Below are 57,671 nucleotides of genomic sequence, written 5' to 3' on the forward strand. Positions count from 1 at the left end.
TGGAGCCGAGCTCCAGCGCCTTGCGGATGGCATCCTCGGAAAGATCGCCGATCGCCGCCTTGGTGAGCAGTCCCTGTTCGTGCAGCGAGGCGAGTATGCCGGCGTTGAATGTGTCGCCGGCGCCGACCGTGTCGACCACCTTGACCTTTTGCGGCATGACGGTGACTTTGTGCGCCTTGCTGTAGCCGACGGCGCCTTCGCCGCCATGCGTGACGACAATCAGCTTCGGTCCGCGATCCAGCCAGTTGCGCACCACTTCCTCATGCGAGCCGGCCTCGTCGAACCATTCGAGGTCCTCATCGGAGAGCTTGACGATGTCGGCCATCGCCATCATCTCGCGGATACGCCTCAGATGCTTTGCCTTGTCCGGGATGAAATTCGGCCGGATGTTGGGATCGAGCATCATCACCCTGCTTTGGTGCTCGCGCCGCATGAATTCCTCATAGGCCGAACCAGCCGGCTCCGAAATCAGGCTGATGGCGCCGAACAGCATCGCCTCGATTTCGGATCCGAGCTTCGGCAGGTCCTCGACGGTCAGCATGCGCCCGGCGGTGTTCTCGTCATAGAAAGTGTAGGTCGCCTGGCCATTGGTTAGCCGCACGAAGGCGAGCGTCGTCGGACGCGGCGACGTGTGCGCATAGGTGGAGCTCACCTTGCTTGCGCCCAGCGCCTCGCGGAACTGGCCCCCGAACAGATCGGAGGAGAGGCCGGAGAAGAAGCCCGCCGGGGCGCCCAGCCGGCCGAGCGCGATCGCCGAGTTGAACACCGCGCCGCCGACATAGGGCGCGAAGGCGGCTTCGCCTTCCGTCGTTATGCGAGGCAGCATGTCGATCAGGGCTTCGCCACAGCAAAGGATCATTATGTGTTGGTCTCCGGGGGATGGATCACGCCCTTGCGGATGATGATGTTGGCGAAAAGCCTGGGTTCGCTGGTTGCCACGATCGCGTGCGCGGCCTTGACCCGTGCATAGAATTCGGCCCCGGCCAGCGCAATCACCTTTTGGCCCGGCGCGCGCCTGGCGCAAACCTCTTCCATCTCGCGATGCACGGGGTCGGCCAGCGCCGGGTCACCCTTCACCGAGGCGCGGAAGAGCGCCTGCGGCACCGCCTCGTCCACCGGCAGCACGCTGAGCACGGCGTCAAGCACCGGGATGATGTGGTGGCCATCCGCGCGAACCAGCCGGCGGGCCTGTTCCTCGGCCGGATAATTGCCGTCGACAATTGCTATCTCGTCGCCATGGCCCATTGCCCTGAGCGTCGCCAGGAACTGCGGCCCGAGCAGAGACGGAATGCCGATCAGCATGGTCAGGCGCCTCCGGGCGGGTTCGGTCCGATCAGGAAACGCTCGGAAAGCGGCAGGCTGGCGCCGCCTAGTGCCCGCGCATGGATGCCTACGGTTCCCTCGCGCACGAAAGGCAGTTTCAATCCTTCGGCGTCGATGCCGGAGATGGCTTGCCTGATTGCCTCGACAAGTCGGCGCCGCACGTCGAGCGGCATCCAGCCGTCGATGACCGCCGCTTCGAAATCGATGACGGATGAGGCCGCGACGATGGCAAAGGCGAGCGCGCGCGAGGCGCTGGCGATCCACTCTTCGAATTCGGGGCCGATGTCGCCCCAGTCCTGTGGCGAGGTCCATAGATGGGAGCCATCTATGCCCTTGGCTGAAAGCGCCTTCTCCAGCATCGCGATCGAGGCGACGTCGATGAGCTGCGTCGGCTTGCCGTCCGGCCCCGGCACCGGCATCGATCCGAGCGCGCCAGCATTCCCCTTCGGGCCGCTGTAGAGGCGGCCGTTGAGAACGATGCCGCCGCCGGCAAAGGCGCCGATGTAGAAATAGACGAAGTCGCGCGCCGCGCCAGCCTGGCCGAAGACGAGCTCGGCGCCGCAGGCCGAAGTCGCGTCGTTCTGCAGGTAGACTGGGAACTCGCACTGCGACTGGATGTCGGCGCGGATGTCGCGATGGCGCCATTCATCCATGACGTCGCGCGGCGCGCCGGCCGTGTCGGCCCAGTTCCACAGTTCGAACGGCATGGCGATGCCGAGGCCGGCAATGCGCTTGTCCTGCGCCGGCGTCAGCTCGCCGCGCATCGTCTTGATGCCTGTGGTGACGAACTCGACGGTCTCGCGCGGCGCGGGATAGCGGTAGGAATGCTGCAGCATCGCGCGCACATTGCCGAGAAAATCGATCAGCACCAGTTCGGCCGAGCGTCTGCCGATCTTGAGGCCGATGAAGAAGGCGCCTTCAGGGTTGAGCGCCATCGGGATGGAGGGCTGGCCGATCTTGCCGCGCAACGGCGCCTGGCGCACGAGCAGCCTGTCTTCCTCGAGCTCGCGCATGATCACCGACACCGTCTGGGCCGAAAGCCCGGTCATGCGCGCAATGTCGGATTTGGCCAGGCTGCCATGCTGGCGCACCAGGGACAGCACCAGCCGTTCATTGTGGTCGCGCATGCCGCTCTGGTTTGTGCCGCGATGCAGCCGGCTCTCCAGAGCCTCGGGCGAACCGTGCCTCGCAATGCCGGTCTCCACCCTGTTCCTCCCGTCGTTTCCCCTTGATGCTTTTCGTTCAGAATGAGTGAACAACGCAAGTCTGTCAATAATAAATAAGAGTGATTTAATTATTGACAGACGTTACGGACTGGTGTTGTTTGAGGCGGCGTCCACGCTGGGAGAAACGGTGGGCGCGCTCGAGGCGCCGGGCGTCCGGTGTCCGAAACAGTTCCATTGGGAGGAAAATCGTGACCAAGAAATCACTGCTGAAGTCCACTGTGTTCGCGGCTGCCGGCTTGGGCCTCATGGCGTTCGCTTCGTCGGCGTCGGCCGCCGGCGTCGGCGCCTGCCTGATCACCAAGACCGACACCAATCCCTTCTTCGTGAAGATGAAGGAGGGCGCGACCGCCAAGGCCAAGGAACTCGGCGTCGACCTCAAGACCTATGCCGGCAAGATCGACGGCGACAGCGAAAGCCAGGTGGCGGCGATCGAAAGCTGCATCGCCGACGGCGCCAAGGGCATCCTGATCACCGCCTCCGACACCAAAGGCATCGTGCCGACAGTTAAGAAGGCGCGTGACGCCGGCCTGCTGGTGATCGCCCTCGACACCCCGCTCGACCCGATCGATGCCGCCGACGCCACTTTCGCGACCGATAATCTCGAAGCCGGCAAGCTGATCGGCGCCTGGGCCGCTGCTACGCTCGGCGACAAGGCCAAGGATGCCAAGATCGGCTTCCTCGACCTGACCCCCTCGCAGCCGACCGTCGACGTGCTGCGCGACCAGGGCTTCATGATGGGCTACGGCATTGACGTGAAGGATCCCAACAAGATCGGCGACGAAACCGATCCGCGCATCGTCGGCCACGATGTGACGAACGGAAACGAGGAAGGCGGCCGCAAGGCGATGGAGAACCTTCTGCAGAAGGACAACACCATCAACGTCATCCACACCATCAATGAGCCGGCGGCCGTCGGCGCCTACCAGGCGCTCAAGGCGGTCGGTCTCGAGAAGCAGGTGCTGATCGTCTCGGTCGACGGCGGCTGCCCCGGCGTGAAGTCGGTGGCCGAGGGCGTGATCGGCGCCACCTCGCAGCAATATCCGCTGCAGATGGCGGCGCTCGGCATCGAGGCGATTGCAAAATACGCCAAGGACGGCACCAAGCCGAAGCCGACCGAAGGCAAGACCTTCTTCGACACCGGTGTCAACCTCGTCACCGACAAGCCGGCCAAGGGCGTGAAATCGATCGACACCAAGGAAGGCCTGGCCAAGTGCTGGGGCTGATACTGGCCTGACCGGCCGACAAACCTTGCGGCCGGGGGCTTGATCCCCGGCCGCATAGGGTGGACGATGCGCTTTCGCAAGCGCTGATAATCCTGGCGACAGACCGGATAGCGTTGGCGCGTGTGGAGCACTGAGAAAGCTTCACGCAGACGGGAGGAGACATGTCTCAGATTCAGGAATTCGAGAAAGTACTCTCGGGCAGCGACACCAGCGTCGCGGCCTTCGACGAACACGGCAAGTCGTTCGTCAAGCGCGCCCAGCATTTCCTGCATTCGACGCCGGCGGCGGTGCCGCTGATCGTGCTGGTGCTTTCGATCGTGATATTCGGCATCGCCATCGGCGGGCGGTTCTTTTCATCCTACACGCTGACGCTGATCCTGCAGCAGATCGCCATCGTCGGTATTCTCGGCGCCGCCCAGACGCTGGTCATTCTGACCGCCGGCATCGATCTGTCGATCGGCGTGATCATGGTGATCTCGGCCGTGATCATGGGCAACTGCGCTCTCACTTACGGCATGCCGACCCTTCTTGCCGTGATTGTAGGGCTTGCCGCAGGCGCTGCTTGCGGGGGGCTCAACGGCCTGCTCGTCGCCTATATGAAGCTGCCGCCCTTCATCGTCACGCTCGGCACCTGGAACATCGTCATGGCCACGAATTTCATCTATTCGGCCAATGAGACGATCCGCGACGCCGACGTCGACGCCCAGGCGCCGCTGCTGCACTTCTTCGCGCTGAGCTTCCGGGTCGGCTCGGCCGTGCTCACGGCCGGCGTGATCGCCATGGTGCTGCTGGTGCTCGTCCTCTGGTACGTGCTCAACCACACGGCCTGGGGCCGCCACGTCTACGCGGTCGGCGATGATCCGGAAGCGGCCAAGCTCTCCGGCATCCAGACCAAGAAGGTGCTGATGGCGGTCTACACGCTTGCCGGCCTCATCGCCGCCTTCGCGGCCTGGGTCTCGATCGGCCGCAACGGCTCGATTTCGCCGTCCGCCGCCGTTACCGACTACAATTTGCAGGCGATCACCGCGACGGTGATCGGCGGCATCTCGCTCTTTGGCGGCCGCGGCTCGATCCTCGGCACGCTGTTCGGCGCCATGATCGTCGGTGTCGTCTCGATGGGCCTCAACATGCTGGGCGCCGATCCGCAGTGGAAAGTGCTGCTCACCGGCGTGCTGATCATCGGCGCCGTGGCGATCGACCAGTGGATCAGAAAGGTTTCGGTGTAACCATGACTGAGAAGGCTGTCCTGACCGCGCGCGGTCTGACCAAGCGCTATGGCCGCGTGACCGCGCTCAACAACTGCGACTTCGATCTCTATCCGGGCGAAATCCTGGCGGTGATCGGCGACAATGGCGCCGGCAAGTCGACCTTGATCAAGGCGATTTCCGGTGCGGTGATCCCCGACGAGGGGATCATCGAACTAGACGGCAAGCAGGTCTTGTTCCGCTCGCCCATCGAGGCTCGCGAAGCCGGCATCGAGACCGTCTACCAGAACCTCGCTTTGTCGCCGGCGTTGTCGATCGCCGACAACATGTTTCTGGGCCGCGAACTCCGCAAGCCTGGTCCGCTCGGCAGCTGGTTCCGCATGCTCGACCGCCCGGCGATGGAAAAGCGCGCCCGTGACAAGCTGACCGAACTCGGGTTGATGACCATCCAGAACATCAGCCAGGCGGTGGAAACGCTTTCGGGCGGCCAGCGCCAGGGCGTGGCGGTGGCGCGTGCCGCGGCCTTCGGCTCGAAAGTGGTGATCATGGACGAGCCGACGGCCGCGCTTGGCGTCAAGGAAAGCCGCCGCGTGCTGGAATTGATCCTCGACGTCAAGAAGCGCGGCCTGCCGATCGTGCTCATCTCGCACAACATGCCGCATGTCTTCGAGGTGGCGGACCGCATCCATATCCATCGGCTTGGACGGCGCCTGTGCGTCGTCGATCCCAAGCAGATTTCCATGTCGGACGCCGTGGCGCTGATGACCGGCGCCAAGAAGCCGCCGGAGGACGCGCTGGCGGCTTGATCACCTCAATGGATCACACATTGCGGTAGGGCTGTTGACGGGTCGCTTGTCTAATCGATTGAATATATGCTGCAACGCACTAAGGTAGACTGGGAGGAATGGCGAAAGCCGCTATGATCAGGCCAAATGAACGAGAGGCGAAATGACATCCGCCATGACGATCGAAGTCCCTGTTCTCGACAATCCCGATCCCAAGACGCTCGCAGAAGAAGTCCTGCTGTCGCTCAAATACCGAATCGGCAAGGACACCACGGTCGCCACGCCCTATGACTGGCTGACCGCCTCGATCAAGGTGGTGCGCGATCGCATCGTCGATCACTGGATCCAGGGAACGAAGGAAGCATACGAGCAGCAGGAAAAGCGCGTCTACTACCTATCGCTCGAATTCCTGATCGGGCGCCTGATGCGCGACGCCTTCTCCAATCTCGGCCTGATGGAGAACATGCGCGAGGCGCTGTCCTCGCTCGGCGTCGACCTGGACCTCATCGCCGGCCTCGAACCGGATGCCGCGCTCGGCAATGGTGGCCTCGGCCGTCTCGCCGCCTGCTTCATGGAAAGCATGGCGACAGTCGACATTCCGGCCCACGGCTACGGCATCCGCTACGCCAACGGCATGTTTCGCCAGGAAATCCAGGGAGGCTGGCAGGTCGAGCTGCCGGAGACCTGGCTCGACCACGGCAATCCATGGGAGTTCGAGCGGCGCGAACGCTCCTTCGAGGTCGGCTTCGGGGGCTCGGTGGAATCGATCACTTCGAAGGACGGTCGGCTCGAGCGCCATGTCTGGAAGCCGACCGAGCATGTGCTGGCCGTCGCTTACGATACTCCGGTGGCCGGCTGGCGCGCCAACCGCGTCAATACGTTGCGGCTATGGTCGGGCATGCCGATCGACCCGATCCTGCTCGACAAGTTCAATGCGGGCGACCACATCGGCGCGCTGGCCGAAAGCAACAAGGCGGATGCGCTGTCGCGCGTGCTCTATCCGGCCGATTCCCATATGGCCGGGCAGGAGTTGCGGCTACGGCAGGAATATTTCTTCTCGACCGCCTCGCTGCAGGACATAGTCCAGCGCCATCTCAGCCAGTATGGCGACCTGAAGTCGCTGCCGGACAAGGCGGCGATCCATCTCAACGACACCCATCCAGCGGTCGCGGTGCCGGAACTGATGCGGTTGCTGATGGACGTCCATGGCATGGACTTCGACCTTGCCTGGGACATCACCAAGCGCACCTTCGGCTACACCAACCACACGCTGTTGCCCGAGGCGCTGGAAAGCTGGCCGGTGCCGCTGTTCGAACGGCTGCTGCCGCGCCACATGCAGATCGTCTACGCCATCAACGCGCAGGTGCTGCTGGAGGCCCGCGCCACCAACCAGTTCTCGGACGAGCAGATCGCCCGCATCTCGCTGATCCAGGAAAATGGTGACCGCCGCGTGCGCATGGGCAATCTGGCCTTCGTCGGCTCGCATTCGATCAACGGTGTCTCGGCATTGCACACCGAGCTGATGAAGGAGACGGTGTTCGCCGATCTCCACAAGCTCTACCCCGGCCGCATCAACAACAAGACCAACGGCATCACGCCGAGGCGCTGGCTGATCCAATGCAATCCGGGCTTGACCTCGCTCGCCCGCGAGGTGATCGGCGATCGCTTCATGGACGACATAGAAGTGATCAAGGATCTAGATCCGCTCGCTGACGACGCCGCTTTCAGGGAGAAATTCGCTGGCGTGAAGCGGCAGAACAAAGCAAGGCTGGCCAATCTCGTCGCCGACCGGCTCGGCATCAGGCTCGACCCTTCCGCGCTGTTCGACATCCAGGTCAAGCGCATCCACGAATACAAGCGCCAGCTGCTCAACATCCTGGAGGCGATTGCGCTTTACGACCAGATCCGCTCGCATCCTGAGCGGGATTGGATGCCGCGCGTGAAATTCTTCGGCGGCAAGGCGGCACCCAGCTACCACAACGCCAAGCTGATCATCAAACTGGCCAATGACGTCGCCAAGGTCATCAACGGCGATCCGTCGGTGCGCGGCCTGCTGAAGGTGGTTTTCGTGCCGAACTACAATGTCAGCCTCGCGGAGGTTATGATGCCGGCCGCCGACCTCTCCGAGCAGATATCGACCGCCGGCATGGAAGCGTCCGGCACCGGCAACATGAAGTTCGCGCTGAATGGCGCGCTGACCATCGGCACGCTCGACGGCGCCAATGTCGAGATCAAGGAGCATGTCGGCGACGACAACATCTTCATCTTCGGCCTCACCACCGCCGAGGTCGCCGACCGGCGCAACAATGGCTACGATCCGCGCGGCGTGATCGAGGCTTCGCCCGAGCTTTCGCAGGCCGTGTCGGCGATTTCCTCCGGCGTCTTCTCGCCTGATGATCCCGGCCGCTATCGCGAGCTGATGAACGGCCTCTACCAGAGCGACTGGTTCATGGTGGCGGCGGATTTCGATTCCTACGCCGCCTGCCAGCGCGAGGTCGACGCCGTCTGGCGCAACAGTCCCGACTGGTACGCGCGCGCCATCCGCAACGTCGCCCGCGTCGGCTGGTTCTCGTCGGATCGCACCATCCGTCAATACGCGAAAGAAATCTGGAACGTGCCCGTCTGATGTGCTTGCATGGGATCACGAACAATGTGGTCTCGTGCATGTCGCCCGAAAGTGCATAGCGGCTTCAGGGATAACGACATGCACAAAACAAACTGGTACCCCGGGGAGGGAAACACCGCCTGATGAGGAAGCCGCGCGTGACCGCTGCGAAAAGCGGGCCGGACGGGCTGGCGCCAGCCGGCGATGTCGCGACGATTGTCGCGGGAACGCATGGCGATCCTTTCGCGATCCTGGGTGTGCAGGAGGCGGGCAAGGGGTTCGTTGCACGCTGCTTCGTGCCGCACGCCGAATTCGTCACCGCCTATACGCTGACCGGGAAGGAGGTGGGCGAACTGTCGCGCCGTGATGATGCCGGTTTCTTCGAGGGCAGGGTTTCGATCCGCAAGCGCCAGCCCCTGCGCTATCACGCCAGGAATTCCGGCGGCGGTTGGTGGTTGACCGACCCCTATTCCTTCGGTCCGGTGCTCGGGCCGCTGGACGACTACTACATGGCCGAAGGCTCGCATCTGAGGCTTTTCGACAAGCTCGGCGCCCATATCATCGACCATGAGGGCGCCACCGGCGTGCATTTCGCCGTCTGGGCGCCCAACGCGAGGCGCGTCTCCGTGGTCGGCACCTTCAACGACTGGGACGGCCGCCGCCACACCATGCGCGACCGCAAGGACACCGGCATCTGGGAATTGTTCATCCCCGATATCGGCGCAGGCCAGCCTTACAAGTTCGAGATCATCGGACCAGACGGCGTGCGGCTGCCGCTGAAGGCCGACCCGTTCGCCTTCGAGTCGGAACTGCGCCCTGCGACCGCCTCGGTGACGGCGCCGCCCATGGCACATCGATGGGGCGACGAGGCGCATCGCAACTATTGGCAGAAAGCCGATCCCCGGCGCGAGGCGATGTCGATCTACGAGGTCCATGCCGGTTCCTGGCAACTCCGTGACGACGGCACGTTCCTGTCCTGGGACGAACTCGCCGCGCGGCTGATCCCCTACGTGATCGACACCGGGTTTACCCATATCGAGTTCCTGCCGATCTCGGAGCACCCCTACGATCCATCCTGGGGCTACCAGACCACCGGCCTCTATGCGCCGACCGCCCGCTTCGGCGACCCCGACGGATTCGCCCGCTTCGTCGACGGCGCGCATCGCGCCGGCATCGGCGTCATCCTCGACTGGGTGCCTGCGCATTTCCCGGTAGACGAGCACGGGCTTGTCCACTTCGACGGCACCGCGCTTTACGAACATGCCGATCCGCGCCAGGGTTTCCACCCGGACTGGAACACCGCCATCTACAATTTCGGCCGCCGCGAGGTGGTGTCGTTCCTGGTCAACAACGCGCTGTTCTGGGCCGAGAAATATCATGTCGACGGACTGCGCGTCGACGCGGTCGCCTCGATGCTCTACCTCGACTATTCGCGCAAGGCTGGCGAGTGGATCCCCAACGAGAAGGGCGGACGCGAGAACCTGCAGGCCGTCTCCTTCCTGCAGAAGATGAACAAGGAGCTCTACGGCCACCATCCCGGCGTGATGACGATCGCCGAGGAATCCACCTCATGGCCCAAAGTGTCGCGTCCCGTGCATGAAGGCGGCCTCGGCTTCGGCTTCAAGTGGAACATGGGCTTCATGCATGACACGCTGGAGTATCTCTCCAAGGAGCCGATCTTCCGCAAGCACCATCACAACGACATCACCTTCGGCCTGGTCTACGCCTTCTCGGAAAATTTCGTGCTCCCGCTGTCCCATGACGAGGTCGTGCACGGCAAAGGGACGCTGCTGAACAAGATGGCCGGCGACGACTGGCAGAAATTCGCCACCCTGCGCGCCTATTACGCCTTCATGTGGGGCTATCCCGGCAAGAAGCTTCTGTTCATGGGCCAGGAATTCGCCCAGCGCCGCGAGTGGAGCGAGGCGCGCGCGCTCGACTGGAACCTGCTCGAATTCGCGCCGCATCGCGGCGTCTGGCAGACGGTGCGCGACTTGAACTACCTCTACCGTTCGCGCCCGGCGCTGCATGCGCGCGACTGCGAGCCGGAAGGTTTCTCCTGGCTGATCGTCGACGACCCCGACAACTCGGTCTTCGCCTGGCTGCGCAGCGCGCCGGGCGGCAGCCCGATCGCCGTCATCTCCAATTTCACGCCCGTGCCGCGGCAAAACTATCGCGTGCCGCTGCCGAAGGCGGGAAAATGGCGCGAAATCATCAATACGGATGCTGCCGACTATGGCGGCTCCGGCATGGGCAATGGCGGCATTATCGAGGCGAGCGGGGAAGGGGGCGGCGTATCGGCGACGATGGTTTTGCCGCCGCTGTCGACGATCATGCTCGAATTCGTCGCGGACTGAAGCGGTTGATATCTTGCCAAGGTTTCGGGCCGGGCAGCTAGTTTGGGAGGGTAGCAAAATGGCAGAGATCAAGAGAACCCAGCCGCTGGCACGCGATGCCATGGCCTATGTGCTGGCCGGCGGCCGCGGCAGCCGCCTCAAGGAACTGACCGACCGGCGCGCCAAGCCCGCCGTCTATTTCGGCGGCAAGACGCGTATCATCGACTTTGCCCTCTCCAACGCGCTCAATTCCGGCATCCGCCGCCTCGGCGTCGCCACCCAGTACAAGGCCCACTCGCTGATCCGCCACCTTCAGCGCGGCTGGAACTTCCTGCGGCCCGAGCGAAACGAGAGCTTCGACATCCTGCCGGCCTCGCAGCGCGTCTCGGAAACGCAGTGGTATGAGGGCACGGCCGACGCCGTCTACCAGAATATAGACATCATCGAGGCCTATGGGCCCGAATACATGGTGATCCTCGCCGGCGACCACATCTACAAGATGGATTACGAGCTGATGCTGCGCCAGCATGTCGATGCCGGCGCGGACGTCACCGTCGGCTGTCTCGAGGTGCCGCGCATGGAGGCGACCGGCTTCGGCGTCATGCATGTCGACAAGAAGGATAACATCATCGCTTTCGTCGAGAAGCCGGCCGATCCGCCTGGCATTCCGGACAAGCCGGAATTCGCCCTGGCCTCGATGGGCATCTATGTCTTCCAGACCAAGTTCCTGATGGAGCAGCTGCGCCGGGACGCGGCGGAGCCCGGTTCCAGCCGCGACTTCGGCAAGGACATCATCCCCTACATCGTTCAGCACGGTAAGGCGATCGCCCACCGTTTCGCCAAATCCTGCGTGCGCTCCTCGCATGAGTCCGAGCCTTACTGGCGCGATGTCGGAACGGTGGATGCCTATTGGGAAGCCAATATCGACCTCACCGACATCACGCCGGAGCTCGACCTCTATGACCGCGACTGGCCGATCTGGACCTACGCCGAATTGAAGCCGCCGGCAAAATTCGTGCATGACGAGGACGGCCGCCGCGGCGAGGCCATATCGTCGCTGGTCTCCGGCGATTGCATCGTTTCGGGCGCCTCGCTGCGCCGCAGCCTGATTTTCACCGGCGCGCGCATCAACTCCTATTCCAAGCTCGAGGAAGTCGTGATGCTGCCCGACGTCACTGTCGGCCGCAACGCTCGCCTCAAGGGCGTCGTCATCGATCACGGCGTGCATATCCCGGAGGGGCTGGTGGTCGGCGAGGACCCGGTGCTCGACGCCAAGCGTTTCCGTGTGTCGGAAAAGGGTATCTGCCTGATCACGCAGGACATGATCAACAAGCTGTCGACCTGATAAGGTTGATCAAGCCGTCAACCCGCCAGGGTTACCGGCAGCCTGTAGGGTCGATCAGCCTTACGACTGATCAACAGATTGTCACTTTGACCTGTCATCTTGAGATCGGAATGTGGAGCGCATGCAGGTTCTGTCGGTCACGCCCGAAATCTTTCCGCTGATCAAGACCGGCGGGCTTGCCGACGTGACCGGCGCCTTGCCGATCGCGCTTGCGGGCAAGGGCGTGGCGATGCGCACGCTGATCCCCGGCTATCCCGTCGTGATGGCCGCCTTCGCCAGGAAGAAGGCCGTGTACCAGTATCCGCTGATGCAGGGCGGCAAGGCTTCGATCCATGCCGTCAAGATCGGTGACCTCGACTTCTTCGTGCTCGACGCGCCGCATCTCTTCGATCGTCAGGGCGGCCCTTACGGCACCGCCTCCGGCGCCGACTGGCCGGACAACTGGCGCCGCTTCGCGGCACTGAGCCAGGCCGGCGGCGACATAGCCGGCGGCGCTATCTCCGGTTATCAGCCCGACATCGTGCATGCCCATGATTGGCAGTCGGCGATGACGCTGGCCTATATGCGCTACGGCAAGGCCGTCGGCGTGCCGTCGATGATCACGGTGCACAACCTCGCCTTCCAGGGCCAGTTCGGCGCCGGCATCTTCGGGGAGCTCGGCCTGCCGGCGGTGGCCATGCAGCTCGACGGCGTTGAATATTATGGCGGCGTCGGCTTTCTAAAAGCCGGCCTGCAGGCCGCCTGGGCGATCACCACTGTGAGCCCGACTTATGCGCAGGAGATCCGCTCACCGGAATTCGGCATGGGCCTCGATGGGCTGATCAACATGCGCGCCACCGACCTCTACGGCATCGTCAACGGCATCGATGTCGACATCTGGAATCCCGAGACCGACAAGCATCTGGTCGCCAGATACTCAGCGGCGACCCTTCAAGCCCGCGCAAAGAACCGCAAGGCGGTAGAGGAGCGCTTCGGCCTGGAAGGGGACGGCAGCCCGATCGTCTGCGTCGTCAGCAGGCTGACCTGGCAGAAGGGCATGGACATTCTGGCCGCGGTCGTCGACGGCATCGTCGCCGCCGGCGCGCGCCTCGCCATCCTCGGCTCGGGTGACGCCGGCCTCGAAGGCACGCTGCTTGCCGCCGCGGCCCGCCATCGCGGCCGCGTCGGCGTCGTCGTCGGCTATGACGAAGGCCTCTCGCACGTCATGCAGGGCGGCTGCGACGCCATCATCATTCCGTCCCGCTTCGAACCATGCGGGCTCACCCAGCTCTATGGCCTGCGCTATGGCTGCGTGCCGGTCGTCGCCAGGACAGGAGGCTTGGCCGACACCATCATCGACGCCAATGAGGCGGCGCTTTCGGCAGGGGTCGCCACCGGATTCCAGTTCGCCCCCAACAATGGCGGCGCGATGCTGCACGCCATCCAGCGGCTGGTCGAGCAGCATGCGCGGCCGGCGACCTGGGCCTCGATCCAGCGCCAGGGCATGAAGGCCGATGTCTCCTGGGACAAGAGCGCCGAAAAATACGTCGAACTCTATCGCTTGCTGCTTTCGAAAAGGGCTTCCTGAGGCATGATCAGAACCGTCCCCACCAAACCCTACACCGACCAGAAGCCCGGTACGTCGGGCCTGCGCAAGAAGGTGCCGGTGTTCCAGCAGGAGCACTATGCCGAGAACTTCATCCAGTCGATCTTCGACGCGCTGGACGGTTTTGAAGGCAAGACGCTGGTGATCGGCGGCGACGGCCGCTTCTACAACCGCGAGGTCATCCAGAAGGCCATCGCGATTGCCGCCGGCAACGGCTTCGGCAAGGTGATGGTCGGTCAGGGGGGGATTCTCTCGACGCCGGCCGCCTCCAACATCATCCGCAAATACAAGACCTTCGGCGGCATCATCCTGTCGGCCAGCCACAATCCCGGCGGCCCGCACGAGGATTTCGGCATCAAGTACAATGCCGGCAATGGCGGTCCTGCACCGGAGAAGATCACCGACGCGATCTTCGCAAAGTCGAAGGAGATCAAGAGCTTCAAGATCGCCGACATCGGCGCGATCGACATCGATACCATAGGCACCGTCAAGGCAGGCGACATGACCGTCGAGATATTCGATCCGGTCAAGGACTACGCCGAATTGATGGAAAGCCTGTTCGACTTCGACGCGCTGAGGAAGCTCTTCAAGTCTGGTTTCCGCATGCGGTTCGACGCCATGCACGCGGTGACCGGTCCCTATGCCAAGGAGATCCTCGAACGTCGGCTCGGCGCCCCGGACGGCACCTGCCGCAACTTCAAGCCGCTGCCGGATTTCGGCGGCCATCACCCGGACCCGAACCTGGTGCACGCCAAGCATCTCTATGACGAGATGATGGGCCCGGACGCGCCGGACTTCGGCGCGGCATCGGACGGCGACGGCGACCGCAATCTGATCATCGGCAAGGGCATCTTCGTCACGCCGTCGGACTCGGTGGCGATGCTTGCCGCCAATGCCAGACTGGCGCCCGGCTACAAGGATGGCTTGAAAGGCATTGCCCGCTCCATGCCAACCAGCGGCGCGGCCGACCGCGTCGCCGAAAAGCTCGGCATCGGCATCTACGAGACGCCGACCGGCTGGAAGTTCTTCGGCAATCTGCTCGACGCCGGAATGGCGACCATCTGCGGCGAGGAAAGCGCCGGCACCGGTTCCAACCATGTGCGCGAGAAGGACGGCCTGTGGGCGGTGCTTCTGTGGCTCAACATCCTTGCCGCGCGCGGCGAGAGCTGCAAGCAGATCGTCACCGAGCACTGGGCGACCTACGGCCGCAATTATTACTCGCGCCACGATTACGAAGAGGTAGAGAGCGATCGCGCCAACGCGCTGGTCGACGAATTGCGCGCCAAGCTGGGCTCGCTGCCCGGCACCAGCGTGCGAGGCCTGAAGATCGCCAAGGCCGACGACTTTGCCTATCACGACCCGGTCGACGGCTCGGTGAGCGAACACCAGGGCATCAGGATCCTGTTCGAGGGCGGCTCGCGCGTCGTGCTGCGCCTCTCCGGCACCGGCACCTCGGGCGCGACGCTGCGCGTCTATATCGAGCGCTACGAGCCGGACAAGGCCAGGCACGACCTCGACACGCAGGAAGCGCTCGCCGACCTCATCGCCGCCGCCGACGACATCGCCGGCATCAAGAGCCACACCGGCCGCAATAAGCCGAGCGTGATTACTTGAGGGTGGAGCTGGGCTCCCCCTTCTCCCCTTGTGGGAGAAGGTGTCGCCGAAGGCGACGGACGAGGGGTGTTGGACGGATCGCCACGATGAAGAAATGGGCTCTTGCAGCATCCTATTCTTCAGGGCCTCATTCCTTCCAACACCCCTCATCCGTCTCGGCGCTGCGCGCCGATCCACCTTCTCCCACAAGGGGAGAAGGGGAGGCGCGCGCATGACCCTCGGCGCCACTGTCACCCCAGATGGCGTTCGCTTCGCCGTCTGGTCATCATCGGCGAGACGGCTCTGGGTGTCGCTCTTCGATGACACCGGCGCGCGAGAACTCGACCGGCTGGAACTGACGCCGGAAGGCGAGGGCGTGCATGCGCGGCTTGTCCCTGGCCTTGGCGTTGGCACCCGCTACGGCTTTCGCGCCGACGGCGACTATGCGCCGGAGCGAGGCCTTTGGTTCGATGCCGACAAGCTGCTCACCGACCCCTACGCCGTCGAGATCAACCAGCCCTACCAGTACCATTGGCGGCTCGCCGCCAAAAGCAACGAAGGCGCCGACACGGCCCCGCTGATGCCCAAGGCGATTGTGGTGGCGCCGCCCAAGCCAGTGCAGCCCCAGCCACCTCTCTTCCAGCCCGGCGGCCTGATCTACGAGCTCAACGTCCGCTCATTCACAAGATTGCATCCGGACGTGCCCGAAACACAGCGGGGCACCATCGCGGCGCTCGCCCATCCGGCTGTCGTCGAACACCTGAGGCGCCTCGGTGTCTCCGCGGTCGAACTGATGCCGATTACCGCATCGATCGACGAGCGGCACCTGTCGCCATTGGGCCTGAGCAACGCCTGGGGCTACAACCCCGTCACCTTCATGGCGCTCGACCCGCGGCTGGCGCCCGGCGGCCTCGAGGAATTGCGCGACACGGTCGCCGCGCTGCGCAAGGCCGGCATCGGCACCATCCTTGACCTCGTCTTCAACCATACCGGCGAGAGCGACCGGCTAGGGCCGACGCTGTCCCTGCGAGGGCTCGATGCCCAAGCCTACTATAACCATCAACCGGACGGCCGGCTGGTCAACGACACCGGCACCGGCAACACCGTCGCCTGCGACCATCCGGTGGTGCGCGAGATGGTGCTCGACACGCTTCGCCACTTCGTCCGCTTCGCTGGTGTCGACGGCTTCCGCTTCGACCTAGCGCCGGTGCTCGGCCGCGTTGATGGCGCTTTCGATCCGGACGCGCCGTTGCTTCAGGCCATCGCGGGCGATCCCGCGCTCGTCGACCGCGTGCTGATCGCCGAGCCCTGGGACATCGGTCCGAACGGCTACCAGCTCGGCAATTTCCGCCCGCCCTATGTGGAGTGGAACGATCGCTACCGAGACGATATCAGGCGCTTCTGGCGCGGCGATACCGGCGCGATCGGCACCTTGGCCACCCGGCTCGCCGGTTCCTCCGATGTCTTCGGTCGGGAAGACCAGCCGACGAGCCGAACCGTCAATTTCATCGCCGCGCATGACGGCATGACGCTGGCCGACATCGTCGCCTATGAGCGCAAGCACAACGAGGCCAATGGCGAGCAGAACCGCGACGGCCATAACGACAATTTGTCGTGGAACAACGGCGCCGAGGGCGAAACGGGCGACGACGCGATTGCCAAGGCTCGCTCCTGCGACCAGCGCGCGCTGCTCGCCACGCTCTTTGCCTCGCGCGGCACCATCATGCTGACCGCCGGCGACGAGTTCGGCCGCACGCAGAAAGGCAACAACAACGCCTACGCGCAGGACAACGCCGTCACCTGGCTCGACTGGGCCGGCCGCGACCAGGCGCTCGAGCAATACACATCCTCGCTTGCCGCATTGCGCCGCGCCTTTCCGGCGCTGGCGTATCCACGCTTCCTGACCGGCGAGCCCGCCGACGGAGCGGACATTCCCGACGTGGCCTGGCTGACCGAAACCGGTGCGCCGCTCGGCGAACCCGACTGGAACGATCCCGGCCGGCATCGCCTCGTCATGCTGCTCGGCGATGCTGGGGGCGGCCGCCTTGCCGTCATCATCAACGGCGATCGTCGCCAATGTGTCTTCACCTTGCCGGCGCGGGATGGATTTGAATGGCGCCCGGCAATCGAGACGCAGCCGGTCGATCTGGCGCGGCCGGTGGCTGGCCGCAGCGTCAATTTCATGATCGAGCGTCGGGCGAAAAAGGTCAGTGCGAGGAAAGGTCCGTGATGGCTGGCGACAATCCCGGACGAAAAGCCGAATGGTGGCGTGGTTGCGTCATCTATCAGGTCTATCCGCGCTCATTCCAGGACACGACGGGCAATGGCAGCGGCGATCTCAAGGGCATCAAGTCGCGCCTCGCTCATGTCGCTTCGCTCGGCGTCGACGCGGTCTGGCTTTCGCCCTTCTTCAAGTCGCCTATGGCCGACATGGGCTATGACGTGTCCAACTATCGCGACGTCGATCCGATGTTCGGCACGCTGGAGGATTTCGACGCGCTGGTCGCCGAGGCGCATCGGCTCGGACTGAAGCTCATCATCGACCAGGTGATCTCGCATTCCTCCGACAAGCATGAATGGTTCGTCGAAAGCCGCGCCAGCCGAGATAATGCCAAGGCCGACTGGTATGTCTGGGCCGACGCCAAGCCGGACGGCAACGCCCCAAACAACTGGCTGTCCGTCTTCGGAGGCCCGTCCTGGGAGTGGGACGCCACCCGCCGGCAATATTACATGCACAATTTCCTCGCCGCTCAGCCCGATTTGAACTTCCACAATCCGGAGGTCCAGGACGCGCTTCTGGACACGGTGCGCTTCTGGCTGGAGCGTGGCGTCGACGGCTTCCGGCTCGATACCGTCAACTACTATTTCCATGACCGCTGGCTGCGCGACAACCCGCCCTTGGCGTCAAGCGTCGCCGGCACCAATGGGTCGACCAGCACCTATGGCTTCCAGGAGCATCTTTTCGACAAGACTCGTCCCGAGAACCTCGACTTCCTGAAACGCTTCCGCGCGCTGCTCGACGAATATCCCGACCGCGCCTCGGTCGGCGAGGTGGGCGACGAGGAGCGTTCGCTGCAGACGCTCTCCGCCTATGTGTCCGACGGCGACAAATTGCAGATGTGCTACACTTTCGACCTGCTTGGCCCGCAATTTTCCGCCGCCCATGTGCGAGGCTGCGTCGAGGCGTTCGAGACGACCGCCCCCGACGGCTGGGTCTGCTGGGCCTTCTCCAACCATGACGTCGTGCGCCACATCAGCCGCTGGATGCGGCCCGGCGAGAGCCCGGACGCGATGGCCAAGTTCTCGATCGCGCTGCTCGCCTGCCTGCGCGGCTCGATCTGCCTCTATCAGGGCGAGGAATTGGGACTGGAGGAAGCCGAACTCGCCTATGAGGATCTGCGCGATCCGGTCGGTATCCGCTTCTGGCCGGGCGTGAAGGGCAGGGACGGCTGCCGAACGCCGATGGTTTGGCAGGCGGACGGCGAGAATGCCGGCTTCTCTACGGCCAAGCCCTGGCTTCCGGTGCCGCAGGCGCATCGCGCGCGCGCGGTCGACATTCAGGATGGCGAGGGCGGTTCCGTGCTCGCGGCCTATCGTTCGATCCTTGCCCTGCGCAAGCGCCATCAGGCGCTGAACGCCGGCTCGATCCGTTTTCTCGGGGCCGAGGGCGACGTCCTGGCTTTCATCCGCCTGGGTGCAGATGAAGAATTGCTGTGCGTCTTCAACTTCGCCCGGGAGCCGGCGTACTGGGCGTTGCCGCCGGAGGTCCGTCATATCGAGATCGCGGCTCTTTCCGTCGATGTCGCCGGCGTTCTTGGCGGTGTTCTCGAAGAGGCCGCGCTGGTGCTGCCGCCTTTGGGCAGTTTCATCGCAAGGATTGGCTGACGGCGGTCTACTGGCTGGCGTCGGAATAGATTCGTTATGCAACCGTGCCGAACAGCAACAGGATGAATATCGGCGCAAGCATGGCGATTTCGATCGCGGTGCCTGCGCATCTGCCCGGAAACAAGACCAACGGACACGGAATTTTCGGTTTTCAGCATGACGCGGAGATTCCAGGACCCCGCCTGCAGAAACAGAAAACGCGCCGAGCATCCGGCAGGTGTGCCAAGTTGAGATACGCTTTAGAGCATTAGTATTCGCTGTTTTAATGTGATGACGGCTCACTTTGCGTCAAGCAGGCGATGGTTGAAATAAGATTTGGCTCTGTCTAGTCTCCTGCCACCAGCCTCCGGAAGGGACCGGCGGCACGCCTGAGAGGGGCTGTTTCAACGGCTCCGGGCGCCAACACTTAAGAAGGCGCGGCTGAGGGGTCGCGCCGATAGGGAGAACTTAATGCTGAAGAACATGCTGAAGGCGACGGTATTCGCCACCACCATGGCTCTGGCCACGGGCTCTTTTTACACGCAAGCTTTTGCCGAGGTGGTCTACAACCGCGGCAGCGCCGCCGAGCCGGAATCGGTCGATCCGCACAAGACTTCGACTGTCTACGAAGCCAACATCCTGCGCGACCTTTTCCAGGGCTTGGTCATGCAGGACGAGAAGGCCAATCTGATCCCGGGCGCCGCCGAAAGCTGGACCGTCTCGGACGATGGCACCGTCTACACCTTCAAGCTGCGCAAGGACGGAGTGTGGTCCGACGGCACGCCGGTCACCGCTGAGGACTTCGTCTTTGCGTTCCACCGTCTGGAAGACCCGGCAACCGGCGCGGAATACGCCTCGATGCTCTATCCCGTGAAGGGGGCGGAGGATTTCAACACCAAGAAGGGCAAGGCCGAGGACATGGGCGTGAAGGCGATCGACGCCACTACGCTGGAAGTCACCCTCAAGGCGCCGACGCCATACTTCCTGGAAATGTTGACCCACCAGGCAACCTATCCGGTCAACAAGGCTTCCATGGACAAGCTCGGCGCCGACTGGATCAAGCCGGGCAAGCTCGTCTCCAACGGCGCCTATACGCTCGCCGAATGGGTGCCCAACGACCATCTCAAGCTGGTCAAGAACCCGAAATTCTGGGATGCCGCCAGCGTCAAGATCGACACCGTCAACTATATCCCGACCGAGGACCGTTCCTCGGCCATGAAGCGTTTCGAGGCCGGCGAGCTCGACAGCTATGACGATCTGCCGACCGAGCAGCTGGCCGATCTCAAGACCAAGTTCGGCGACCAGATCAAGGTCGGCCCGTATCTCGGTACTTACTACTACGCCATCAAGACAGACAAAGAGCCGTGGAACAATGTCGAGCTGCGCAACGCCATTTCGATGGCGATCGACCGCGACTTCCTGGCCGAGAAGGTGTGGCAGAACTCCATGCTGCCCGGCTATTCGATGGTGCCTCCAGGCATAGAGGGCTACACGCCCGCGATGGCCAAATACGCCGACATGTCCCAGATCGACCGTGAGGACGAGGCCAAGAAAATCCTGGAGAAGCTCGGCTATACGCCAGAGCATCCGCTGAAGATGGAGATCCGCTACAACACCTCGGAGAACCACAAGAATACGGCGGTTGCGATCCAGGAACAGCTGAAGCCGCTCGGTGTCGAGGTGACGCTTCTCAACACCGACACCAAGACCCACTACGGCTTCCTCGAGCAGAAGGGCAATTACGACGTCGCCCGCGCCGCCTGGATCGCCGACTACAAGGATCCGGAGACCTTCCTCGGCATCTCGCGCAAGGCAAGCGGCAACAACTACTCGAACTACGACAGCCCGGCCTACGAGGCTGCCATGGACAAGGCCGCTGCTGCCGGCGGCAAGCCCGAGGAGCGGATGAAAGAGCTGGCGGATGCCGAGCGCATCCTCATCGACGACGTCGGCCAGATCCCGCTGCTCTATTACAGCTACCACGACATCGTCTCCTCGAAGCTGCATGGCTTCACCGACAATGTCATGGACATTCATCCGTCCCGCTTCATCTCCAAGGACTGACGATCAACCCTTGGCCGCGCCGCCGCCCCTTCTTCCGGGCGGCGGTGGCGGTCTGTCGTCGTGCCGGGCCGAAAGTCGGGTTGGATTTTCAGGCTACCCGGTGCGAAGATCAGAGATGCCGGTGCCACGGTCTCGTCTGGAGAGCCGTCGCCTTGGCTGAAGCGGAGCGCCGATGCTGCGTTATGTCTTCCGGCGGTTGTTGACCGCCATTCCCACGCTTTTCGTCATCGTGACGGTGGCGTTCTTCCTGATCCGCGTCGCGCCTGGCGGCCCGTTCAACCAGGAGAGGGGCTTGAGCCCCGAGATCAAGGCCAATCTCGAAGCCCAGTTCGGCCTCAACGATCCGCTCTGGCTGCAGTATCTGCATTATCTCGGCAATCTCATGCGCGGCAATTTCGGCCCGAGCTACAATCTGCCGGACTTCACCGTCACCGAACTCTTCGCCAAGGGTCTGCCGATCTCGATCCAGATCGGCGCCTCGGCGCTGGTGCTGGCGCTGCTGCTGGGCTCCTTCCTCGGCACCATCGCCGCGCTCAACCAGAACAGGCTGGCCGATTATTCGGTGATTGCCTTGGCCACCGCCGGCAGCACCATCCCGACCTTCGTCATCGCGCCGGTTATCCAGCTCGTCCTCGGCCTGTCCTGGAAGCTCCTACCGATCGGCGGCTGGGGCGACGGCGCCCTCATCAACAAGGTCGGCCCCGTGCTGACACTGGCCTTGCCGCAGATCGCCATCGTCGCGCGCCTGATGCGCGGCTCGATGATCGAGAGCCTGCGCTCGCATCATATCCGCACGGCCCGCGCGCTCGGCCTGTCGGACTGGTCGGTGGTGGTCAAGCACGCGCTGCGCGGCGCCGTGCTGCCGATTGTCTCCTTCACCGGCCCAGCGGCCGCGGCACTGCTCACCGGCTCGATCATCGTCGAGACGATCTTCTCCATCCCGGGCGTCGGCCGTTACTTCGTCGATGCCGCGCTCAACCGCGACTACACGCTGGTCATGGGAACCGTGGTGGTGATCGCACTCTTCACCATCGTCTTCAACCTGATCGTCGACCTGCTCTACGCGGTCGTCGACCCGAGGGTGCGCTATGACTGAGATCGCTGCCGCCGTCGCTCCCCCCGCCATCGTCGGCCGCTCGGCCTGGGGAAATGCCTGGGCGCGGCTGAAGCGCAACCGCGCCGCCATGTTCAGCCTCTATTACCTGGCCCTTGTCGCCGTCATCAGTGTGTTCGGCCCATGGGTCGTGCCGCATGAATACACCACCATCTACGGCGACTATGTGCGCATGCCGCCGAGCCTTTCGGCCTATCCGAAACCCGACATGATCCAGGGCGCGCTGGGCGACGCCATAAAGCGCATGCGCGCCGACATCAAGGAATGGCACCAGGACGGCAATCGCGTCGTCGTCACCGTCACCTCGACCAAGCCGATCGACGACCGCAACATCCGCTATCTCGACCGCTCCGACGCCTTCGACCACACCAGGATCGAGAACAAGTCGCCCGACGGCCTCGAAGTGACGATGAGCTCGGCCGTGAAACAGCAGTATTTCTTTTTCGGCACCGACAACACCGGCCGCGACCTGCTCTCGCGCACGCTGATGGCCGGGCGCATATCCTTGGCCATCGGCCTGCTCGCCGGCGTCGTCGCCGGCGTCATCGGCGTCGTCTACGGCGCAACGGCGGGCTTTGCCGGCGGCAGGGTCGATGAGGTGATGATGCGGATCGTCGATGTGCTCTATTCTCTGCCCTTCATATTCTTCGTCATCATGCTGGTCGTGTTCTTCGGCCGCAACTTCGTGCTGATGTTCCTGGCCGTCGGCGCAGTTCTGTGGCTCGACATGGCGCGCATCGTCCGCGGCCAGGCGCTGTCGATCCGCAGGCAGGAATATGTCCAGGCGGCGGAAGCCATGGGCGTCGGCCAGCGCGGCATCCTGTTGCGCCACGTCATTCCCAATCTGCTCGGCCCGGTCGTCATCTACATGACGCTGCTGGTGCCGCAGGTCATCATCCTGGAGAGCTTCCTCTCCTTCCTCGGCCTCGGCGTGCAGGAGCCGATGACGAGCTGGGGCGTGCTGATCTCGGTCGGCGCCAAGAACATCGGCTACGCCAACTGGTTGCTTCTGTTCCCGGCCTTCTTCCTCGTGTCGACGCTGTTTGCGCTGAACTTCGTCGGCGACGGCCTGCGCGATGCGCTAGACCCAAAAGATCGATAGAGGGAGATCGCCGAAATGGCTTCCGAAACGATCCTCAGCGTCAAGGACCTCCGTGTCCGTTTCCAGACCCTCGACGGCACCGTCGAGGCGGTCAAAGGCATCAACATCAAGGTCAGTGCCGGCGAGACGGTTGCCGTCGTCGGCGAATCCGGGTCCGGCAAGAGCCAGACGATGATGGCGGCGATGAACCTTTTGTCGTCCAATGGCGAGGCGAGCGGCGAAGTCGACTATCGCGGCCGGAACCTTCTGGCCATGTCGAAGAGCGACCTCAACAAGGTGCGTGGCCGCAAGATCAGCATGATCTTCCAGGAGCCGATGACCTCGCTCGATCCACTCTACACCATCGGCAACCAGCTGATGGAGCCGATCCGCCGGCACCGCGGTCTGAACGCCAAAGCCGCGCGCGAGGAAGCGCTGAAACTGTTGAGGCTGGTGCATATCCCCGATCCCGAAAGGCGCATGAAATCCTATCCGCACGAGATGTCGGGCGGCCAGCGTCAGCGCGTCATGATCGCCATGGCTCTGGCCAACGATCCCGACATCCTGATCGCCGACGAGCCGACGACGGCACTCGACGTCACCATCCAGGCGCAGATCCTGATGCTGCTGGCCGAATTGCAGCGCAAGCTCGGCATGGCCATCGTCTTCATCACCCACGATCTCGGCATCGTGCGCCGCTTCGCCGATCGCGTCTACGTCATGCGCCAGGGCGAGGTGGTGGAGGAGGGTGAGGCGGAAGCGCTTTTCGCCAACCCGCGGCACGCCTACACCAAGATGCTGCTTGCGGCCGAACCTACGGGCACAAAGGCGCCGCCGCCCGCCAATTCACCGGTGCTGCTCGAAGGCCGCAACGTCGAGGTCGTCTTCAGGATCGGCGGCGGCTTTCTCGGCGGCGAGCCGCTGATGCTGCGCGCGGTGGACAGGATCTCGATCCGGCTGAAGCGCAACCAGACGATTGGCATCGTCGGCGAGTCCGGGTCCGGCAAATCGACGTTAGGTCGCGCGCTGCTCAGGCTTCTGCCCAGCGATGGCGTCATCCGCTTCGGCGACCGCGACATTTCCGCAGCCGACCGTCAGGCGATGCGGCCGCTCAGGCGCGAGTTGCAACTCGTTTTCCAGGATCCTTTCGGTTCGCTGTCGCCGCGCATGACCGTCGGCCAGGTGATCACCGAGGGCCTTTTGGTGCACGAGCCGTCGCTCACGGGCAAGCAGCGCGACCAGCGTGCCGTCGAGGCGTTGCGCGAGGTTGGCCTCGACCCCAACGCGCGCAACCGCTACCCGCACGAATTCTCTGGCGGCCAGCGCCAGCGCATCGCCATTGCCCGGGCCATGATCCTGAAGCCGAAAGTGGTGGTGCTGGACGAGCCGACCTCGGCGCTCGACAGGTCCGTGCAGAAGCAGATCGTGGAACTTTTGCGCAAGCTGCAGGCCGACCACGAACTGTCCTATCTCTTCATCAGCCACGACCTCGCCGTGGTGCGCGCCATGGCCGACTACATCATCGTCATGAAGCAGGGAAAGATCGTCGAGGAGGGCCCGACCCAAGAGATATTCGACAATCCGCGCGAGGCCTACACGCGCACGCTGATGAACGCGGCGATCGATTCGACACGGTTCCGCGTCAGCGCTTGAAGCCGGGCGGGCCTGGCTGGCGCCGGCTTATTGCGCGGAGGGGCACCGTTGATTTCTGGTCGCGATGATCGACTGCTGTTGCTGCTGCAGCCGTTCGATCTTCGCCGTTTCGCGATTGGCAACCACGGTCTTCACGCGCTCGCCGCCGAGCAGCCAGTTCGGCACGCTGGTGTTGGCGACCTTGCCGCGGGCGATTGCGGTGCGCGAAATCTCGGTGGCGGTATCGCCGACTTCATTGTTGAGCTCGGGGCAGTTCATCTTCTCGTATTTCGCCGGACTCACCGATGCGGTGGTCGAGCAGCCCGCGCCTGCAAGAAAGACACCGATCAAGACAGACGGCAAAAGGGTCCTCGGCGCGAATGTCATGGTCTCACCCGGTCTTGCCGTTTCAATGGTCCGCCACCTCTCAAGATACGGAAGCGTAATCATTAGAGCATGATACCGAAAAGTGGGAACCGGTTTTCGGAAAAGATAAAGCTCCAACAAGAGCTGGATCAGGATGAGGGTTCGACGAAGCGTCATCCTGGTCCAGGTAGTCGATGGCCCGTTGTCGGCCACCCGGACGACTTGACCTGTAGCCCCATCGCCCGAACGATACGCGCCGCGGCACACACTTGAAGCCGCCATCGCGCAATATGCCAGGCAAAGCTTGCTGGCCTTAAAGAGCAAGAAGGCCGGTCAGCAAGGCGCGCCGCCGTTCCTGGCCGGTCGCAGCTCATTCCCGCCCGGCGTTGAGTATGAGCGGTCCTTCCGTCTCCAGGCGAACGCGGCCCCGGCCGATCCGAACGATCTTGATCGGAGCCTGTTTTTCCTCGAGTCGGCGGCGTAGGAGAAGCAGCCGGGTCTCGAGGTTGTCCTTTATCTCCGGCATGCGGGCGCCGACCGCGAGCCGCATTTCCCGGTTTGTAAACTCGCTTCGGCCCTCGCTCAGGTGCCATTCGAGCATAAGGCGCAGCAGCGTTCCGGCAACGCCCTTCACGATATATGTGCCGTCAACGAATACGCTGTCGTCGAAGCGATGATGGGCGACGCGGATTCTCCCGACCGGTGGCGGCAGGTTCCGGGGTCGCCTGCCTCGGTTCGGCCGCCGCTGCCTCCCGCTCGCTTGCCCGCAGGGCACTGGCAGCCTGACCAGCCAGGATTTCCAGGACCGCCTCGTCGTCCTCGCGGAAGGCCAGCCGTTCCTCGCTCTCGATGAACAGCACTCCGGTCACCGTGCCGCCCGCAGCCAACGGAACGGCGATCTGGCTCATTGCCGTGCGCAACTGCGGGAAGGAGACGCTGCGCGAGGTATTTTCCGCTGCCTCAGTCTCCAGGCCGATCGCTTCGCCGAACCGGCGCACACGGCTCATGTCGTTGACCTTGATCGTTTGACCGCTCGTCGCGGCGGCGCCGATCAGCCCCTCGTTGCCCGCTATCTCCGATCCCAGGCCCGAGCGCTCGTAGCCGATGCTGCCGGTAGTGATCAGGCAGCCGCGGTGGCTGTCGCGGATGAGAACGAGCGCGTTGCCATAGCCGAGCACGCGCCGGACGCCGCTGAGTAGGCTGTCGATGATCTCGTCCGCCTCCGCCTGCCGCTCGATGACCTTGACCGCCTCCGAAAGGGCGGGAAGGTTGACGGGCGCGCGGCTGGCCGTGGCCAGCGCGGTTTCCACGGGAGAGGGGACTTTTTCAATCCCATGCACGCGGAAGATATCGGCGCTCCGGAGCCGCATGATCTCCGACATGCCGATCTGCGCGCTGCTCGCCTTCAACTGCAGCGCGATCCTGTCGAAAAGCGGGCCGACATCGACCGACCGCACGAAGCCGATGTCGAGCAGGAACTGGTCACCCGTGATGCCGTCGACGAGGATCAGCGTGACCTTGGGATTGGCGCGCACATTGGCCGCCGTCTTGGCGAAGAACTGGTTGGAGAGCGCGACATGCTCTTCATCGACCCGCGCCACATGGGAGAGGTAGGAGACGTTCGGCATGCCATCGGCCGACGCGGTGGCTATGATGGAGGGAATGACGCCCTCGAAACAGGCGGAAAGGTCGGAAAGACGCAGGCTCATAACGTCCTCGCGCCCGCCAGCATGCCGGCGAGTGGGCCGGGTGTCTGGATATAGGTTTCGCTGACTTCGAGCTGGGCGACGCGCGCCTCACGGGCGGTCAGCCATGGCGCGATAAGCCGCCGGGGCACGCCGAGAGACTCTAGTTCGTTCGTGGCCGCCGTCATGAAACGGTCGGCGCGATCGAGATCTGGCGCCTGCGTGTCCCGCATGGTGGCGGCCCCCTTGATCTGGAAGCTGACATAGTCCGAAGGGCTGACGAAGGTAGCGGCGATCCGCCCTGTCTGCCGGATGCAGGGTTCGAGCCGCGGCCATTGCCAGGCGGAAAAGATCACCTCGATCGTCCCGCGGTCTTCCATGAGATGGAAGCCGACGCCGCGCCCCGCGGATGGTCGCCCGGCCGCGTCAGCCGCGGCGATGATGCACATCAGCGGTCGCCTGAGGAATTCGAGAAGCTTGTCGTCGAGCCGCACCGCCACCCCTGTCGCCCCTCCCGTCCCTATCGCCTGTCCCAAGTCTGTTTAGCAAACATTTAGGATATCCGGCCCGCCTTGCACATTCATTTAGGAACGCCCGCTTTCCTGAGGCGCTAAGGAGGCGCCGCAACGGCTGGACGGTCTGGAGAACAAGCAACGCCCTTATCTGGTCCGGTGGAGGCACGCCGCTCAAGCGTGCCTGCCGCCGCAAGACGCAAGGCTCGCGGCAAGCCGCTTTGAAACACAGCATCGAGAAACTCAACAACGGTCCATCGAAAGGAGACTGAGGGATGACGCACGCGCCTTCGAACGAAAACGGAACAGCTATGACAGCGGCCCAACTGGACGCCTATCTCGCAAGGATGGGCGTGGAGCGGCCGGCCTCTGTCGACATCCACAGCCTGTCGAAACTGCACCGCGCCCACCTCATGACCTTCACCTGGGAGGCGCTGGATGCCTTCATGGGATGGCCGTCATCGATCACCACGGCATCCGCCTTCTCCAAGATGGTGGAAGGCAAGCGCGGCGGCTGGTGCTACGAGATGAACGGCCTCTTCGGCGCGGCGCTGGCAGCGCTAGGCTTCCGGGTAATGCGCCTTTGCGGCGGTGTTAACCGGGAAACACTCGGCGACATCGCCATCGGCAACCACTTGACCCTGCGGGTCGATCTCGATCGCCCCTATCTCGCGGAAGTCGGCGTCGCCGACGCCATCTTCGAGCCGGTGCCGCTTGCCGTCGGGCCGATCAGCCAGCGCGGTTTCGACTTCTCGATAATGCCGGCCGACGGCGGCTGGCTGCGCTTCAACAATCATGCGCGCGGTATCGCGAAGAGCTTCGATTTCCGGCCCGATCACAGTGACGAGGCCGCCATGGCCGCGACGCATGGCTGGCTGATGCAGGATCCCGGTTCGCCGTTCACCAATGCGCTCGCGGTCCTGCGGCACACGGCGGACGGCTATGTTGCCCTGCAGAACGATGTTTTTCGCCGGGTGACCGCGAACAGCTTCAGCGAGCAGCGCATCACGAGCGCCGACCATCTCGCCGACACGTTAGCCGCCGTTTTCGACCTCGACGTTCCCCAGTCCGGAAGCGTCTGGGAAAAGATCCAGGCCATTGGTCGCGACAAGGCCGCCTGAACCGGCTTCCCCTTTCATATCAAGCATTCAAGGAAACACCCATGCTTCGTCTAGCTGTACTCTCGATCGGTCTGGCATTGAGCACGACCTTCGCCGTTGCCAGTGATCCGGCGCCCGGCGGCGCTTACAAGACCGACCCCTCGCATTCGAGCTTCAACTGGTCGTTCAACCACTCCGGCCTGTCCCACTACACCGCGCGCTTCACCAAGGTTGATGCGCGGCTCGACTGGAAGCCCGAAAAGCCGGAGGCATCCACGCTGTCGGTTACGATCGATCCGCTCTCGGTCCGCACCGATTACCCCTGGCCGGAAAAGGTCGACTTCGACGCCGAGATCGGCGGCGACGAGACGTTCCTGGCCGCCAAGCCGATCACCTTCGTTTCCAAGACGATCCGCGTCACGGGCGAGAAGATCGGCACGGTCGACGGACTCCTGACCTTTCGCGGCGAGACGCATCCCGTAACCCTCGACGTCACGTTCAACGGCTCGATGGCCGAGCATCCGATGATGGGTGTTCCCAAGATCGGCTTCTCGGCGACCGGCAGCATCCGGCGCAGTGAGTGGGGACTGGACTTCGCGATTCCCGAACTCGGCGACGAAGTGACCTGGCCATCGAAACGCAGATGGTCCCTGCCGACTACCAGTTCCCGTGATCCGCGAGGAAGGGGCACATTCGACGATCACCCGATCAAGAACTTCGATTGAAGGCCGCGTGAATGTCATGGGAACGGCAAAAGCCCCACATGGGGCGTGAGGCGCGCCTCACGCTCCGGCGATGGTTCAATCGCCGAAACGGCGCAAGCCATTGCGCCACAAGGGAAATCCGGGGAATTTTCGGGAAACTTCCGGCTGGTCGGAGTGGCAGGATTTGAACCTGCGACCCCCTCGTCCCGAACGAGGTGCGCTACCAGACTGCGCTACACTCCGTGACCAGACGGCGGGCTTATAGCCGCCGCCTCTCGATCCTGCAAGCGGCAATGGCAGCACTTCTGTCGCATTTCGGCGGCTTTCGTCGCCCCGGTCGGGACGGCGGCTGATCGCGGCGGTTCGCCAAAGGCGACTTCCAGCCTTGTGTGATCAACCATGACCCCGCTAGAACGGGTCGCCCGGCCGCCTGGAGTTCCGAATCTTGCCTCAGCGCATTGTCAGTTTCGTCATGAGTGGCGGCGTCGGTTCGCGGCTGTGGCCGCTGTCGCGCGAGGACAATCCCAAGCAGTTCCACGATCTTTCCGGCGACGGCTCGATGCTGGCAAAAACCTTGCGCCGGTTGGCGGCGCGGCCGCAGGGCGAGACGCCCATCTTCCTGATCGCCTCCGAACGTCATGCCGATCGCGTCCATGCCGATCTTGCCGGTGTCGATCTCGGGGGCGGCGGACCGCTGTTCGAGCCCACGGGTCGCAACACCGCTGCCGCGGTGGCGCTTGCCAGCCTGCGCACGCTCTCCGAATATGGCGATGAACTTGTGCTGGTGGTGCCGTCTGATCACGAGATTTCGACGTCTGGTCAGTTCTGGCAAAGTATAGAGGCCGGCGCGGCCGCGGCGAATGCCGGCCGGCTCGTGGTGTTCGGCCTTAAGCCGACGCAGCCCGAGACCGGCTATGGCTATATCGAGGTCGGAGCGGACAGGGACGGTGTGTTCGATGTCTCGCGCTTCGTCGAGAAGCCCGATCTCGCCACCGCGCAGACCTATGTCGAGGCCGGCAATTTCTACTGGAACACCGGCATCTTCCTGTTCCGCGCCGGCGCCATGCGCGATGCCTTCGCCGCCTTCGAGCCACGGATCTGGGAGGCGACGGAGGCTGCCTACAAGGCGGCAACCAGCGATCTTTCGGGCCTTTATATGCCGATGGAGCTTTACGCGGCCATCCCCTCGACCTCGATCGACTACGCCATCATGGAGCGTGCGCAGGGCATCGCCATGGTGCCGGCCGGCTTCCGCTGGAGCGACCTCGGTATCCTGGCAGTCGCTGCTCGATGTCGGCCCGTCCGACAAGGACGGCAACGTCATTCTCGGCGATGTCGTCGCCATCGATTGCGAGAACTCCTATATTCGCGGCGAAGGCCGCCTGCTTTCGGCGATCGGCATGAAAGATGTCGCTATCGTTTCGACGCCAGACGCCACCTTCGTCGCGCCGGTCAGCCACAGCCAGCACGTCAAGAAGATCGTCGAGCAACTGGAGAAATCCGGCCGGCTGGAGACGAGGTTCACTCCGGCGCATGACCGCGTCATCGAGAGCGGCGCCTGGCGGCGGCGCGTGCGCCATTGGCTGTTCGAGGAGACGCTGCCGCTGTGGTCGACGGTCGGTGTCGACGAGCGCCATGGCGGCTTCCATGAGGCCCTCGGCTTCGACGCCACGCCCTTGATGAAACCCAAGCGAATGCGCACGCAGGCGCGGCAGGTCTATGCCTTCGCGGTTGCCAAGGAGCGCGGCTGGGACGGCCCCGCCGACAGGCTGATCGCCCATGGCATCGACTTCATGGCCGGCCAGGGTCGCACAGGGCGCGGCGGCTGGGTGCGAACGCTCAACATCGACGGCTCGGTCGCCGATCCGGTCGAGGACGCATACGATCATTCCTGCGTACTCCTGGCGCTCGCCCACGCCCATATGTCGGGCCATCCCGACGCGTTGCGGCTCGGCGAGGAGACGTTTGCCTTCCTCGACGCGCATCTGGAAGATGCCCGCATGACCGGCTTTCTGGAAACCTCCGACGGCGCCGGCGAGCGGCGTTCGAATCCGCATATGCACTTTCTGGAGGCTTTTCTGGCCTGGCATCAGGCGACCGGCGAGCGTGCCTATCTGCGCCGCGCCGCGCGCATCATCGACCTTTTCCGCAGTCATTTCTTCGACGCGGAAAGCTGGACGCTTGGCGAATATTTCGATGATGGCTGGAAGCCGGCGCCCGGTGAGAAGGGGAACTGGACGGAGCCTGGCCATCACTTCGAATGGGCCTCGCTGCTGGTCGATTTCGCCGCGCGCAGCGGCCAGAGCGAACTCACCGGCTTTGCCCGCAAGCTCTATGCCTCGGCCATCGCCAACGGCCTCAACCGCGCCACCGGCCTCGCCTATGGCGCCGTCTCGCGCCAGGGGCTGCCGCTGGACACGGTCTCTCGCGGCTGGCCGCAGGCCGAGGCGATCAAGGCGGCCATCGCGCTCGATGGGTCGGGCGGGCCGGACCTCAAGCCTGAGATCGAGGCGCGCGTCGGCCGCCTGTTTCGCTGGCACATCGATCCGGCGCCGCTCGGCCTCTGGATCGACCGCATCGACGAGCGCGGCCGCTCGCTTGCGAGCGAGGTGCCTGCAAGCATCTTCTACCATCTGGTCTATGCGCTGACACAGTATCTGGACGGGACGGCGGGGAAGGGGTGAGGCGGTACTGGCATGGCCAGACCGGGCGTCGTCAGATCATGGCGACGCACTCTCGCGGATGAGCAGCGATAGCATCGCGACGACCGGCGGCGCCGCGAACGACCAGACGCCGATCTGTACATGGAGCAGCGCGGCGGTTCCGCACCCGAGGGCGAAGACGGCCACCATGCCCGACATCCGCGCGAGGCGCGACCGCGATGCGGCTATGTCTTCGGCGGACGAGCCGTGGATCAGGTCGGCCAGGTCGAGCATGATCTGGGTCGTGGTGCCCGTCATCAGCGTCGAAGGCGGCAGGCTGGCGAGATGAACGCGATGCGCCGCGTTCTGCACGGCCATGGCCGAGACCAATGTCATCCCCGTGACGATGGCGGCCCAATGGTCGCCATCCGGGAACGGTCCCAGTCGAACCACCAAGGCGGCGGCTGCTGTCAGCAATATGAGCTTAATCGTCAGCAACGAGCGGAAAACCGGCAACCGTCCGCTTCTTAACGCATGCGACAACAACCGGCTGAGGACGATCACCACGCAGAAAACCGGCAACGCGAGCAGTTTCGACAGCGCTCCCGACGTGCCGAGCGCCAGGGAAGCGCCGAGCGTCACGAAATTGCCGGTGACATGCGCGGTAAACAGCCCCTGTAGCGCCAGGAAACCCATTGTATCGACATAGCCGCCGTTGAAGCCCAGCAGCAGCGGCAGCACGGCGGTTCGCTTGTCCCTGGCTTCGCCCGCCATCTTAGTCTCCTTTACCTTCGTCGCCGCAAACCGGGGCAAGGAGAACAGCGCGATGCCGGAGCGGATTCCAACATCAATAAGGCGCCGCCACGTCTCCCATCTCGACATAGACCGCCTTGAGTTGCGAATAATGCGCCAGCGCGGCAAGCGAATTCTCGCGGCCGATGCCGGATTGCTTGACGCCGCCGAAGGGCATTTCCACGGGCGTCAGATTGTAGGCGTTTATCCAGCAGGTGCCGGCCTGCAGTTCGGCGATCACCCGATGCGCGCGCGGCAGGTCGCGCGTGAAAACGCCGGCCGCCAGCCCGAACTCGGTGTCGTTGGCGCGCTCGATCACCTCGTCCTCGCTGTCGAATTTCAAGACGCTCATCACCGGCCCGAAAATCTCCTCGCGCGCGATGCGCATGGTGTCGGTCACGCCGGTGAACACGGTCGGCTCGATGAAGAAGCCGCCCTCGAAACCCTGCAGCGACGGCACGCTGCCGCCGCAGGCGAGCCTCGCGCCGTCCTGCTTGCCGGCTTCGATATAGGAGACGACCTTCTCCTGCTGCAGCCTGTTGATCAGCGGCCCCATCTGCGTGTCCGGATCGAGAGGGTCGCCGATGCGGATCTTCTTGGCGCGCTCTATGAGCCGCGCGACGAAACGGTCATGCAGGCCCTTCTGCACGAAGACCCGCGTGCCGTTGGAGCAGATCTGGCCCGTGGAGTAGAAGTTGCCGAGCATGGCGCCGCCGATGGCGTTATCGAGATCGGCGTCATCGAAGACGATGAGCGGCGACTTGCCGCCGAGCTCCATCGTCGCGTGCTTCATCTTGGAGCCGGCGAGCGACATCACCTTGCGGCCGGTCGGCACCGAGCCGGTCACCGAGACCTTGGCCACGACATCGTGCCCGACGAGGCCGGCGCCGACATCGCCATAGCCCTGCACGACGTTGAACAGCCCGTCGGGCAGGCCCGCCTCTGAGTAGATCTCGGCCAGCGCCAGGGCCGAGAGCGGCGTGTTCTCCGACGGTTTGAACACCATGGCGTTGCCCATCGCCAAGGCCGGAGCCGATTTCCAGCCGGCGATCTGGATCGGATAGTTCCAGGCGCCGATGCCGACACAGACGCCAAGCGGCTCACGCCGCGTGTAGGCGAAGGGTCCGCCGAGATCGATCATCTCGCCGTTGAAGGCGGCGACCGCTCCGGCGAAATATTCCAGGCAGTCGGCGGCCGACGGCGCGTCCGCCACCAGCGTCTCCTGGATCGCCTTGCCCGTGTCCAGCGTCTCGATGCGGGCGAGATCGGCATTGCGCGCCCGCAGGATGTCGGCCGCCCGGCGCAGGATGCGCCCGCGCTCCACTGGCTTCAGCCGCGCCCAGGCCGGCTGCGCGGCGCGGGCCGCCTCGATCGCCAGCTCCAGCACGTTCGGCGTGGCCGAATGCAGCTTCGCGATGGTCTCGCCGGTCGCCGGATAGACCACCGGCAGCGGAGTGCCGCCCTCATCCTCGATGTAGCGGCCGTTGACATAGTGCGATGCCGTCGGCTGGGCGCGCATGGCTTTTCTCCATTCATGGTCGCAGGGCGGGGAGGGCGCCCGCCCGACAATGCCCTATCGGTCCGCCACCTGCCAGCGCGGATTGATCCAGGGTTCCTGGTTGGAGGGCGCCAGCGGCGTGCGGCCGAGGATATGGTCCGAGGCCTTTTCGCCGGTCATGATCGAGGGCGCGTTGAGATTGCCGTTGGTCACCCGCGGGAAGATCGAGGAGTCGGCGACGCGCAGGCCCTCGACCCCGATCACTCGGCATTGCGGATCGACGACGCTGGTCAGGTCGTCGGCGCGGCCCATCCGGCACGTGCCGCAGGGATGGTAGGCGCTCTCAGCATGGTCGCGGATGAAGGCGTCGAGCTCGTCATCCGACTGCACATGGCTGCCCGGCGAAATCTCCTTGCCGCGGAACCCGTCGAAGGCCTTCTGGCCGAAAATCTCGCGCGTCAGCCGGATGCAGTGGCGGAACTCGCTCCAGTCGTCGGGATGCGACATGTAGTTGAAGCGGATCACCGGCTTCGCCTTCGGATCGGGCGAGCGCAGCGTCACCGAGCCGCGCGACTTCGAGCGCATGGGGCCGACATGCGCCTGGAAGCCATGCGACTTCGCCGCCGACTTGCCGTCATAGCGCACCGCCGCCGGGATGAAGTGATACTGGATATCGGGATAGTCGACGCCGGCCCGCGAGCGCACGAAGGCCGCCGCCTCGAAATGGTTGGTGGCGCCGAGGCCGGTCTTGAAGAACAGCCACTGCGCGCCGATCAACGCCTTGGAGAAAGGATTGAGCACGGAGTTCAGCGTGATCGGCTTGGTCGATTCCTGCTGGATGTAGAGTTCCAGGTGGTCCTGCAGATTGGCGCCGACGCCCGGCCGATCGGCGATCACCTTTATACCGTTCTCTTGCAGATGCGCGCCCGGGCCGATACCGGACAGCATCAGGATCTTCGGCGAATTGATCGACGATGCCGCGACGATCACCTCACGCCGCGCCTTAACGACCTGAATCTGTTTGTCAGCTTCGATCTCGACGCCGACGGCGCGTTGATTCTCGATCACCACGCGTCGGGCGAAGCCTTTGACCAGACTCACATTCTTGCGTTTGAGAGCTGGCCTCAGATAGGCGTTCGCCGCCGACCAGCGGCGGCCGCCGAGGATCGTCTGCTCCATCGGCGCAAAGCCTTCCTGCTTCGAGCCGTTATAGTCGTCGGTGAGCTCGAAACCGGCTTGGCGGCCTGCCTCGACGAAGGCGCCGTAGAGCGGATTCTTCCGCGTGCCGCGCTGCACGTGGAGCGGCCCGCCGTGACCGCGCCAACCGTCCTCACCGCCGTCGGAATCCTCCATGCGCTTGAAATAGGGGAGCACGTCGGCGAAGGCCCAGCCGGCGGCGCCTTGGTCGGCCCAGTGGTCGAAGTCATGCGCATGTCCGCGCACATAGACCATGCCATTGATCGAGGACGAGCCGCCGATCACCTTGCCGCGCGGCGTGGCCAGCACGCGGCCGCCGAGATGCGGCTCGGGTTCGCTCGCGAAACCCCAATCGTAAAGGCTCATGTTGAGCGGGATCGACAGCGCCGACGGCATCTGGATCAGCGGCCCCATATCGGTGCCGCCGAACTCGATGACGATCACCGAGTGCTTGCCGTCTTCCGACAGCCGGTAGGCCATGGCCGAACCGGCGGAGCCGGAGCCGATGATGACGAAATCCGCTTCAAGCATTGTTCATATGCGCCCATCGTTCATATGCGAGATGAAATCGGCGAGCGAGACATTGCCGCCGGTTGCCACCACGAGGACGGTCTTGCCCGCCACATCCACCTTGCCGCCGAGCAGCGCCGCCAGCGATGCCGCGCCCGAAGGCTCCAGCACCAGCTTCATCCGCTCGAAGGCGATCTTCATCGCCTGCCGCACCGAGGCATCGTCGACGGTAACGCCGCGCACGCCGGCAGCACTCACCGCCGCGAAGGGCGCGTCGCCGGGCTTGCGCGCCATCAGCCCGTCGCAGATCGATTTCGGACCGATCGGCATGGTCTCGATCGCGCCATGCGCGAGTGAAGAACCCATGCCGTTGAAGCCCTCCGGTTCGACGGCGATGATTTCGGTCTTGGGCGATACATAGTGGAAGGCGAGCGATATGCCGCCGATCAGCCCGCCGCCACCGACCGAGCAAAACACCAGGTCGGCGTGAGCCTTCTTCGCCGCCAACTGGTCGAGCGCCTCCAACCCGGCGCCGGCCTGGCCCGCGACGATCTCCGGATCGTCGAAGGGATGGAGCAGGGTGAGGTGCTCTGTCTCGGCGATCTCGCGCGCCTTGGCGGCGGCGACCTCCTCGCGCGCGCGGTCGCCATGATCGGTCAGCACCACTCGCGCGCCGTAGCCGGCCGTCGCGTCGCGCTTGGCGGCGGGCGCATCGATCGGCATGACGATGGTGACCGGAATGCCCAGCGCCTGGCCGGCCGCCGCCAGCCCCTGCGCGAAATTGCCGGAGGAATACGCCACCACCCCTTTTTTCGCTTCATCCGGCGAAAGCCGGCTCAGTCGCCAATAGGCGCCGCGCACCTTGAAGGAGCCGGCCCATTGCAGCGACTCCGGCTTGACGAAGACGCGCGCGGCCCCCGTCTCCTTGGCCAAAGCCGCAGACTCCAGCAGCGGCGTCACCTGAGTGGCGGTCGAGGTGACGGCATAGGCCTGCTTCAGGTGATCAAGCGTAGGGACGAGAATGTCGGCCATCATTCGCCTCTCGGATACCGTTTGCTCTCTTCGAGATTGTCGAGGTTCATGTGATTGCGCATGTAGCGTTCCGAAGCCTTCTGCAGCGGTTGGAACTCCCATGGGTAGTAGGCGCCGTTGCGCAGCGCGGGGTACACGACCCAGCGGCGAGCCTGGCTTTCGCGGACGGCGGCGTCGAAACCGGCCATGTCCCAGCGCGCGCGGACCTTCTCCATGAACACCGAGACCAGGTCCGCATGCATCGGATCGGCGGCAAGGTTGGTGAGCTCGCGCGGGTCGGCCTCGAGGTCGAAGAGCTGCGGAGGATCGAGCTCGCAATGGACGAATTTGTATTTGCCCTCGCGGATCGCCACCATCGGCGCGTAGGAGCCTTCGGCCGCATATTCCATCAGTACCGGCGCCGAGCGCTCCTTGCCGCCGGCAAGCGGTCGCAGCGACTGGCCGTCCGTCCAAGGCGCGATCCCGCTCATGTCGATGCCGGCGAGGTCGCAGAGCGTCGGCGCCACATCGAGATTGGAGACAGGCGTCTTGATCAGTCCGGCTTCTATGCCCTTGCCGGCCATCATCAAAGGCACCCGCGCCGCGCCTTCATAGAAGCACATCTTGAACCAAAGGCCGCGCTCGCCCAGCATGTCGCCGTGGTCGGAGCAGAACATCACGATCGTGTCGTCCAGCATGCGGGTGCGTTCCAGCACCGACAGCAAGTCGCCCACCTTGTCGTCTAGATAGGAGATGTTGGCGAAATAGCCGCGCCGCGACCGGCGGACCTGCTCCGGCGTGATGTCGAAACTGTCGTAGTCGGATGCCTTGTAGAGCCGCTTCGAATGCGGGTCCTGGCTGTCGTAGGGTATGAAACCCACGTCCGGCTCCAGAGCCGGGCAATCCTCGTAGAGGTCCCAGTATTTGCGCCGCGCGACATAGGGATCGTGGGGATGGGTGAAGGAGACGGTCAGGCACCAGGGGCGCCGGTCGGCATCGTCAGACGCGCGCGCGAATTCATACAGCTTTTGCGTGGCGTGGAAAGCGACCTCGTCGTCATATTCCATCTGGTTGGTGATCTCGGCGACGCCGGCGCCGGTGACCGAACCCAGATTGTGGTACCACCAGTCGATGCGCTCGCCGGGCCTGCGATAGTCCGGCGTCCAGCCGAAATCGGCTGGATAGATGTCGGTAGTCAGCCGCTCCTCGAAACCGTGCAGCTGGTCGGGGCCGACGAAATGCATCTTGCCCGAGAGCACGGTGTGGTAGCCGGCGCTGCGCAGATGGTGCGCATAGGTCGGGATCGAGGAGGCGAACTCGGCGGCGTTGTCATAGACCTGGGTGCGCGACGGCAGTTGCCCGCTCATGAACGAGGCGCGGCCCGGGGCGCAGAGCGGCGAGGCGGTATAGTTATTGGCGAAGCGAGCCGAGCGCGCGGCAAGCGCCTTAAGATTCGGCGCATGCAGGAAATCGGCCGGCCCATCCTGGAAGAACGTGCCGTTGAGCTGATCGACCATGACGATCAGGAAATTGGGTCGTCGGGTAGTCAAGGCAGGCTCCGTCCATTGAGCTTGGTTTCGAGATAGTCCTCGACGAGCGCGATCGCGGTCTGCGCATCGGGCACGCCGTCCTTCAGTGCGCGGCGGATGTAGAGCCCGTCGATCAGCGCCGCGGTCGCTTCCGCCACACGGTCGGCCTCGGTCCGAGGCAGGATGCCGGTCAGCCCACTCATCAGGTTCGTATGCAGCCGCCGCGCATAGATGCGCAGCAGCCGCCGCAGCTCGGAAGATTTCTGCGCCTCGACATAGAAGGCAAGCCAGGCCGCGATGATCTGAGGCTGGAACTGGCCGTCGGAGAAGCTGACCGCGACGACGGCCGAGACGCGCTCGCGAGGTGTCATGGCAAGGCCGAGCGCGCGCCTTGTGTCGGTGTTGAGCTCGGCGAGGATGTGACGCATCGTTGCGAACAGCAACTCGTCCTTGGCGCCGAAATAGTGATGCGCCAGCGCCGAGGACACGCCCGCCCGGCCGGCGATCTCCGACATCGTCACGTCCAGCGATCCGCGCTCGCCGATCGCTGAGATCGTCGCGTCGATCAGCGCCTTGCGGCGCACTGGCTCCATTCCGATCTTTGGCATTTGGGGATCCGGTTTCGCCAGGAGGTTATTTTTTATTGACGCGTCAATCAATAAAAAATTGGCGTCGAGATCAACCGATCGTGTGGCTCTGGCCCATACCAAGGTCTGGAAAACGGTTCATTGTTGAACAATATTGAATGACGTGCCGCGCGCGACCGTGTTAGGTTGCGGCGCAAATGGAGGCTGCCATGACCGCATGCATCGTCGGCTGGGCGCATTCGCGCTTCGGCAAGCTCGAAGGCGAAACGCTGGAGGGCCTGATCACCAAGGTCGCCGTCGAGGCGCTCGACCATGCCGGCATCGGCCCGGACGATGTCGACGAGATCGTACTCGGCCATTTCAACGCCGGCTTCTCGCCTCAGGATTTCACCGCCAGCCTGGTTCTGCAGGCCGACGACCGGTTGCGTTTCAAGCCGGCGACGCGCGTCGAGAATGCCTGCGCCACCGGTTCGGCGGCGGTTAGGCAAGGCATCCGCGCCATCGACGCCAACGCCGCCCGCATCGTGCTGGTGGTCGGCGCCGAGCAGATGACGACGACGCCCGGTCCCGAAATCGGCAAGAACCTGCTCAAGGCCTCCTACCTGCCGGAAGATGGCGACACGCCGGCGGGCTTTGCCGGCGTCTTCGGCAAGATCGCCCAGGCCTATTTCCAGCGCTACGGCGACCAATCGGACGCGCTGGCGATGATCGCCGCCAAGAACCACAAGAACGGCGTCGACAATCCCTATGCGCAGATGCGCAAGGATTTCGGCTATGAGTTCTGCCGCCAGGAAAGCGAGAAGAACCCGTTCGTCGCCGGGCCGCTGAAGCGCACCGATTGCTCGCTGGTCTCGGATGGCGCGGCAGCGCTCGTTCTCACCGACACCGCGACCGCGCTGAAGATGCGCCGCGCCGTCGCCTTCCGCGCCAATGAGCATGTCCAGGACTTCCTGCCGATGTCGAAGCGCGACATCCTCGCCTTCGAGGGCTGCGAGCACGCCTGGAACCAGGCGCTGAAGAACGCCGGCGTCACGCTCGACGACCTTTCCTTCGTCGAGACGCATGACTGCTTCACCATCGCCGAACTGATCGAATATGAGGCGATGGGCCTGGCCAAGCCCGGCGAGGGCGCGAAACTGGCGCTGGACGGCACGACGGCCAAGGACGGCCGCCTGCCGGTCAATCCGTCCGGCGGCCTCAAGGCCAAGGGCCACCCGATCGGCGCCACCGGCGTGTCGATGCATGTGCTCACCGCCATGCAACTGGCCGGCGAGGCTGGCGGGATCCAGGTGCCGGGCGCGAAGCTCGGCGGCATCTTCAACATGGGTGGCGCGGCGGTCGCCAACTACGTTTCCATTCTCGACCGGATCAGATAGAAGCAGCCCGCGTTCAAGCGGCGCTCCCCTGGGCGCCGGTGCGGGAGGCAACATGGCAAACCCGGTTCTGGTCGAAGTCACGCGTGGTTCCGTGGTCGAAAGCTGGCACCGCGGTGCGGTTTCGGTCTTCGACGCCGACGGCAAGGCCGTCTGGGAGATCGGCGATACGGAGCGCCCGGTGTTCCCGCGCTCCGCAGTGAAGGCAATACAGGCATTGCCGCTGGTCGAATCGGGCGCCGCCGACGCCTATGGCTTCGGCGACCGCGAACTGGCGCTGGCCTGCGCTTCGCATTCGGGCGAGCCGGTCCATGTCGAACTGGCAAAGGCGATGCTGGCAAAGGCTGGCCTCGACGGGACGGCACTGGAATGCGGCGCGCATTGGCCCTCGAGCCATGACGCAACTATCGCGCTCGCCCGCGCCGGTGGCGTGCCGAATGCCCTGCACAACAACTGCTCCGGCAAGCATTCCGGCTTCCTCTGCACTTGCGTCCACTCAGGCATCGCCCATGGCGGCTACGTCAAGGCGGGCCATGCGCTGCAGGAAATGGTGCGTGATGCGATGCAATCCGTGACCGGAGCCGTGCATGACGTCGACCATTGCGGCACCGACGGCTGCTCGATCCCTACCTATGCCGTGCCGTTGAAGAGCTTCGCGCGGGGCTTTGCCCGCATGGCGACAGGCAGGGGCTTTTCGCCCGAGCGCGCCAGGGCGGCGAAGCGGTTGATTTCGGCCTGCATGGCCGAGCCGTTCCTCGTCGCCGGCACCGGCAAGGCCGATGTCGCGCTGATGCAGGCAGCACCGGGCAGGATCTTCGTCAAGACCGGCGCCGAGGGCGTCTATTGCGCGGCATTGCCCGAACTTGGCCTGGGCATCGCCTTGAAATGCGATGACGGCGCCGGCAGGGCGGCGGAGGTGATGATTGCCGCAGTGTTGGCAAAGCTGCTGCGCGGCGATGATGCGCTTGCGGCAAAGCTCGCCGAACTCGCCCGTCCCGCAGTCGAAAGTCGCGTCGGCGCCAAGGTCGGCTCGTTGCGGCCGACGGCGGCGCTCAACTAGCGCCGACTTTACCGGCGTGCATATCCCGCGCGGATGAGCCCAATACGAAAATTATGTGCTAGCTTCCTCCCTATCAAACGGGACGGCGCGGGCTGACCATGCTGGAAGCGGACAAGGTGTTTGCCGGGTCGATCCCGGAAAATTACGATCGCCATATGGTGCCGCTGATTTTCGAAGCCTATGCCGAGGAGACCGCACGGCGGGCGGCTTCCTTCGCGCCATTGGCCGTTCTGGAGACTGCCGCTGGCACCGGAGCCGTCACTCGCGCGCTGGCGCCAAAACTCGCTTCTGACGCTACTTATATCGTGACCGACCTCAACCAGCCGATGCTCGATTATGCGGCTTCGCGCCAGGGGCCCGACAGCCGCATCGCATGGCGCCAGGCGGATGCCTTGAAGCTGCCTTTCGAGGATGCGGCGTTCGACATCGTCTGCTGTCAATTCGGCGCGATGTTCTTTCCCGACCGCGTCGCCGCCTATCGCGAGGCAAGGCGGGTCTTGAAATCCGGCGGGCATTTCCTCTTCAGTGTCTGGGATCGCATCGAGGAGAACATATTTGCCGATGACGTGACGAATGCCCTGGCCAGGATTTTTCCGCACGATCCGCCGCGCTTCCTGGCGCGCACGCCGCACGGCTACCACGACAAGGCGCTGATCCGCACCGATCTGGAGGCTGCCGGCTTCTCCGGTGTGACGATCGATACCATAGCCAAGCAGAGCCGTGCATCCTCGCCGCGCGTTCCGGCAGTGGCCTATTGTCAGGGCACCCTGCTACGCAACGAGATCGAGGCGCGCGAACCGGGGCGATTGGCGTCAGCGACCGATTACGCCGAAGCCGCGATCGCCGACAGGCACGGCCGTGGCGAAATTGCCGCCAAGATCCAGGCCCACATCATCGTGGCCTCGGTCTAGCTCACCTTGTTACGCTCGACAGTGAGATGCGCGTAGCCGGTATCGGTCGACTGGGAAAGGTCCCCGGTCACCGGATCGGCCCAGCGCTGGCCAATGATGGCGCCGTTCTGCGTGCCGTCGATGACGTTGTCCGAGATGACCGCGGTGCCGGAACCTTCGACGACGGATACGACGATGCCGGTGCCGGCCTTGCGGATGACATTGCCGGTCGCCACGACATTGCGCAGGTAAGGCCCCCAGCCGAGCTGCATGCCGTAGAGCGGCGCGTTCTCGACGACATTGCCGGAGACGGTCGTGTCGGCCTCGGCGCTGATGCCGACGCCGAAGCCGGGCGGGTCCGCGGTGTACGGGCCGGTGGTCGAGAGGTTGCGGACGATGTTGTTCGAGCAGACCGCCATGCGGCCGCCTTCGTTGAAATTGACGATCGAGATGCCGTTGGCGGCGCCGTCGACGAGATTGTTGCTGAGGATCGCGCCTTCGAAGGAGAATTCCGAATAGATCCCCGTCTCGCCCGAGCGCGAGCAGGTGTTGCCGGTGATCTGGAGATTGGTGGCGCTATTGGCGCGGATCGCGGTGAAGGCGCAGTCGGAGACGACATTGCCCGATATGATGACATTGCCGGCGCGGAAGGCGTTGATTCCATTTCCGTTCTGGCCGGTGCCGCCGCTTCTTGCGCCGATGCGCTGGACGCGGTTGCCGCTGACGATCGTGCCGTCCTCCGCCGCCTGCCAGCGATGCACCAGGATGCCGCCATTGGCGCAGTCGGATACGGTGTTGCCGGAAATCTCCAGCCCGCCGGCCTCGACCGAATAGATGCCGGCATCGGCGGCGCCCGAAATATCGGAGCGGACGACACGGCCGACGGCATGCTCCAGCGCCAACCCGTTCTTGCCGCTGCCCGTGACCTGGCAATTGTCGATGACGAGATGGGCGACGCGGCGCAGGTCGAGCAGCCCTTGCGTGTAGTCGGCCAGCCAGCGATTGCTGCCGTCAAATACCAGGCCGCTCAGCTCGATATGCTCGGCCTGTTCGGCCATCATCAGATGACCGTTGCCGCCATAGACGATCCGCGTCGCGCCGGGCACGCCCGACAGGCGCGTGCGGGCCGGCAGCCTCAGGTTCGAGACGAGATAGGTGCCGGGCGGCAGGAAGATTGGCGCGTCGCGGTCGCTGGCCTCGGCAAGCATCTTGGCGAATGCCTTGCTCTGGTCGTCGACCGCGCCGGGCTGCACGCCGATCTCGGTCGCGTTGATCGAGCCGCGCATCGCGGCCATCTCGATGCCCGGCAGCGCCTTTGCCGATGCCTTGCCGGCGAAGGCGCCGGCGACGGCGAGGCCGGCGGTCCGGGCAAGCAGCATTCGTCTGTTCAACATCGGCACAGGTCCTGGCATTTCCCCATGCATGTCGCAGGAATCGTGCCAGGGTTGCCTCATCGGCAAATCGCTTGTGCAGTCGCCTCGCCAAGCCTAAGTTCATCGCATGAGCAGAGCTTTCACCCGCGAAGAAGACAGCGAAAACGCCATTGCCGGCGTCGGCGAGCGGCCGATCAGCACGCACCGCAACCTGGTGACGGAGCGTGGCCTGGCGATGATCGAGGACAATCTGGCCGACCTGCGCGACGCGCTGGCCAGGGCCGAGAGGAAAGGCGACCGCGAGCGCATCGCGGTGGTTTCCCGCGACCTGCGCTACTGGACCGCGCGGCGCGAGAATGCGGAGCTTTCTGTGCCGGAGCCCGGCAGCGACGTGGTCCGCTTCGGCATGGGCGTCACGCTGGAAGGCGACGACGGCAAGAAGGTGCATTGGCGCATCGTCGGCGAGGACGAGGCCGAGCCGTCGAAGGGCAGCATTTCCCATGTCTCGCCAATGGCCGTGGCCCTGTTCGGCAAGAAGGTCGGCGAGGTCGTCACCGTCAACGGGAAAGAATGGGAAATCGTCAAGCTCTCGGACAAGGCCGAGAGCTAACCGCTAGCCAACGCAGCAAGCTTCCGTAGCTCAGCTTCGTATTTATCCGTGACAAAGCGAGCGGCGTTCATTTGCCGTTCGTGGTTGTCGTGTCGGACTGGCCTTGGGAGGCCATCGTCGGTTTCAATGATCTGGAACTCATCGCCAACTTGAAGATTCAAGCTGTCGAGCATCTCGCGCATGGATGATTGTCTTAGACATCATCGCGTCCTGGTTGTGTCGATTGCCATCGAACAACCCTTCAGGCAAATCGGCAAGAGCCTCACCGATCGCCTAGCAATCGGTCCATCAGCCGGTTCGCCGCTTCCGGAATGACGGTTCCCGGCGGGAAGATCTCCGCCGCGCCTGCGGCCAGCACGGCGTCGTAGTCCTGAGGCGGGATGACGCCGCCGGCGACGATCAGCATGTCGGGATGGCCGAGCTTCTTCAGCGCTTCCTTGAGTTCCGGGATCAGCGTCAGATGGCCGGCCGCCAGCGAAGAAGCGCCGACGATGTCGACGTCGTGCCGCACCGCCAGCTTCGCGATCTCGTCCGGCGTCTGGAACATCGGTCCGACGGTGACGTCGAAGCCGAGATCGGCAAAGGCGCTGGCGATCACCTTCTGGCCGCGATCATGGCCGTCCTGACCCATCTTGGCGACCAGGATGCGCGGCTTTGCGCCGGATTTCTTCTCGAACGCCTCGATCTTCTTCTGCAACCGCTCAAGCGCCGGATTGTCGCCGAGCGCATCGCGATAGACGCCCGAGATCGTCTGCACCGCCGCCGTGTGGCGGCCGAATACCTTTTCCAGCGCCAGCGAAATCTCACCGACCGTGGCATTGGCGCGCGCGGCGCGGATCGCGAATTCGAGCAGGTTCTCGTCGCCCTCGGCCGCGCGGGTAAGCGTCGCCAGCGCATCTTCCAGGGCCGCCACGTCCCGCGTACCCTTCAATCGCTGCAGTTTGGCCAACTGCCTGGCCTTCACCTCGGCATTGTCGATCTTCAGCACATCGACTTCGATATCCGTCTGCGGGCGGTGCGCGTTGACGCCGACCAGAATCTGCTCGCCGGAATCGATGCGCGCCTGGGTGCGCGCGGCCGCTTCCTCGATGCGCAACTTCGGGATGCCCTTCTCGATCGCCGCCGCCATGCCGCCGAGGCTCTCGACTTCTTCGATATGGGCGAGCGCGCGCGCCGCCAGATCGTGCGTCAGCCGCTCGACATAGGCCGAGCCGCCCCACGGATCGATCATGCGCGTGGTGCCGGATTCCTTCTGCAGGATGAGCTGCGTGTTGCGCGCGATCCGCGCCGAGTGATCCGTCGGCAGCGCCATCGCCTCGTCGAAGGAATTGGTGTGCAGCGACTGGGTATGCCCCTGCGTCGCCGCCATCGCCTCGATCATCGTGCGGGTGATGTTGTTGTAGGGGTCCTGCGCCGTCAGCGACCAGCCTGACGTCTGGCAATGGGTGCGCAGTGACAGCGAGCGCTCGTCCTTCGGCGCGAAATTCTTCTTCATCAGGCTCGACCACAGAAGTCGCGCGGCCCTGAGCTTGGCGACCTCCATGAAGAAGTTCATGCCGATCGCCCAGAAGAAGGAGAGGCGCGGCGCGAAGCGGTCGATGTCGAGGCCCCCCGCGACGCCGGCGCGCGCATATTCAATACCGTCGGCGATCGTGTAGGCAAGCTCCAGATCGGCCGTCGCGCCGGCTTCCTGCATGTGGTAGCCGGAGATCGAGATCGAGTTGAACTTCGGCATATGTCTGGAGGTATAGGCGAAGATGTCCGACACGATCCGCATCGAAGGCTTCGGCGGATAAATGTAGGTGTTGCGGACCATGAACTCCTTCAGGATGTCGTTCTGGATGGTCCCGGCGAGATCCTTCTGGGCGACGCCCTGTTCCTCCGCCGCCACGATATACAGCGCCATGATCGGCAGCACCGCGCCGTTCATCGTCATCGACACCGTCATCTCGTTCAGCGGAATGCCGTCGAACAACTGCCGCATGTCGAGGATGGAATCGATCGCCACGCCTGCCATGCCGACATCCCCGGCGACGCGTGGGTGGTCGCTGTCATAGCCGCGGTGCGTGGCGAGGTCGAAGGCGACCGACAGGCCCTTCTGGCCGGCAGCGAGGTTGCGCCGGTAGAAGGCGTTGGATTCCTCCGCCGTCGAGAAGCCGGCATATTGCCGAATAGTCCACGGCTGCTGGACATACATGGTGGGGTAGGGGCCGCGCACGAAAGGCGGCATGCCCGGATAGGTGTCGAGATTGGCGATCCCCTTGAGGTCGCTCTGCGCGTAGAGGTGTTTGACGGCGATGCCTTCCGGCGTCATCCGCTGGCCTTTGATCTCGATTGGCGCGCGGCGCGGCGCCGACCAGCCGATCTGGCTGAAATCCGGAATCATGATCCGGCTCCGATCGACTGGTCGATGCGCGCGGCAAACAGCGGCTCGCAAGTCGCAACGCCTTCGGTCAGGGCCGGGCCCCGCTCCTGGGGCAGCGTCTCGACCGGCCGCTCGTTCGGCGCGCGATAGAGCGTGGTGCCGACGATGCCTCGCTCCCCCGACCGATAGGCCGCGTTGCGCTCGGCGGCGGCCGTCCGCACTCGGTTCTGGATATAGCCCCGCTGCAGGCTGGCGAGCACGCCGCCCTCGGCTTCGATGCGCTGGAATTCCTCCCAGGCCGCGGCGCAAAGATCGTCAGTCAAGGCTTCGACCGCCCCCGAGCCGCTGGCGGGGTCGGCGACATAGCCGAGATGGCTCTCCTCGGCCATGATCAACTGGGCGTTGCGGGCGACGCGACGGGCGAAACCGGCCGGCAGACCATGCGCGATCGTGTGCGGCAGTATCGAGATCGAATCGGCGCCGCCGGCCGCCGCCGCGAAGCCCGCGATCGCGGTGCGCAGGATATTGGTCTCCGGGTCGGCCATCGTCATCATGCGATAGGACGTCTCTGCGTGGACGCTGGCGGTCGAGGCCGGGATCGAGCAGGCCTCCTGGATGCGCGCCCAGAGCTTGCGCAACGCCCGCACCTTGGCCATCGACAGGAACTGGTCCTGGTCGACGCTCAGCGCGAAGCCGATATGGGGTGCTGCGTAAATGAGTGGCTGGCGCGCCTTCTCGAACATCCTCAGATAGGACACGACGGAGGCCATCATCGTGCCGAGCTCCTGCGCCTCCGTGGCGCCGGCATTGTGGAAGACGCGGCCGTCGGCCTCCAGCAGCACGCCCGGCACGCCCATCGAGAAGAAATGCGCCAGCGACTGCGGCATCGATTCCTGCAGCGCCTCGATCGAGGTGCGCAGCCGACCAGTTCCGGCGAAGATAGCCGCCGGGTCGATGCCGAAGGAAAGATTGAGCTTGGTCGGATCGGAGCGGCGCCGGCTCAGGAAAGCGAGCAGCCAGTCGGCCACGGCGCGGCTCCAGGGATGCGCGTCGATGCGCACCTGCACGCGGTTGAGCGGTACGCCGTCGAGCACGGCCTCCAGCGCCTCCGCGGTGCGCGGCAGGCCATAGCCGAAGGCGTTCGGCGCGCCCTCGAAGACGAGCGAAAGTCCTGTCGCGCCCTGGGCGATGTCCTCCAGCGCTTGCGCGCTGGCCCGCGCGACGTCCGGGTCGTCGATGCGCTGGCTGACGATCCAGGGCGCCGTGGGATTTGCGCGCGGCAGTGGCTCGGCGGTCGTCGAGCGCTGGCTGAGCGGCTCGATGCGGATGCCGTCATCCGTGTGCGAGACGAGCTTTTCCTCGAACGAACCGCCGGCAAGCGCCTTTTCCACCAGCGCCTGCCAACGCTTGGCATCCGGGTTCGGAAGGTCGACATCCCTGGTCAAGGCGCCGGCGCCCATCGCTCTCCTCGCTTCTCAGCCGCATCGGCCGGTCCAGCCAATCTAAGGTCGGGAACCGTATATCACAATGCACCATCCGGCCGGGTTCTCTCGCGGCCGCCTAACCGATTGCCAAACATGGGCAAAATCCGCAAGCGCCAAAGGCCAGATTCGAAATCGCGCAAACCCGACACGGGCCATTGCCGCATGCTGCCTGCGTTACTATACCTCGAGTGAGGCCTTTGTACGGAAACAGATTGCGGAGACCATATGGCTGACGACACCAGCATCTTCATTGGCGCCAGCCGCAAGCCCGACGATTCCTATCAGCGCGCGGAAGAGCTGCTGCTGCGCTATGGCAATCGCCACGGCCTCGTCACAGGCGCCACGGGCACCGGCAAGACGGTCAGCCTGCAGATCCTGGCGGAGGGCTTCTCGAATGCCGGCGTGCCGGTCTTCTGCGCCGACATCAAGGGCGACCTGGCCGGCATATCGATGATGGGCGAGGCCAAGGATTTCCTGGTCAAGCGCGCCCGAGAAGTAAAGCTTGATCCCTACCAGTTCCAGGAGTTCCCGGTCATCTTCTGGGATCTGTTCGGCGAGCAGGGTCATCCGATTCGCGCCACCGTTTCGGAGATGGGGCCGCTGCTTCTGTCGCGGCTCATGAACCTCACCGAGGCGCAGGAAGGCGTCATGAACATCGCCTTCCGCATCGCCGACGAGGAAGGCCTGCTTCTGCTCGATCTGAAGGACCTGCAAGCGCTGCTCGTCAACATCGCGGAGCGAGCCGACGAGCTCAGCGCCCGCTACGGCAACGTCACGAAACCTTCCGTCGGCGCCATCCAGCGCACGCTCCTGGTGCTGGAAGGGCAGGGTGCCGCGAACTTCTTCGGCGAGCCGGCGCTGCGTATCGCCGATCTGATGCGCACCACGCGCGATGGCCGCGGCGCGATCAGCGTCTTGGCCGCCGACAAACTGATGATGAATCCGAGGCTTTACGCCACCTTCCTGCTCTGGCTGATGTCGGAGCTGTTCGAGGAACTGCCCGAGGTGGGCGATCTCGACCGGCCGAAGCTGGTCTTCTTCTTCGACGAGGCGCATCTTTTGTTCGAGGACGCGCCGAAAGTCCTGATCGACCGCGTCGAGCAGGTTGTGCGGCTGATCCGTTCCAAGGGCGTCGGCGTCTATTTCGTCACGCAGAACCCGCTCGATATCCCGGAAAAGGTGTTGGCCCAACTCGGCAACCGCGTCCAGCACGCGCTGCGCGCCTATACGCCGCGCGAGCAGCAGGCTGTGCGGACGGCCGCCGAGACATTCAGGCCCAACCCCGATTTCGACTGCGCCACCGCGATCACCCAACTCGCCACCGGCGAGGCGCTGGTGTCGATGCTGGAAGACAAGGGCGTGCCGGCCATGGTCCAGCGCACGCTGATCCGGCCGCCATGCTCGCGGCTCGGGCCGATCACCGCGGACGAGCGTCGCAGGATCGTCGCCGAGAGCCCGGTCGCTGGTCAGTACGATCAGCTCGTCGACCGCGAATCGGCCTTCGAGATGCTGCAGAAGAGGGCCAAGGAAGCACAGGACGCGCAGGCGCAGGCAAAGCAGGAAAACAGCGGCGGCTCACGCTGGACCATTCCGGGCTTCGACGATGCCTCGGGAACAGGCAATCGGCGGCCTTCCAACCGTCAGACCGTCACGGAAGCCGCCATCAAGTCGGTGGTGCGCTCGGTCGGCTCCTCCGTCGGCCGCGCCATCGTGCGCGGCATCCTGGGGAGTCTCACCCGGGGGCGGTGAAGGACGTCAGGCGACCCCTTGGCGTGTCACAACGGAATGAGCGGCGCGACCTCGCGGTCTGAGGGCCGGTCGCTCGATGAGAGGCCAGCCACGACACCGGCACGATCGGCGGCGTTGCGGTTCTGGCTCATCTTGCGCTTGCCTTCGAGCTTCGTGATCGGCATGCGCAGGCCGACGATACCCTTCAACTGCGACTGGATGAAATCCGCCGGCGCATCCGACACGGCCCAGGGCAAGACACGCTCGCCTTCATGCAGGTTGGTCAGACGGGTCACGACCTCGAGCAGCCTGTCGGCATCCTCGAAGAATTCGATCGGCCCATGGGCGTGGACGGCGACATAGTTCCACGTCGGGACGACCTTGCCGGTTTCCTGCTTGGTCTGATACCAGGCCGGCGTCACATAGGCGTCCGGCCCCATGAACATCGCAAGGCCATCGCCCAGCGGCGGCACGCGCCACTGCGGGTTTGCCTTGGCGACATGGCCGTAGATCACGCCATGCTCGCCCTCGTTTTCGTCGAGCAAAAGCGGCAAAGGCGTCGCCAGCGGGCCTTCCGTCGTGGCGGTGACCAGAATTGCCAGCCGAGCGGCGCGGATTGTGGCCGTGAGGCTTTTCTTATCGTCGTCGCGAAAGGCGGGCGGTGTGTACATGGCAAAACTCCTTGCGCATAAAATGCCTGAAGCCTTGCCAGCTTAGAACATCCGGCGCTGAAAGTTTTGTGTGGTCCAGCGCCATGGCATGCCGATGCGGTTGCCGGGATGATGGATTATCACCGCAGACCGGTTGCGGTGCTGGCTACATCGGCCAAGCACCGCTGACCCGAAGCCCGGGCTCAGAACATCTCGTTGGTGAGCTTCTTTACCGGGCCGAGCAGGATCGAACCCGTCGGCACGCCGTTGTCGATCGGAATGGCCTTGCGCTCCGGCATGTTCTCTTCAGGCGCGCCGATATTGGCCGTCACGATGACCGGGGTCTTCGTGGGCACGCGGTCGTAAAGGTCGATAATGTCCTGGTTGATCAGGCGTACGCAGCCCGAAGACACCGACTTGCCGATCGACCACCATTCGGGCGAACCGTGCAGGCGGTAGAGCGTGTCCTGGGTGCCCTGGAAGAGGTAGAGAGCGCGCGCACCGAGCGGATTCTTCAGACCACCGGGCATGCCGCCATTCTTGGCGCTGTACTGCGTCAGTTCCGGCTGGCGCGCCACCATCTCGTCCGGCGGCGTCCATTTTGGCCATTTCTGCTTCCACTGCACCTTCGCGTCGCCCGACCATTCGAAGCCGGCGCGGCCCAGGCCGACGCCGTAGCGTATCGCCTGGCCGCCCTCACGCACCAGATAGAGGAAATGGCCGGTGGTATCGACGACGATGGTGCCTGGGCGCTGGCCCGTCGGATCGGGCACGATCTGGCGCAGGAATTTGTGATCGATCTTGTTCACCGGAATGGCCGGCAGGTCGAAGCCATTGTCGGACATCGCGCCGTACATCGTCGCGTAGTCGCCAAGCGGCGCTTCGACAGGCGCCTGAGGCGGTGGCGTCTGGATGGGCGCGGGGCCTTGATCGCTGGTCGTGGTGCAGGCGGACACGGCGGCCGAAGCAGCGCCAAGGGCTGTGAAATTGAGGAAGCCACGGCGGCTGATACGGAAGGAAGCGTCTGACATGGTTGCCTTTTCTAGGTCTTAATTCGCAAGAAAACATGAATGCGCGGGCACGGCGGCGCTTGCATAACAGTTGGCCGCGATAGGCGGTTCCAATTCTGGCCTGAGGGTGGACAGAAAAAGGCGAAGCTGTGACCGCGTCACAACTGTTGCGCTGTCGCCACAGAGGGCTCAGACCTCTGCCAACAGCCCTTCGAGCGAGGGCAGGATCAGCCCCGGCGGAAAGTCGCGGTATTCGTCTGGCTGGCTGGTTCGGTTGATCCAGACCGTGCGGAAACCGAATTTGGCGGCCCCTGCTATGTCCCAGCGGTTTGACGACTGGAACGACACCGCGCCTGGATAGAGCCGCCAGCCTGTGACCACCATGTCGTAGACCGACGGGTCGGTCTTGAAGCGTTTGACCTGATCGACCGAAAACACGTCGTCGAGGATCTGGTCGAGCGCCGCGGATTTGACCGCCGCCTCGAGCATTTCGGGCGACCCGTTGGAGAGGATTGCAAGCTTCGCGCCCGATGCCTTGAGCGCCTTCAGCACGGAGGGCACTTCCGGGTAGCAGTCGAGGCGCCAGTATGCCTCCAGCAGCTTCGCCCGCAGCGTCGAATCGGCCGAGGGCACCTTGCGCAACGCAAAATCGAGCGCCTGCTCGGTCAACTGCCAGAAATCGGCGTATGAACCCATCAGTGTCCTGACCCAGGAATATTCGAGCTGCTTGGCGCGCCAGATCTCGGAAAGCAACTGGCCGTCCGGGCCGATCTCGCCGGCATGGCGCCGCACGGCGGCATGCACGTCGAACAACGTGCCGTAGGCGTCGAAGACATAAGCCGCGTGGTGCATGGCAGGAGTTTTGCGGCGCGACGGCGCGCCACGCAAGCGCTGATTGCAGTTAAGTGCCGCTGGCCTCAATGATTTTCGGCCATGTCGGTTGACGCCGGCCGCCAAAGCATCGTCCTATGAAAATCTAAAATCATCGATATGGACAGCGAACATGACACTGGCGCAAGCGGCGCAGACCGCGACTTGGACCTATGTGGACGGCGACTGGTACGAGGGCAATGTCGCGATACTGGGACCGCGCAGCCACGCCATGTGGCTCGGCACCAGCGTCTTCGACGGCGGCCGCTGGTTCGAGGGCGTCGCGCCCGACCTCGATCTTCATTGCGCCCGCGTCAACGCTTCGGCCGCGGCACTTGGCCTGAAGCCCTCGATGACGGCCGCGGACATCGTCGGGCTCACCTGGGACGGCCTGAAGAAATTCGACGGCAAGACGGCGGTCTATATCAGACCGATGTATTGGGCCGAGCATGGCGGCTACATGGGTGTGCCGGCCGATCCGGATTCGACCCGCTTCTGCCTGTGCCTGTATGAATCGCCGATGATCTCGCCGGCCGGCTTCTCGGTCACCGTCTCGCCGTTCCGGCGACCGACGATCGAGACGATGCCGACCAACGCCAAGGCCGGCTGCCTCTATCCCAACAATGGCCGCGCCATCCTCGAGGCCAAGAACCGCGGTTTCGACAATGCCCTGGTGCTCGACATGCTGGGCAATGTCGCCGAGACCGGCACGTCCAACATCTTCCTGGTCAAGGACGGCCATGTGATGACGCCGGCCCCGAACGGCACGTTCCTGTCGGGCATCACCCGTTCGCGTGTCATCAACCTGCTCGGCGACTACGGCTTCAAGGCCACCGAGAAGACGCTGTCGGTGCGCGATTTCCTCGACGCGGACGAGATATTCTCGACCGGAAACCATTCCAAGGTCGTGCCGATCACACGCATCGAGAACCGCGACCTTCAGCCCGGACCCGTGGCGAAAAAGGCGCGCGAACTCTATTGGGACTGGGCGCATTCGACACCCGTCGCCTGAGCCGCGGGAGCGTTTCACCGCTTCGCTGAAACGGCGAACCGCTCCCGCACTTCGATTTTTGCGCAGTTGCGGATCGAAAACCGTTTCGCACTTTTCCAGGAATTGCTCTAAAACTCGCTCGGCGCTCCATTCCGGAGTTGCCCCGACCCATTCCAGACCTATCTTAACCCGGTAGTATCACCGGACTTTTTCCTCGAGGGAGTACAATCCATGGCTTTTGAGTTGCCCGCCTTGCCTTATGACTATGAGGCCTTGCAGCCTTACATGTCGAAGGAGACGCTGGAGTATCACCACGACAAGCACCACAAAGCCTATGTCGACAACGGCAACAAACTGGCCGCCGAGGCTGGAATGGGCGACCTGTCGGTCGAAGAGGTGGTGAAGCAGTCCTTCGGCAAGAATGCCGGCCTCTTCAACAACGCGGCCCAGCACTACAACCACATCCATTTCTGGAAGTGGATGAAGAAGGGCGGCGGCGGCAACAAGCTGCCGGGCGCGCTGCAGAAGGCCGTCGACAGTGATCTCGGCGGCTATGACAAGTTCAAGGCGGACTTCATCGCAGCCGGCACCACTCAGTTCGGCTCCGGCTGGGCCTGGCTTTCGGTCAAGAACGGCAAGCTTGAGATTTCCAAGACCCCGAATGGCGAGAATCCGCTGGTCCACGGCGGCTCGCCGGTCCTCGGCGTCGACGTTTGGGAGCACTCCTATTACATCGACTACCGCAATGCGCGGCCGAAGTACCTCGAAGCATTCGTCGACAGCCTGATCAACTGGGACTATGTCCTGGAACTCTACGAGAAGGCAAAAGGCTGAGCGATTTCGATGAAAAGCCCCGCACGTCGGGGCTTTTCTTTATCTGCCAACTCGGGAGATTCAACGCCAGGGCGAAATCGTGACGGCAGCGGGGAATATTCGCATCCTTAGGTCCGTTAACGTTTGGTCGTCTCACAAAGGAGCCAATTGAATGAGAAAGCTTGTCCTCGCCATCTCCATGCTAGCTCTTGCCGGTTCGGCAGCCTTTGCCGACCCGATCCAGGATCGCCAGGCCCTGATGAAAGAGCGCGGCATGCTTGCCGGCCAGTTGTCGAAGGTCGTCAAGGGCGAGGAGGATTTTGATGCTGCCGCCGTGCTGACGACGCTCAAGGCCCTGCAGGCCAATGCCGAGAAGTTCGACGCCGACAAGCTCTTCCCCGCCGGCAGCGACAAGGGCGACACCACCGCCGCGCCGAAGATCTGGGAAGACATGGCCGGCTTCAAGGCCGCCGAGGACAAGTTCCTGGCCGACGCCAAGGAAGCGGTCGCCTCGCCGCCGGGCGATGTCGACGGTTTGAAGGCACAGCTCAACACTCTTGGCGGCGATTGCGGCGCCTGTCACCAGAGCTACAGAATCAAGAAAGGCTGATCGTCGGCCATGGCCTGGCTGAAGAAGCTTGTCGGTGCCGTCATCGTGCTGGGCGGCGCCGGCGCGGTCGTCGGCTGGGCCCTGTCGGCGCCGGTCAGGCTTGACGCCGGGGCCTTGGCCCAGCTCGGCCCCGGCGACGCCGCCAGGGGCAAGCGCATCTTCTATGCCGGCGGCTGTACCTCCTGCCATTCCAGGCCTGGCGCCGAGGGCGACGCCCGGCTGCAACTGGCCGGTGGGCTGGAGCTCAAGACGCCGTTCGGCACCTTCGTGACACCCAACATCTCCCAGGATCCGAAGGACGGCATCGGCGCCTGGAGCGAGGAGGACCTCGCCAACGCCATGCTCAGAGGGGTTTCGCCCTCTGGGGAGCATCTCTATCCGGCCTTTCCCTATGCATCCTACTCACGCATGAAGCCGGCCGACATCGCCGACCTCTATGCTTTCATGAAGACGCTGCCGGCGGTTGCCGGCAAGGCGCCGGATCACAAGCTTTCCTTCCCCTTCAGCATCCGCCGCGGCATCGGCCTGTGGAAGCTGCTCTATCTCAGTGCCGAACCGGTGATAGCTTTGCCGGACGACGCGCCGGACAAGGTTCTGGCCGGCCGCTACCTTGTCGAGGGTCCCGGCCATTGCGGCGAATGCCACACGCCGCGAGATTTCGCCGGCGGTATCAAGAAAGGCGAATGGCTGGCGGGGGCAGTCGCAGCCGAAGGCTCGGGCGTCGTGCCCAACATCACCCCCGACGGCAAAAGCATCAAGGACTGGTCCGAGGCTGACATCGCCAACTATCTCGAGACCGGCTTCACGCCCGATTTCGATTCCGTCGGCGGCTCCATGGTCGAAGTGCAGCGAAATATGGCGCAACTGACAGCCGACGACCGCGCTGCGATCGCCGCCTATCTAAAGGCTGTCCCGCCGCATCCCAACGGCTATCCGGCGCGCAAGCCTGCGAACTGACCTCGCTTGCGCTGGCTCGCATCCGGTTACAGGTGGCGATCGCCCAGGAAATCGAAGCCGTCTTCGAAGAAGTGGTTGTAGTTGCAGGTCAGTTCTTCGCCTGGCGCGATGTCGCGCAGCGCGTAGGTCTCCTCGGGCGAGGAGACGTCGCAGTTCGGATCGTCGTGATGGTTCATATAGCGTGCGTCGTCGGCCTCGAAGACGATAAAGCGCGGATCCTGCCGGTCCGGATAGGAATAGCGGTCGAGATAGGACTTCACCGGGCCGATCTGGGCCTCGTAGGTCTCGACCGGGATCCGGCGGTCGAACCGCGGGTCGAGCCTCCAGACCAGAGTGCCCTTGGCGATGTGGTTCCTGGCGAAGACGCCGATGCCCTGAATGGCGGATTTGTCGAGATACGTGTCGACGAGCAGCATGAGGATCCTTGCGAGTGAATGGTCGCGGCCGGGAGGAGCCGTTTTGAAAAAGGGCGGCATTGGGTAACGCGCGCCCTTGCCGATTGCGAGCGGAAAATCAGGTCCTGCCGGTCACTTTCAGGGCATAGGCATAGATGTAGGCGATCTCCTCCAACCGCGAGAAGCGGCCCGACGCACCGGCATGGCCGGAATCCATGTTGATCTTGAACAGGACCGGGCTGCCGCCCGCCTTGCGATCTCGCAACCGGGCCACCCATTTGGCCGGCTCCCAATAGGTGACGCGCGGATCCGTGAGACCAGCCAGCGCCAGGATCGGCGGGTAGTCGAGCGCCGCGACATTGTCGTAGGGCGAATAGGCGGCGATCGTCTTGTAGTCGTTGGCGGACGCGATCGGGTTGCCCCATTCCGGCCATTCCGGCGGCGTCAGCGGCAGGCTGGCGTCGAGCATGGTGGTGAGCACGTCCACAAACGGCACCTCGGCGACGATGCCGCCGAAATCTTCCGGCGCCATGTTGGCGATCGCCCCCATCAGCATGCCGCCGGCGGAGCCGCCTTGCGCGACGATGCGATCATGGCGCGTGTAGCGCTCGGCTACGAGATGGCGGGCACAGGCGATGAAATCGGTGAAGGTGTTCATCTTCTTCGCCCGCTTGCCGTCTTCGTACCAGCCGTAGCCCTTGTCCTTGCCGCCGCGCACATGCGCGATGGCGTAAACGAAGCCGCGGTCGACCAGCGACAGGCAGTTGGTGTTGAAGGCGGAAGGGACGGTGATGCCGTAGGAGCCGTAGCCGTAGAGCAGGCAGGGGGCCGAGCCGTCCAGCGGCGTATCGCGATGGAAAAGCAGGGAGATCGGCACCAACTCGCCATCGGCGGTGGGAGCCATCAGCCGGCGCGTGACATAGTGTTCCGGATCGTGACCGGAGGGCACTTCCTGCGTCTTCAAGAGCACGCGTTCGCGGCTGCGCATGTTGTAGTCGAACACCTGCGCCGGCGTCGTCATCGACGAATAGGTGAAGCGCATCGTCTCGGTGTCGTATTCGTAGGAGCCGGAGAGGCCGAGCGAAAAGGCCTCCTCGTCGAAGGAGATGAAATGCTCTTCGCCGCTGGCGCGTTCGCGCACGACGATGCGCGGCAAGCCGTCCTTGCGCTCCAGCCTGACCATATGATGCTTGAATCCGAGGACCGAGAGAATCAGCCTGCCGGGCTCATGCGGCACCAGTTCCTGCCAGTTGGCGCGCACCGGGTTGTCTACCGGCGCGGTCATGATCTTGAAGTCCTTGGCGCCATCGGCGTTGGTGAGGATGAAGAAGATGTCGCCGCCTTCTTCCAGGTCGTATTGCAGCCCGGCCTCCCGCAC

The 57,671-nt window shown here is 64.1% G+C and carries 47 protein-coding genes, 1 tRNA gene and 1 pseudogene (2 of these 49 cut by a window edge); 26 read left to right on the forward strand and 23 right to left on the reverse strand.

The window, feature by feature from the left end:
- The 3 genes in view from ACR64R_RS02385 to ACR64R_RS02395 are tightly spaced (at most 2 nt apart) and all read right to left on the reverse strand, a layout consistent with a single transcriptional unit that may run on beyond the window.
- Nucleotides 1-859, reverse strand: the 5' portion of a protein-coding gene (locus tag ACR64R_RS02385) for a carbohydrate kinase family protein (protein WP_487360098.1). It extends 65 nt beyond the left edge of the window; 859 of the gene's 924 nt are visible here — the first part of the coding sequence; it begins with the start codon at nt 857-859; the stop codon falls past the left edge of the window.
- Nucleotides 859-1,302, reverse strand: coding sequence for an RbsD/FucU family protein (locus tag ACR64R_RS02390; RefSeq protein ID WP_487360099.1), 444 nt, complete (start codon nt 1,300-1,302; stop codon nt 859-861). Before ACR64R_RS02390 ends, ACR64R_RS02385 begins: the two co-directional genes overlap by 1 nt.
- Before the next feature lie 2 nt (nt 1,303-1,304).
- Nucleotides 1,305-2,528, reverse strand: a complete 1,224-nt coding sequence (locus ACR64R_RS02395; RefSeq protein ID WP_487360100.1) for an ROK family transcriptional regulator — start codon at nt 2,526-2,528, stop codon at nt 1,305-1,307.
- A 266-nt stretch (nt 2,529-2,794) separates the two neighbouring features.
- On the opposite strand from ACR64R_RS02395, the gene ACR64R_RS02400 reads away from it, so the two are divergent.
- The 14 genes from ACR64R_RS02400 (at nt 2,795) to ACR64R_RS02465 (ending at nt 25,002) form a co-directional block, all read left to right on the forward strand.
- Nucleotides 2,795-3,772 carry a substrate-binding domain-containing protein gene (locus ACR64R_RS02400; RefSeq protein ID WP_487362359.1) on the forward strand — a complete coding sequence of 326 codons (978 nt, stop codon included), beginning with the start codon at nt 2,795-2,797 and terminating at the stop codon, nt 3,770-3,772.
- A 161-nt stretch (nt 3,773-3,933) separates the two neighbouring features.
- Nucleotides 3,934-4,998 carry an ABC transporter permease gene (locus ACR64R_RS02405; protein ID WP_487360101.1) on the forward strand — a complete coding sequence of 355 codons (1,065 nt, stop codon included), beginning with the start codon at nt 3,934-3,936 and terminating at the stop codon, nt 4,996-4,998.
- 2 nt (nt 4,999-5,000) lie between these two features.
- Nucleotides 5,001-5,783 carry an ATP-binding cassette domain-containing protein gene (locus ACR64R_RS02410; RefSeq protein WP_487360102.1) on the forward strand — a complete coding sequence of 261 codons (783 nt, stop codon included), beginning with the start codon at nt 5,001-5,003 and terminating at the stop codon, nt 5,781-5,783.
- 142 nt (nt 5,784-5,925) lie between these two features.
- On the forward strand, nt 5,926-8,388 hold the full coding sequence (locus tag ACR64R_RS02415) for a glycogen/starch/alpha-glucan phosphorylase (RefSeq protein ID WP_487360103.1): 2,463 nt from the start codon (nt 5,926-5,928) through the stop codon (nt 8,386-8,388).
- A 122-nt stretch (nt 8,389-8,510) separates the two neighbouring features.
- Nucleotides 8,511-10,724 carry a 1,4-alpha-glucan branching protein GlgB gene (glgB, locus tag ACR64R_RS02420; protein WP_487360104.1) on the forward strand — a complete coding sequence of 738 codons (2,214 nt, stop codon included), beginning with the start codon at nt 8,511-8,513 and terminating at the stop codon, nt 10,722-10,724.
- Nucleotides 10,725-10,782: 58 nt separating this feature from the next.
- Nucleotides 10,783-12,048: a glucose-1-phosphate adenylyltransferase gene (gene glgC / locus ACR64R_RS02425; protein WP_487360105.1), complete on the forward strand. Its 1,266-nt coding sequence runs from the start codon at nt 10,783-10,785 to the stop codon at nt 12,046-12,048.
- A gap of 121 nt (nt 12,049-12,169) precedes the next feature.
- Nucleotides 12,170-13,615 (forward strand): glycogen synthase GlgA, encoded by a 1,446-nt coding sequence (gene glgA, locus ACR64R_RS02430; RefSeq protein ID WP_487360106.1) that lies wholly within the window; start codon nt 12,170-12,172, stop codon nt 13,613-13,615.
- 3 nt (nt 13,616-13,618) lie between these two features.
- A complete protein-coding gene (locus ACR64R_RS02435; protein ID WP_487360107.1) occupies nt 13,619-15,247 on the forward strand; it encodes an alpha-D-glucose phosphate-specific phosphoglucomutase in 1,629 nt (542 codons plus the stop codon).
- 211 nt (nt 15,248-15,458) lie between these two features.
- Nucleotides 15,459-17,456 (forward strand): glycogen debranching protein GlgX, encoded by a 1,998-nt coding sequence (glgX, locus tag ACR64R_RS02440; RefSeq protein ID WP_487360108.1) that lies wholly within the window; start codon nt 15,459-15,461, stop codon nt 17,454-17,456.
- Complete coding sequence (gene bglA, locus ACR64R_RS02445) at nt 17,456-19,111, forward strand: beta-galactosidase BglA (protein WP_487360109.1); 1,656 nt, start codon at nt 17,456-17,458, stop codon at nt 19,109-19,111. The genes glgX and bglA overlap by 1 nt, the downstream gene beginning before the upstream one ends.
- 450 nt (nt 19,112-19,561) lie before the next feature.
- Complete coding sequence (locus ACR64R_RS02450) at nt 19,562-21,154, forward strand: peptide ABC transporter substrate-binding protein (protein WP_487360110.1); 1,593 nt, start codon at nt 19,562-19,564, stop codon at nt 21,152-21,154.
- Between the two features lie 172 nt (nt 21,155-21,326).
- Nucleotides 21,327-22,250 (forward strand): ABC transporter permease subunit, encoded by a 924-nt coding sequence (locus ACR64R_RS02455; RefSeq protein WP_487360111.1) that lies wholly within the window; start codon nt 21,327-21,329, stop codon nt 22,248-22,250.
- Nucleotides 22,243-23,370 (forward strand): ABC transporter permease, encoded by a 1,128-nt coding sequence (locus ACR64R_RS02460; protein ID WP_487360112.1) that lies wholly within the window; start codon nt 22,243-22,245, stop codon nt 23,368-23,370. Before ACR64R_RS02455 ends, ACR64R_RS02460 begins: the two co-directional genes overlap by 8 nt.
- 15 nt (nt 23,371-23,385) lie before the next feature.
- Nucleotides 23,386-25,002, forward strand: a complete 1,617-nt coding sequence (locus ACR64R_RS02465) for an ABC transporter ATP-binding protein (protein ID WP_487360113.1) — start codon at nt 23,386-23,388, stop codon at nt 25,000-25,002.
- A gap of 27 nt (nt 25,003-25,029) precedes the next feature.
- Here the strand turns inward: ACR64R_RS02465 and ACR64R_RS02470 are convergent, their stop codons facing one another.
- The 4 genes from ACR64R_RS02470 to ACR64R_RS02485 all read right to left on the reverse strand — a co-directional run bounded on the left by ACR64R_RS02470 (nt 25,030) and on the right by ACR64R_RS02485 (nt 27,532).
- Complete coding sequence (locus ACR64R_RS02470) at nt 25,030-25,524, reverse strand: hypothetical protein (RefSeq protein ID WP_487360114.1); 495 nt, start codon at nt 25,522-25,524, stop codon at nt 25,030-25,032.
- A 193-nt stretch (nt 25,525-25,717) separates the two neighbouring features.
- Nucleotides 25,718-25,981, reverse strand: a complete 264-nt coding sequence (locus ACR64R_RS02475; protein WP_487360115.1) for a hypothetical protein — start codon at nt 25,979-25,981, stop codon at nt 25,718-25,720.
- Between the two features lie 13 nt (nt 25,982-25,994).
- A complete protein-coding gene (locus ACR64R_RS02480; RefSeq protein ID WP_487360116.1) occupies nt 25,995-27,056 on the reverse strand; it encodes a GAF domain-containing protein in 1,062 nt (353 codons plus the stop codon).
- Nucleotides 27,053-27,532 (reverse strand): pyridoxamine 5'-phosphate oxidase family protein, encoded by a 480-nt coding sequence (locus tag ACR64R_RS02485; RefSeq protein WP_487360117.1) that lies wholly within the window; start codon nt 27,530-27,532, stop codon nt 27,053-27,055. Before ACR64R_RS02485 ends, ACR64R_RS02480 begins: the two co-directional genes overlap by 4 nt.
- Nucleotides 27,533-27,819: 287 nt before the next feature.
- Between ACR64R_RS02485 and ACR64R_RS02490 the strand changes: the two genes are divergently transcribed.
- Nucleotides 27,820-28,665 carry an arylamine N-acetyltransferase family protein gene (locus ACR64R_RS02490; RefSeq protein WP_487360118.1) on the forward strand — a complete coding sequence of 282 codons (846 nt, stop codon included), beginning with the start codon at nt 27,820-27,822 and terminating at the stop codon, nt 28,663-28,665.
- Nucleotides 28,666-28,706: 41 nt separating this feature from the next.
- Nucleotides 28,707-29,369, forward strand: coding sequence for a YceI family protein (locus ACR64R_RS02495; protein WP_487360119.1), 663 nt, complete (start codon nt 28,707-28,709; stop codon nt 29,367-29,369).
- Nucleotides 29,370-29,514: 145 nt separating this feature from the next.
- Here the strand turns inward: ACR64R_RS02495 and ACR64R_RS02500 are convergent.
- Nucleotides 29,515-29,591, reverse strand: a tRNA-Pro gene (locus ACR64R_RS02500).
- A 202-nt stretch (nt 29,592-29,793) separates the two neighbouring features.
- Between ACR64R_RS02500 and ACR64R_RS02505 the strand changes: the two are divergent.
- Nucleotides 29,794-32,032 (forward strand): annotated as a pseudogene (locus ACR64R_RS02505) (AGE family epimerase/isomerase).
- Nucleotides 32,033-32,068: 36 nt separating this feature from the next.
- Here the strand turns inward: ACR64R_RS02505 and ACR64R_RS02510 are convergent.
- From ACR64R_RS02510 to betI, 6 genes are all read right to left on the reverse strand, one after another.
- Nucleotides 32,069-32,764, reverse strand: coding sequence for a YoaK family protein (locus ACR64R_RS02510; protein ID WP_487360120.1), 696 nt, complete (start codon nt 32,762-32,764; stop codon nt 32,069-32,071).
- A gap of 73 nt (nt 32,765-32,837) precedes the next feature.
- Nucleotides 32,838-34,301: a betaine-aldehyde dehydrogenase gene (gene betB / locus ACR64R_RS02515; RefSeq protein WP_487360121.1), complete on the reverse strand. Its 1,464-nt coding sequence runs from the start codon at nt 34,299-34,301 to the stop codon at nt 32,838-32,840.
- A 54-nt stretch (nt 34,302-34,355) separates the two neighbouring features.
- Nucleotides 34,356-36,008, reverse strand: coding sequence for a choline dehydrogenase (gene betA, locus ACR64R_RS02520; protein WP_487360122.1), 1,653 nt, complete (start codon nt 36,006-36,008; stop codon nt 34,356-34,358).
- A 3-nt stretch (nt 36,009-36,011) separates the two neighbouring features.
- A complete protein-coding gene (locus ACR64R_RS02525; RefSeq protein ID WP_487360123.1) occupies nt 36,012-37,022 on the reverse strand; it encodes a threonine/serine dehydratase family protein in 1,011 nt (336 codons plus the stop codon).
- Entirely contained in the window at nt 37,019-38,548 is a 1,530-nt protein-coding gene (gene betC / locus ACR64R_RS02530; RefSeq protein WP_487360124.1) for a choline-sulfatase, read from the reverse strand. Before betC ends, ACR64R_RS02525 begins: the two co-directional genes overlap by 4 nt.
- Complete coding sequence (betI, locus tag ACR64R_RS02535) at nt 38,545-39,135, reverse strand: choline-binding transcriptional repressor BetI (protein ID WP_487360125.1); 591 nt, start codon at nt 39,133-39,135, stop codon at nt 38,545-38,547. The genes betC and betI overlap by 4 nt, the downstream gene beginning before the upstream one ends.
- 188 nt (nt 39,136-39,323) lie before the next feature.
- Here betI and ACR64R_RS02540 point away from each other — a divergent pair, with 188 nt between their 5' ends.
- The 3 genes from ACR64R_RS02540 (at nt 39,324) to ACR64R_RS02550 (ending at nt 42,458) form a co-directional block, all read left to right on the forward strand.
- Nucleotides 39,324-40,490 carry an acetyl-CoA acetyltransferase gene (locus ACR64R_RS02540; protein ID WP_487360126.1) on the forward strand — a complete coding sequence of 389 codons (1,167 nt, stop codon included), beginning with the start codon at nt 39,324-39,326 and terminating at the stop codon, nt 40,488-40,490.
- A gap of 52 nt (nt 40,491-40,542) precedes the next feature.
- The gene (locus tag ACR64R_RS02545) at nt 40,543-41,547 is read left to right on the forward strand and encodes an asparaginase (RefSeq protein WP_487360127.1); all 1,005 of its coding nucleotides are present in this window, start codon (nt 40,543-40,545) and stop codon (nt 41,545-41,547) included.
- Between the two features lie 98 nt (nt 41,548-41,645).
- Nucleotides 41,646-42,458: a class I SAM-dependent methyltransferase gene (locus ACR64R_RS02550; RefSeq protein WP_487360128.1), complete on the forward strand. Its 813-nt coding sequence runs from the start codon at nt 41,646-41,648 to the stop codon at nt 42,456-42,458.
- Here ACR64R_RS02550 and ACR64R_RS02555 read toward each other — a convergent pair.
- Nucleotides 42,455-43,831 (reverse strand): TIGR03808 family TAT-translocated repetitive protein, encoded by a 1,377-nt coding sequence (locus tag ACR64R_RS02555; RefSeq protein ID WP_487360129.1) that lies wholly within the window; start codon nt 43,829-43,831, stop codon nt 42,455-42,457. The genes ACR64R_RS02550 and ACR64R_RS02555 overlap by 4 nt on opposite strands.
- A 106-nt stretch (nt 43,832-43,937) precedes the next feature.
- Here ACR64R_RS02555 and greA point away from each other — a divergent pair, with 106 nt between their 5' ends.
- Nucleotides 43,938-44,420 carry a transcription elongation factor GreA gene (greA, locus tag ACR64R_RS02560; protein WP_487360130.1) on the forward strand — a complete coding sequence of 161 codons (483 nt, stop codon included), beginning with the start codon at nt 43,938-43,940 and terminating at the stop codon, nt 44,418-44,420.
- Here greA and ACR64R_RS02565 read toward each other — a convergent pair.
- The 3 genes from ACR64R_RS02565 to ACR64R_RS02575 all read right to left on the reverse strand — a co-directional run bounded on the left by ACR64R_RS02565 (nt 44,417) and on the right by ACR64R_RS02575 (nt 48,245).
- Nucleotides 44,417-44,602, reverse strand: coding sequence for an AbrB/MazE/SpoVT family DNA-binding domain-containing protein (locus ACR64R_RS02565; RefSeq protein ID WP_487360131.1), 186 nt, complete (start codon nt 44,600-44,602; stop codon nt 44,417-44,419). The two genes, greA and ACR64R_RS02565, sit on opposite strands and share 4 nt — an antisense overlap.
- A gap of 80 nt (nt 44,603-44,682) precedes the next feature.
- Nucleotides 44,683-46,806 carry a methylmalonyl-CoA mutase gene (scpA, locus tag ACR64R_RS02570; protein ID WP_487360132.1) on the reverse strand — a complete coding sequence of 708 codons (2,124 nt, stop codon included), beginning with the start codon at nt 46,804-46,806 and terminating at the stop codon, nt 44,683-44,685.
- Nucleotides 46,803-48,245 carry a methylmalonyl-CoA mutase subunit beta gene (locus tag ACR64R_RS02575; RefSeq protein ID WP_487360133.1) on the reverse strand — a complete coding sequence of 481 codons (1,443 nt, stop codon included), beginning with the start codon at nt 48,243-48,245 and terminating at the stop codon, nt 46,803-46,805. The genes scpA and ACR64R_RS02575 overlap by 4 nt, the downstream gene beginning before the upstream one ends.
- 249 nt (nt 48,246-48,494) lie before the next feature.
- Here ACR64R_RS02575 and ACR64R_RS02580 point away from each other — a divergent pair, with 249 nt between their 5' ends.
- Nucleotides 48,495-50,018, forward strand: a complete 1,524-nt coding sequence (locus ACR64R_RS02580) for a helicase HerA-like C-terminal domain-containing protein (protein ID WP_487360134.1) — start codon at nt 48,495-48,497, stop codon at nt 50,016-50,018.
- Between the two features lie 26 nt (nt 50,019-50,044).
- Here the strand turns inward: ACR64R_RS02580 and ACR64R_RS02585 are convergent, their stop codons facing one another.
- The 3 genes from ACR64R_RS02585 to ACR64R_RS02595 all read right to left on the reverse strand — a co-directional run bounded on the left by ACR64R_RS02585 (nt 50,045) and on the right by ACR64R_RS02595 (nt 52,509).
- Nucleotides 50,045-50,668 carry an FMN-binding negative transcriptional regulator gene (locus ACR64R_RS02585; protein WP_487360135.1) on the reverse strand — a complete coding sequence of 208 codons (624 nt, stop codon included), beginning with the start codon at nt 50,666-50,668 and terminating at the stop codon, nt 50,045-50,047.
- A 182-nt stretch (nt 50,669-50,850) separates the two neighbouring features.
- Entirely contained in the window at nt 50,851-51,678 is an 828-nt protein-coding gene (locus ACR64R_RS02590) for a L,D-transpeptidase (protein ID WP_487360136.1), read from the reverse strand.
- A gap of 168 nt (nt 51,679-51,846) precedes the next feature.
- Nucleotides 51,847-52,509 carry a haloacid dehalogenase type II gene (locus ACR64R_RS02595; RefSeq protein ID WP_487360137.1) on the reverse strand — a complete coding sequence of 221 codons (663 nt, stop codon included), beginning with the start codon at nt 52,507-52,509 and terminating at the stop codon, nt 51,847-51,849.
- Nucleotides 52,510-52,660: 151 nt separating this feature from the next.
- On the opposite strand from ACR64R_RS02595, the gene ACR64R_RS02600 reads away from it, so the two are divergent.
- The 4 genes from ACR64R_RS02600 (at nt 52,661) to ACR64R_RS02615 (ending at nt 55,898) form a co-directional block, all read left to right on the forward strand.
- Nucleotides 52,661-53,539: a branched-chain amino acid aminotransferase gene (locus ACR64R_RS02600; protein ID WP_487360138.1), complete on the forward strand. Its 879-nt coding sequence runs from the start codon at nt 52,661-52,663 to the stop codon at nt 53,537-53,539.
- A gap of 210 nt (nt 53,540-53,749) precedes the next feature.
- Nucleotides 53,750-54,352 (forward strand): superoxide dismutase, encoded by a 603-nt coding sequence (locus ACR64R_RS02605; RefSeq protein ID WP_487360139.1) that lies wholly within the window; start codon nt 53,750-53,752, stop codon nt 54,350-54,352.
- Nucleotides 54,353-54,503: 151 nt separating this feature from the next.
- Nucleotides 54,504-54,941 (forward strand): c-type cytochrome, encoded by a 438-nt coding sequence (locus ACR64R_RS02610; protein WP_487360140.1) that lies wholly within the window; start codon nt 54,504-54,506, stop codon nt 54,939-54,941.
- A 9-nt stretch (nt 54,942-54,950) separates the two neighbouring features.
- Nucleotides 54,951-55,898: a cytochrome c gene (locus tag ACR64R_RS02615; protein WP_487360141.1), complete on the forward strand. Its 948-nt coding sequence runs from the start codon at nt 54,951-54,953 to the stop codon at nt 55,896-55,898.
- 26 nt (nt 55,899-55,924) lie between these two features.
- On the opposite strand, the gene ACR64R_RS02620 is transcribed toward ACR64R_RS02615, so the two are convergent.
- Both ACR64R_RS02620 and ACR64R_RS02625 read right to left on the reverse strand, forming a co-directional pair.
- Nucleotides 55,925-56,314 (reverse strand): SET domain-containing protein, encoded by a 390-nt coding sequence (locus tag ACR64R_RS02620; RefSeq protein ID WP_487360142.1) that lies wholly within the window; start codon nt 56,312-56,314, stop codon nt 55,925-55,927.
- 97 nt (nt 56,315-56,411) lie between these two features.
- Nucleotides 56,412-57,671: the 3' portion of a S9 family peptidase gene (locus ACR64R_RS02625; protein ID WP_487360143.1), read on the reverse strand. Its footprint extends 852 nt past the window's final position; 1,260 of the gene's 2,112 nt are visible here — the last part of the coding sequence; its start codon lies off the right edge, out of view — the gene reads right to left on this strand; its stop codon occupies nt 56,412-56,414.

This window comes from Mesorhizobium sp. MC2-1-1 (assembly GCF_057597255.1).

Coding starts and splice junctions, on each gene's coding strand:
- ACR64R_RS02390 (WP_487360099.1), bottom strand. CDS start 1,302: ATGCTGATCGGCATTCCGTCTCTGCTCGGGCCGCAGTTCCTGGCGACG.
- ACR64R_RS02400 (WP_487362359.1), top strand. CDS start 2,795: ATGGCGTTCGCTTCGTCGGCGTCGGCCGCCGGCGTCGGCGCCTGCCTG.
- ACR64R_RS02405 (WP_487360101.1), top strand. CDS start 3,934: ATGTCTCAGATTCAGGAATTCGAGAAAGTACTCTCGGGCAGCGACACC.
- ACR64R_RS02410 (WP_487360102.1), top strand. CDS start 5,001: ATGACTGAGAAGGCTGTCCTGACCGCGCGCGGTCTGACCAAGCGCTAT.
- ACR64R_RS02415 (WP_487360103.1), top strand. CDS start 5,926: ATGACATCCGCCATGACGATCGAAGTCCCTGTTCTCGACAATCCCGAT.
- glgB (WP_487360104.1), top strand. CDS start 8,511: ATGAGGAAGCCGCGCGTGACCGCTGCGAAAAGCGGGCCGGACGGGCTG.
- glgC (WP_487360105.1), top strand. CDS start 10,783: ATGGCAGAGATCAAGAGAACCCAGCCGCTGGCACGCGATGCCATGGCC.
- glgA (WP_487360106.1), top strand. CDS start 12,170: ATGCAGGTTCTGTCGGTCACGCCCGAAATCTTTCCGCTGATCAAGACC.
- ACR64R_RS02435 (WP_487360107.1), top strand. CDS start 13,619: ATGATCAGAACCGTCCCCACCAAACCCTACACCGACCAGAAGCCCGGT.
- glgX (WP_487360108.1), top strand. CDS start 15,459: ATGACCCTCGGCGCCACTGTCACCCCAGATGGCGTTCGCTTCGCCGTC.
- bglA (WP_487360109.1), top strand. CDS start 17,456: ATGGCTGGCGACAATCCCGGACGAAAAGCCGAATGGTGGCGTGGTTGC.
- ACR64R_RS02450 (WP_487360110.1), top strand. CDS start 19,562: ATGCTGAAGAACATGCTGAAGGCGACGGTATTCGCCACCACCATGGCT.
- ACR64R_RS02455 (WP_487360111.1), top strand. CDS start 21,327: ATGCTGCGTTATGTCTTCCGGCGGTTGTTGACCGCCATTCCCACGCTT.
- ACR64R_RS02460 (WP_487360112.1), top strand. CDS start 22,243: ATGACTGAGATCGCTGCCGCCGTCGCTCCCCCCGCCATCGTCGGCCGC.
- ACR64R_RS02465 (WP_487360113.1), top strand. CDS start 23,386: ATGGCTTCCGAAACGATCCTCAGCGTCAAGGACCTCCGTGTCCGTTTC.
- ACR64R_RS02470 (WP_487360114.1), bottom strand. CDS start 25,524: ATGACGCTTCGTCGAACCCTCATCCTGATCCAGCTCTTGTTGGAGCTT.
- ACR64R_RS02480 (WP_487360116.1), bottom strand. CDS start 27,056: ATGAGCCTGCGTCTTTCCGACCTTTCCGCCTGTTTCGAGGGCGTCATT.
- ACR64R_RS02490 (WP_487360118.1), top strand. CDS start 27,820: ATGACGCACGCGCCTTCGAACGAAAACGGAACAGCTATGACAGCGGCC.
- ACR64R_RS02495 (WP_487360119.1), top strand. CDS start 28,707: ATGCTTCGTCTAGCTGTACTCTCGATCGGTCTGGCATTGAGCACGACC.
- ACR64R_RS02510 (WP_487360120.1), bottom strand. CDS start 32,764: ATGGCGGGCGAAGCCAGGGACAAGCGAACCGCCGTGCTGCCGCTGCTG.
- betB (WP_487360121.1), bottom strand. CDS start 34,301: ATGCGCGCCCAGCCGACGGCATCGCACTATGTCAACGGCCGCTACATC.
- betA (WP_487360122.1), bottom strand. CDS start 36,008: ATGCTTGAAGCGGATTTCGTCATCATCGGCTCCGGCTCCGCCGGTTCG.
- ACR64R_RS02525 (WP_487360123.1), bottom strand. CDS start 37,022: ATGATGGCCGACATTCTCGTCCCTACGCTTGATCACCTGAAGCAGGCC.
- betI (WP_487360125.1), bottom strand. CDS start 39,135: ATGCCAAAGATCGGAATGGAGCCAGTGCGCCGCAAGGCGCTGATCGAC.
- ACR64R_RS02540 (WP_487360126.1), top strand. CDS start 39,324: ATGACCGCATGCATCGTCGGCTGGGCGCATTCGCGCTTCGGCAAGCTC.
- ACR64R_RS02545 (WP_487360127.1), top strand. CDS start 40,543: ATGGCAAACCCGGTTCTGGTCGAAGTCACGCGTGGTTCCGTGGTCGAA.
- ACR64R_RS02550 (WP_487360128.1), top strand. CDS start 41,646: ATGCTGGAAGCGGACAAGGTGTTTGCCGGGTCGATCCCGGAAAATTAC.
- ACR64R_RS02555 (WP_487360129.1), bottom strand. CDS start 43,831: ATGTTGAACAGACGAATGCTGCTTGCCCGGACCGCCGGCCTCGCCGTC.
- greA (WP_487360130.1), top strand. CDS start 43,938: ATGAGCAGAGCTTTCACCCGCGAAGAAGACAGCGAAAACGCCATTGCC.
- ACR64R_RS02565 (WP_487360131.1), bottom strand. CDS start 44,602: ATGCGCGAGATGCTCGACAGCTTGAATCTTCAAGTTGGCGATGAGTTC.
- scpA (WP_487360132.1), bottom strand. CDS start 46,806: ATGATTCCGGATTTCAGCCAGATCGGCTGGTCGGCGCCGCGCCGCGCG.
- ACR64R_RS02575 (WP_487360133.1), bottom strand. CDS start 48,245: ATGGGCGCCGGCGCCTTGACCAGGGATGTCGACCTTCCGAACCCGGAT.
- ACR64R_RS02580 (WP_487360134.1), top strand. CDS start 48,495: ATGGCTGACGACACCAGCATCTTCATTGGCGCCAGCCGCAAGCCCGAC.
- ACR64R_RS02585 (WP_487360135.1), bottom strand. CDS start 50,668: ATGTACACACCGCCCGCCTTTCGCGACGACGATAAGAAAAGCCTCACG.
- ACR64R_RS02590 (WP_487360136.1), bottom strand. CDS start 51,678: ATGTCAGACGCTTCCTTCCGTATCAGCCGCCGTGGCTTCCTCAATTTC.
- ACR64R_RS02595 (WP_487360137.1), bottom strand. CDS start 52,509: ATGCACCACGCGGCTTATGTCTTCGACGCCTACGGCACGTTGTTCGAC.
- ACR64R_RS02600 (WP_487360138.1), top strand. CDS start 52,661: ATGACACTGGCGCAAGCGGCGCAGACCGCGACTTGGACCTATGTGGAC.
- ACR64R_RS02605 (WP_487360139.1), top strand. CDS start 53,750: ATGGCTTTTGAGTTGCCCGCCTTGCCTTATGACTATGAGGCCTTGCAG.
- ACR64R_RS02610 (WP_487360140.1), top strand. CDS start 54,504: ATGAGAAAGCTTGTCCTCGCCATCTCCATGCTAGCTCTTGCCGGTTCG.
- ACR64R_RS02615 (WP_487360141.1), top strand. CDS start 54,951: ATGGCCTGGCTGAAGAAGCTTGTCGGTGCCGTCATCGTGCTGGGCGGC.
- ACR64R_RS02620 (WP_487360142.1), bottom strand. CDS start 56,314: ATGCTGCTCGTCGACACGTATCTCGACAAATCCGCCATTCAGGGCATC.